We start from the raw sequence: 56747 nt of genomic DNA, 5'->3' as shown, positions 1-56747 counted from the left end.
GGTTCTGTCAGGCGTTCCAGTATTCCGCTGGCGATATACTCCGGATGCTGGGCAAACACCGGTCGGAGCGAGTCGAAAATCTCACGGGCCGCCTGGAGGAACTCCGTTTCGTTCGGATTGCGCCGCTTCACGCTGTCGTAAACTTGGTGGACATAATCGTTCGATCGCTGCTGGACATCAACATGGCTTACATTCAACTTTGTCATACACATCCCCCTCTTGGATCCGCTGCTTTTCCTTCTGTGTATGACTAGTATACTGCATTATTATACTATTTTGAAATTTTTCTTCAAAAAACCGTCGACCGCGGTCGTTCAGGCAAGGGGAATGTATACTGTTATTTCTTCACGATATTGAAATTGCTTTCCAGCAGCGCCCAGTTCTGCGGGAACGCAAGACCGAGCTTCCAGTACATCATCCCGCGGAGACGGTATTTCTTCAGCAGATCGAATTTCGCCTGGATGCTGCGCGCATCTTCAAACCATACTTCATGGCGTGCGCCCGAAGCGTCGTAATAACTGAAGTGGGGCGCCTGTGCCGTCGAATCGTATTCGATACGGGCACGCTGCGCAACCGCCAGCTCTGTGGCCTGTTTCGGACTCACCGCTTTTGCCGGCTGCCCGCCCTGCGGCGGATACGGTTCCTGCCAGTCGTAGCCATACAGGTTCTGCCCGAGGAAAATTTTGCTGCGCGGGATTTCCTGTACGGCATATTTTACGACCTGCTCGACTTGCGGCAGCGGACTCACTGCCTGCGGTTCGCTGTACGTGTAGCCCCATTCGTAAGTCATGAGAGAGACGAAATCGACGATCTCCCCGTGCGCTTTGTAATCGTGCGCTCCGTAGATGCCTGTTCGCACGTCACTTGTCTTGGGAGCGAGTGCTGTTGACAAGGTAAGGCCGGCCGCATGGAACCGGTCGCGAGCCCTTCTGAGAAATGCATTGTATAATGCCCGGTCTTCCGGGAACAGTAATTCAAAATCGAAATGGATATCACGGTAGCCGACCCGCCCGGCGATTTCCAGTATTTCTGTGAAGAGCAGATCCTGGACACCTGTGCTGAGGAAGACGTCCCGTGCCAGTTCAGCACTGAATGCGAAATTCTCCAAGTTGCTGATGACCATTGCATTGAGAGCCCCCGCATCAGCTGCCAGCTGTGTCAGATTCGCGGTGGACGGGGCGTCCAGAGTGCCGTCCCTCTTCACTTGGTAACTGAACATCGCCAAATATGTCAGATCGCCGACGCGGCGGGCCGTCTCGGTTATCATCGCTTCACTGACGGGTGTACGCGGTTCCACATACAGCAGCGTTTCGACATTCCGCTTCGGTGCCGACGGGATGTAGAGACGCTGTCCGACTGAAAGCGGTGCAGAGATGGAAATGTTATTCCGGTTCGCCAATTGCGTGATCGTCATGCCGTTCCGCTGTGCGATCGAATAGAGGGAATCCCCGGGCTGCACCGTATACATATTCCCATCAGAAGGGATGACGAGCGCCTGCCCGATGGCAAGTGCCTCCGAATTGCCGATTTCATTAACTTCCGCTATTTCTTCCCAGCTGACACCATATCGTTTCCCGATTGAATAGAGGCTTTCCCCCTGGCTGACTGCGTGAATCTGCACGTCTGTCCACACCTTTCCCTTTTTACGGATTGTTCCATCAGTGTATGATGATATGCCGCCTGCTATGCCCCTATGTGCTGGAATGGACCGGATAGAACAGGACACCGCGCGCATACTACAATTGCTCGGCGATCACACATTTCTAAGGAGGAACTGATTTGACAACAAACCCGAATGGCCCGACACATCAGAACATGCAGACAGGCGCTGTACCGCAAAACATGAACCATGGTGGACACGAAATGTTCGACGTCCATGAAATCCTGTCTGCAGCAATCGGAGCTCTGAACCAATCGATCCTGCTGCGTCCGCACGTCAAAGATCCGGAACTGCTCGATATTCTGGACAGGCAGTACCGCTTCATGCTGGATGAGTACAACATTACGGTCGAAAGCTTCAAGACCGGCAAGGACCCATCCCATCCGACGCAATCGTACAAAATGCAGACGGACAATGACTTCATCTACGGTATGAAACCCGGACAGCCGAAAAAACCGATGACCAGCGCTAACGAAATCTCGGATGAGATTATTTCCGGTTTCCTGCTCAGCTCCGCGAAAGCCGGTGCTTCTTCAAAAGCGATGGCTGCTTGCGAAGTGTGCAACCCGGTCTTGCGCCGCGTCATTGCAGACTCCGTTCCGAACTGTATCGAAATGGCATACGAGTTATCGATTTACCAGAACAAACACCACTATTACCAAGTGCCGCAGCTCGACAGACAGGACATGACCGAACTGTTAAATGCGTATGCACCGGCCCAGGGCCAGCCGGGCATGCCGCCGATGCAATAAGAAAAACCGCGGATGCCGTCAAGGCGTCTGCGGTTATTTTGATCGTTTGTAAAATGAAGAAGGCGGATCGGAGATGAACGTATGGAGTTCTCCTGTGACCGGATGGATGATCGACAGCTTTGCCGCATGCAGACCGAGCCGTTTCAGCGGATTCGTCGATGCGCCGTATTTCTTGTCACCCGCGACCGGATGTCCGATCTCTTCCATATGGACACGGATCTGATTTTTCCGTCCTGTCGCCAGCCTCAACTCAAGCAGACTGTACTGGGCGTTACTCTGCAGGCGGATGAATCGGGTGACCGCTTTCTGTCCTCCATTGTCGGTCGGATTGGAGTACACTTTGAATGTCCGTGTCTCCTTCAGCCAGGAGATGATCTCCCCGGACTCCCGGCGGACTTTCCCTTCTACAAGCGCAACATAGCCCCGCTCTTTGACGGATTCGTCCCAATTGTCCTGCAGCTGCTTCTTCACGGTTTCCGACTTTGCGAACAGCATCACACCTGACGTTTCCCGATCGAGCCTGTGGACGATGAATACACGGCTGCTCCGGTCCTTCTTCCGGACATATGCCGAAAGCTCGCTGAATGCGGTCAGTTCTTTCTTATCCTTTGCCGCCATCGACAGGATGCCTGCTTCCTTGTCGATGACGATGATCGCATCGTCTTCGTACATGATCGAAATACCTGTCATTTCACTGTCCTGCTTCGCGGCTTCGTTCGTCAGGATCTCAACGGAATCTCCGGGCTGCAGCATATGATCATGCCGCGTGATGACTTCCCCGTTGACAGCCACCTGGCCGCGCGACAGCGTCCCTTTGACAGCATTCCGGCTTTTCTTGATGGTTGCGAGCAGGAACGGCAGCAGTGCCTCCTCTTTCCGAACGGTGTATGTGTAGGCTTTCGGTGTGTGTTTCGTTGGTTGGTTTCGCATGATCATGTCTCCTTATGGCTTCATTATGCGGAATTCCTGCCGAAATATCAAACGCGGTTTACGACAATGCTTTCAGACCGACGACACCGATAATGATCAGAGCCAGGCTAGCGACACGTGACAGGCTTTTCGATTCCCCGAAGAAGAACATATTCAGCAGGACGGCCCCTGCCGTCCCGATACCGATCCATACGGCATACGCAGTACTCACCTGCAAGTATTTGAATGATGTATACAGGAACAGGAACGACAGTCCGAAGCCCCCAAGGTAGACGGCACCGGACAGCAATGTTTTCCGTTTGCTGTATTTGTTCAGTCCTGCAACGCCGGCGAATTCAAAACCGGCCGCCAGAAATACATATAACCAGCCCATATCAGTTCCCCCCTTCTGTCTGTGTTTTCTCGTCCCGCCCGTCCGCCAGCTTCAGGCCGATCACTCCGGCAACGAGGACAGCGATGAAGAACAGCTTGCCGCCGCTCAGAGTCTGGCCGAAAAACAGGACATCCATGAGAGCCGTACCGATTGTGCCGATGGCCGCGAAGATTGCATAGACGGTCCCTGTCGGCAGGGCGGCGCATGCTTTCGTCAGGAAATGGAAATCCACGAGAATGAAAGCGACGATCGGAATCCAGTGCCACCATTCCGATGCTGTGTTGAAACCGAAGATCCAGACAAGTTCAAAGAAACTTGTTGCTGCTACATAGAACCAAGCTTTTTGCATAATTTTCTGCTCCTCACCCATAATGACTGACTGTCATTCACTTCAATATAAATGTCCGGCGCTCCGCTGATGAATGGAGCGCCGCTTGTTTCAATCGTCCGCCGGCAGCCCGAGAGCGTATGCCAGGAACTTGACCGTTTCCTCTTTCTGGATTGCAGCACGGTTTTCCTGATCCGTCTCCACGTCATACAGATAGATCTGTTCGGCTGCTGATTCCGTCAATGCGATGATCAGCTTCGCAAGCTGGTCGGGGCTGCTGTCGGTCCGGAAATCCCCATGCTCCCGGCCCGTTTCGATGAGACGGCTGACCCATTCGTAGACAGGCGCATAGACGCTTTCCCATTCCCGCAGATGCTCGGATGAAGCGAGACCCGCATAGATCATCGCCTGGATTTCATGATGATCACGGCTGACCCGGAAGATCGCATCCACGAATTGGGCGAGCTGGGTACGGAGAGAGACTGCTGGATCGACAGCTGTGATGACTTCATCCAATGTAGCCTTCACCATCACTTCAGCGATTGCCGGCATCAAAGACAATTTGGATGGATAGTACAGATAGAACGTTCCCTGTGCGACTCCGGCATCTTTGACGATATCGGAAATGGTCGTCTTGTCGACGCCCTTTTCCGTGAACATCCGGATGGCCGACTGGAGAATGGTCTCCTGTTTGTTCACTTGCACCCCTCCTCGAACTGACTGACTGTCATTCATTATAGCACAGGCGGCTGCATCGTTCAAACCATGCAGCCCATCCATCAGCACCAGTCATATGGCGTCTGCTGATAGACATAATAATTCAGCCAGTTGGAGAACAGGAGATGGGTATGGGAGCGCCATGTATTCAGCGGCGTCTGGTCCGGGTCATCATTGGGGAAATAATGGAGCGGCATGTCGATATCCAGCCCTTTGGCGATGTCCCGGTCATACTCTTCCTTCAGCGTGCAGGCATCATATTCCAGATGCCCTGTGATCATGATATTCTTCCCGTCGTTCGACAGGATGATGAACGGACCGGCTTCCTCAGATCCAGCCAGTACGGACAAATCGCGATGAGCAGCCAGTGCCTGCTCCGAAATTCCTGTATGCCGTGAATGCGGAGCGGGGAATTGGTCATTGAACCCTCTCGCAAGGCTCACTGTCGGATCTGTCAGCGTATGGCTGAAGATGCCGAAGCACTTTGCGCTGAGCGGCTGTTTTTCGATTCCGTAATAATGGTACAGTGCAGCCTGCGCACCCCAGCAAATATGCATGGACGATGTCACATGAGTCTCTGCCCAGTCAAGGATCTGCTGGATCTCAGACCAGTAGTCCACTTCTTCGAATTCCATCTGCTCGACGGGTGCGCCGGTCACGATCATGCCGTCGAAACGCTCCTTCTCCACCTCGCGGAACGTCTTGTAGAATGAGGCCAGATGCGTTTCACTCACGTTTTTCGAAATATATGACTCCGTCCTCAGAAATGTGATGCTGACCTGGAGAGGTGTATTTCCGAGAAGCCGCAGCAGCTGCAGCTCGGTCTTCTCCTTCTGGGGCATCAGGTTGACGATGAGTATCCGGAGCGGCCGGATGTCCTGCGTGGTTGCACGCCCCTCTTCCATGACAAAGATCTTTTCTTCTTTCAGCAACTCACCTGCAGGCAGTGCTTCGGGGATTGTAATCGGCATATGGTTCCACTCCAATTCCAGCCAGTCAAAAGAACTCCCGCCAGTCTCTTGAGAGATAGCGGGAGTTCTGTAACGTCCATCTTATCTCTCAAGACAAAGTCTTGTGGAAGTAGCACCTTCCTGGATCATCCAGGGGTTGCTGAAGCGTCATAGGGCCAGTTCCCTCAGCTTCTCTTGATAAGCATATTCATTTACTGACCAGTATACCATTTCTAAATTGTTTGTATAGTGTTTTCTTCTGCACCCGGAAGTGCTGTTCAATCGTCGAATTGGGCGCGTGAGAAACCTCTGCCCAATATTTCGGAGGCATTCAGGAAGATGACGAAAGAAGACGGTTCCTCCTCCTGGACAATTTTCTTGAAATAGATCGCTTCCGACTGCTCGACGACACAGAGGATGATCGTCTTCTCAGCATTCGAATAGCCGCCGAGCGACTTCACTTTCGTCAGACCCCGGTTCAGTTCGTCACGGATCAGCTTCTGTACGGTCTCCTCCTGCTCGGTGATGATCAGGATCAGTTTGGTCGGTGACGTTTGCAGCTGGACGAAATCGATCACTTTGCTCGTCACGTAGATCGCCATGAGTGCGTACAGTGCAAGCTCCAGATCGAATACGAATGCCGAGACGATGACAACGACACCATCGACGATGAGCTGCGCAAATCCGCTTGAGAAGTTCGTATACCGTTTCAGGATCTGGGCGATCAGGGCAGTTCCGCCTGTCGACCCGTTGCCGCGGTAGACAATCCCGAGTCCGATACCGAGCATGATACCGCCATAGATCGAACTGAGCAGCGGATTGTGGATCGGCGTCTCGATCCCCGTCGTCAGGAAGATGAAGAACGGGACGGCGATCGTGCCGACGATTGTCCGCCAGCTGAAATCCTTGCCGACCAGCACAAGACCGAGAATGAGCAGCGGCAGGTTGATGAGCCACTGGACGTACGCCGGATTGAACCCGTACATTTCATACACGATCGTGCTGATCCCCGAAACACCGCCGGCCGCGATCCTCGCAGGGAGCAGGAATATGGTGAAGGCCAGCCCGACAAACGCAGAACCGGCAATGATTTGAATGTAGTCGAACAGCGATGATTTCTTGAATTCCGTAAATGTCATGGTATTCCTCCATTCCTGCTAACTGTACTATTCTATCAAATTTAGCAGGTGACGTGACGAACAACTTGCCGTCAAAGATGAAGTCATCCAATTCGGAACAGTTCAGCTTCTATTCCATTCGACAAAAACTTCCCTAATTTTTTGCATTCCGGTTTTTCAATATGTATGATTATAGAAGAATTGTAGTGCAATTGAAGGGGGCCATGGAATGAAGAATTTAGGCATACTTAGAAAAGTGGATCACCTTGGAAGAATCGTGCTTCCGAAAGAACTGAGGACCAGTCTGCATATCCCGATCGGACAGCCGCTTGAATTCTTCACAGAGGACGACCAGCTGATTCTGCGGAGCTACAGGATCCGGGAAGCATGCGCGGTCACAGGTGAGATCGCTGATGACAACTTCCGGCTTTCCAACGGCATGTACGTCAGTCCGAAAGGCGCACAGCTCCTGCTCGGCGAGCTAAATGACAAATTCTAAAAAAGCTGCCGCCCGGAAGTTGACTCTTCCGGGCAGCAGCCGTCATACTGATTTTCGCCCCGGGTTGTCCAGGAACGCAGTAATCTCCTCTTTTGTCTTGCGGTCTTTGCTGACGAACCTGCCTGCTTCCCTGCCTTCGCTGTAGACGACGAAACTCGGAATTCCGAAGATATCGAGCTCAGCACATAGATCGATGAACTGATCACGATCCACATACACAAATTCATATTCGGGATAATCCGCTTCGATCCCCGGCAGCCATGGGTCGATTACACGGCAGTCCGGACACCAGTCTGCGGAAAACAGGAACACGGTCCGCTCTCCTTGCTTACGTTCTTCAAATTGCTCAACAGATACTAATTTCTCCATGACAGTCTCCTCCTTTTCGAGTTCCAGTATAGCATCGGCTCATGTCCTGGTCAGCTGACCGGCTTCAGTATGTACGGCATAACACAAAAAGACAGCAAGTCCGGCAGTCCGGATTGTCTGTCTTTTTGCATGTCCCTGCATTATTCCGTATGTTCCGTCTTCAGCAGTGGCGGCGGGATGACCCAGCCTTTTTCTTTGTTCATCTTGAGCAGTTTCGCACCGTACATGATTTTGTCCTGCAGGAACTTTGCAAACATGGCTGCGATATCCTCCCGCAGACACTGCCCCATCACCTGGCTGCATGAGACCAATGCCTGGCCGACGTTGATGGAGATGGCAGCGCTGATTTCCGGATCCACGAATCTGGCGCCTGCAGGGATGTCATCCGGGTTGCAGACCGGACGTTCGGGAAGGGTCGGCGGCGGCATGATGCCGTTCTCCTTCAGGACGTCTTCCAGTTTGGAATCCTGCTCCTTCATCATCTCGATCGCTTCTTTGATGAGCTTTTTCAGGTCCTCGTCCCCTGCATGGTTGAGAAATGCCTGATAAGAGCTGATCAGACCTTTGTTCGCACCGACATATGCCCAGCAGCCGATCACTTCACCGTAATGCATCGGTTCGTCTTTTGGATTTCCGCTTAAAATGCCCATGGGTCTCTCCTCTTTTCATTTGTAGTCACTTTCAGACGTAGTATCCGCAGAACGCGACAGACCATCCAAGGAAAAAGGTACCAATCAGTTCGCACGTATGTATACTTTGCGTTCTGTCTGCTACACTGACTGCAAAGGAGGACGTCCAATGGCACATTATTTCGCAGCAATCCCAATCCCTTTTGACCTGATCGCTGGGACCATCCGTGAATTGAACAGCCGTTACGACTTTCCGTCCCATTACAAAGTGATTCCCCATCGGAACGATTATCACATTACACTCATTTTTTTCGGTGCTCTTACGGACGATGAGAAACACAGTGCAGAAAACGCCCTGAGGACAGCGGCTGCCGAGACACCGCCATTCACAATCAGGATCGACGGCCTGTCGTTCTTCGGCAATCCGTCCGGCCCCCGTGTTGTCACCCTTTCCACAGAGCAGAATCAGCAGCTGACGAGTCTTTATGAGTCGGCCGGGTCCCGGCTTGACGGGATGCTTGCAAAACCTCTGCGCCATCCTTACGTACCGCACGTGACGATTGCAAAAAAGACGATCGACAAGCGGCCGCTGCCTGTGGAGAAGGAACAATTCACTCCTCTCGCCCATCATGTAACAAGTATTACTTTGTTCCGGATCGAGCCACCACAGTCGCCGAAGTATGTACCGGTATCCGTCTATCCGCTGCAGGGCATGCAGCCGGTATCGATTCGCCCCGGCGGACCATACTAACGGGGACACCAAGAAGAAAGGATGCGGTCGGAATGGGACGGGACGAACATACAACCAGCGGGAAGAATTCAGCTTCCCTGCCGCAGACACCTAAGAAACAGAAACTTTCAGCCAGCCGGATGCGGGAGGAAATGGCGCGGGAGATCGCACAGCTCGCCGCTCCGAGGAATGATCGGAAGAAGAAGTGATGAAAAACGGACTTCCAGGAACCCGGCCGGTTCCTGGAAGTCCGTTTCGTTTTACTGCCTGCTAAGCCGATTTTGCTGCATCATTTCCGTTCCTTGTGGTATCGGACCATCCATGTACCGCCCTCTTCATGGATGGCAGTGCCGATCCAGCCTGCCCCCAGGATCTCCTGCTGTGCCTGCGTATCCTCCATCGGCAGATCGACCGGGTCGTCATCAGCCAATTCGAGTTCGCCAGCCAAGTATTTCAGCATGACATAACGGGTCAAGTTTCCGTATTTCACGGTCAGCGATGCGATGTGCATGCCGAGTGCCAGCTTGTCCTTAAGGCTCGCGATGTTGAAAGGAGAGACGGTCGTACATAGATAATTGAACCGATCCGTATCCACTGTATCGAGAACTATCCGGCCGAGCTGGAGCTGGATTCCATTTCCCTGATAGTCCGGTGACACATTCGTTATTTCCGAGTACAGGACGGACTGCCATTCATCTGATGGAATACCGGCGTCCCTTCCGAGGTGCTCCGGGTCTTCCCCCGGATCGAGCAATGCCCGGAACGCTATCAGGCGGGCCCCGGCTCGGACGCCTGCAATTATTCCGTTCCCTTCCAGGATGCAGATGAATTCCTCATCCGTCAGCGGCTGGAGAAATGCTTTTTCCGCCAGGCCGCCAATGACTTCTTCCTGCAGCCGCTTGATGTCAGGCAGGTCATTGATCGTCAGCAGTTCAACAGGAAGCCGGGTGCCGTCCTTCAGTTTGACTGTCTTCATAAGGCAGTCACTTTGTCCTTGAAGACGGTCAGCTCCGCCAAGACAGCCTCATCGATATCGACACCGAGTCCCGGCTTGCTGCTCAGGCAGATGAACGGCACGTCGTAGTGCAGATCACCAACATCCTTGCTGAACTTCAAAGGACCTGTCAGCTCCACGCTCGTAATCGCCTTCTGCGAGAACGCGACGTGGAAACCCGCTGCCGAGCCGATCGATGACTCGACCATCGAGCCGATCTGGCAGTCGATGCCAGCCATGTCCGCCATATGGGCCAGTTTCATGGCCGGATACATACCGCCGCATTTCATGAGTTTGATATTGACTTTGTCAGCCGCACGCTTCGCGATGATGTCCCGCATCTCTTTCATGCCGCGGAGGCTTTCATCTGCCATAAGTGGGGTTGCGCTCTTCTGCTTCACCTCCGCTAGGCCATCGATATCGTCCGCTTTCACTGGCTGTTCAAGCCAGTCCAGATGACAGTCCTCCAGCTGTTTCAAGGCCTGCAGGGTCACCGCGCTGTTCTGCCAGCCCTGGTTCACGTCGACACGGATGGCGATGTCGTCACCGACCCGTTTCCGGACGGCTTGGATTCTCCTGACATCCTCCCGTGCTTCGGTCCCGACTTTCATCTTGAATGACCGGTAGCCCGCTTCGATCCGCCCGGCAGCCTCTGCCGCCATAGCATCCGGTTCACCGATACTGAGCACATGGGTGATCGGGAAACGATCATGATACCGCCCGCCGAGCAGCTGGTAAGCAGGGACCCCAAGCGCCTTGCCAACAGCATCCATGCAGGCGATGTCGATCGCTGCCTTGGCGGTCGGCACCCCGTATATCGCTTTGTCCATGACGTCATGCAGACGCTCGAACTCTCCAGGGTACAGTCCGAGGACGGCAGGAGCCAGTGTGTGCTTCAGTACTGCATAGGTGCCTTCCCAGCTTTCACCCGTCACGTGGTCATCCGCCACAGCCTCCCCATAGCCTGTTATTCCTGTATCCGTCGTCAGTTTGACGATGATGGACGGCATATCTTCGTACGTCGCATAGCTGATGACAAACGGATCATGCAGCGGCAGACGGATTGCTGAAATTTCCACTTCTTGAATTTTCATAAAGTTTTCTCCCTTTCCATTGGCAAGCGCTTATATGTAGTGTATCATTGTCGTTAAATAGTCGCTAATTATAAAGGTGGAAAATTCATTGAAAACAAAAATTGCCATTATTGGTTCGGAGTCTTTTAGCAGGCGGGCGGAGGAGTTCACCGAACATCGACCTGATATTTCACTGGAGCTGTATCCCTATGAGGTGCCGGAACAATCGCCCGGGCTTCTGAAGAAACTGCGGCCGTGTGACGCGATCCTCTTTTCGGGATCACTCCCCTATATGGCAGCCGAAGGGGCGTTGAAAACGATTCCCGTGCCTGCCGTCTACATGAAACAGGACGAGACGGAAATCGCGGCGACACTTCTTTCGATTGCACTGCATCGGAGGATTCCGCTTTCCGGGCTGTCCATCGATGTCCGCGACAAGACGGTCCTCGAAAACGTCCTGACAGCCAGCGCCCCTTCTGAGGTTTGGCCGGCTGTGCACGTGCTGGATGAAAAATACAGGCTGGAAGACATCGTCGCGTTCCATGCAGACGCTCTGAAGTCGGGCTGTGCCCGCCTTGCCGTGACAAGTGTCCACGCCGCCTATGACCGTCTCGTGTCGTCCGGTCTTCCTGCGGTCAAGATGATCAATGTCAAAAGCTCATTTCTGAAAGCCGTCGATGCGTTATGCCAGGAAGCCCTCTATCAAAAAAGCGAAACAACGAAAGCGGCTGTCGGCATCCTTCAGGCCGACAGCCGCCTGACAGACAGCGGGGATATTGTGAACCGGCTGGCCCGGCTGCTGCATGCCCATCATTTCGATAATGGGGACGGCGCACTTCTATACACGACACAAGGCGCCATCCGCGCGGCCGTCCAGCTGCCGGAGTTCCAGCAGACGGCCCGCAGTGCGGAAGGGATGCTTGCGTTTGGAATCGGCCACACGCTGACGGCTGCAAAAGAAAACGCCGAAAGCGCACTGGGGTACATGAAGGACGAGCATCCGGACGGTCTCTATCTGCTGGATGATAAGAAAAACCTGCATAATCTTTACAAGATAGGCGGAGACGCCATCGAACTCCGCGTCACCGGGACGGCGCTCACCGAGATTGCAGAACAGACGGCTTTAAGCCCTGCGGTATTATCGAAGCTCACCTCGTTCGGTCAAAACCAGAACACCCTGCAGTTCACGGCCAACGACCTGGCTGACTATCTCGGTGTTTCAAGGCGGACAGCCGAGCGGACCATCAAAAAACTATTGCCTTTCGAGTATATCCGGACGATCGGCGAGGAGATGACCTATCGGCAGGGACGGCCGCGAGCGGTATACGAACTGAACTTTCCGGTCTATTAAAAAGAAACCTGCCCGTTATCACCGGCTGACTGGTGACATCGGGCAGGTATTTCACTGTGTTCAGGAGTGCGCCGGCATCTGATCCTCTTCCATTTCGGGATTCTCAAGCAGCTTCGCATCCTGCTCCTCCATTTTCCGCCGCTCGGTGTCTGACATTTTGACGATCGAGAATCCAGTCAGCGCATAGATGATGGACAAGATCGGCACGACGAAGTTGATGATCGCATACGGACCATATTCCGTCACCCCGACACCAAGCGTCCCGAGGATGAACACCCCGCACGTATTCCATGGGATGAAGACCGACGTGAGCGTTCCGCCGTCTTCCAAAGCGCGGGACAGGTTTTTCGAACTCAGCCCTTTGTCTTTATACGCACGGCTGAACATGCGTGACGGAACGACGATGGAAATATACTGTTCTGCACACGTCGCATTCGTCATGATGCAGGCGCCGATCGTCGAGATGATAAGGGAAGCCGTCGACTTCACGACTTTCATCAGCTGATCCATGATGGCTTTCAGCATACCTGAATACTCGAGGATACCGCCGAATGTCATGGCGACGATCGTCATCGAGACGGTGTACATCATGGAGTCGAGTCCGCCGCCGTCGAACAGGTTGTCGACAAGTTCGTTACCGGTATTGATTGAAAAACCTTCCTGCAGCGCCGTCAGGGCGTCTGTCGCCGTTCCGCCCTGGATGAAGATCTGGCTGAGGAAGCCCATGAGAATCCCGACGATGAGTGCAGGGACAGCCGGCACTTTCATGGCGACCATCACAATGACGGCCAGCGGGACAAGCAGCAGCCATGGGGAGATCAGGAAGCTCTCCTGCATGACTTTCGATGTCTGTGCGATCTGGCCGAGTTCCAGATGGGCGTCCGCAAAGCGCCGGCCGAGGAACGTGAATACGCCGAACGCAATCAGCAGTGCCGGCACTGTCGTATACAGCATGTGCTTGATATGATCGAAAAGATCGGTTCCTGTCAATCCGGAAGCCAGGTTGGTCGTGTCTGAAAGCGGTGACATTTTATCACCGAAATAAGCACCTGAGATGACTGCCCCGGCAACCATGCCGGCAGGAATCCCCATGCTGAGCCCGATTCCCATTCCGGCAACACCGATGGTCGCCATTGTCGACCAGGAGCTGCCGATTGCAAGGGAGACGATCGAGCAGATGATCATGATGGCGACGAGGAACCATGCGGGTGTTATCAATTTCAATCCGTAGAAGATCATAGTCGCGACAATTCCGCCGCCCATCCAGGCACCGATCGTCAAACCGACAAGCATGATGATGACAACAGCCGGAAGCGCCAGACGGATCCCTTTGTACATCATTTCCTCTATCTCTTTCCACGTGAATCCGTATTTCCAGGCTACCAATGACGCAACAGACGTACCGAGGATCAGCGGCATATGCGGGCCCTGCCCCAGCCAGACGACGGTTACGAGCATGACGAGGATCATGATGACCAGCGGCAGCAGTGCCATCCAGAAATTGATTTCGCGTTTTTCACGAGTTATGTTTTTCTCCATACAGCTCCACCCCATTCGATTTATCAGACTAGAAACAACTGTCGCTAATTAGTCGTTATTGGAATAGTAAACGCGTTTTTTTCCGCTGTCAATAGTTTTTCTGTAAACGGTTTCAGTGATATACTTATCGTATACACGAAAACCGGCTGTTTTTTCGGACTTTCCCGCAAATGTCCGCACGTTGGCCGGATCCGTACCCCGAAGGTGGCTTCTCAAAATGAAGAAAGAACATAAGAAAGAATCGTTCCGGCATCTCATCCTGCGGTATCTGTACATAGCCGTCGGCGCGACGCTTGCGGCGGTCGCACTTGAATTGTTCCTCATCCCGAATTCCGTCATCGACGGCGGCATCATCGGTATTTCGCTGATCGTGAATTACCTGTCCAATATCCCGTTCGGCATTCTGATCCTCGTGTTCAACCTGCCGTTCGTCTTTTTCGGCTACAAGCATATCGGCAAGAACTTTTTCATTTCGTCTACGTTCGCCATCGTCTTCCTCGCCGTCATCGAATTCCCTCTGAAAGCGGTCGGTCCGTTCGTTACCGACCCTCTGCTGGCAACAGCGTTCGGCGGGATCATACTCGGCGCCGGGGTCGGCATTGTCATCCGGAACGGCGGTGCCCTGGATGGTACGGAGATTCTCGGGATCCTGCTGACACGGAAGATCCCTTATTCCGTCGGTGAATTCGTGATGTTCCTCAACCTCTTCATCTTCGGATGGGCGGCATTCGTCCTCGGTCCGGAGAAAGCGATGTACTCGATCCTGACGTACTATATCGCTTCCAAGGCGATTGACGCCGTTATCCAGGGGTTCGATGAAACGAAAGCGGCCATCATCGTGTCGGACGAATTCGAGGAGATGGCGGCAGCGATCGGTCAGCGTCTCGGCCGGTCCGTCACGAAGCTCCACGGCAAGGGCGGATACAGCGATGATGAGAAAGATGTCATCTATGTCGTCGTGACCCGCCTTGAACTGACCAAGCTTAAGCAGATCGTCCATGATATCGACCCGTCCGCCTTTACGACAATCATGGACACACAGGAGACCCATGGCTCTCGCTTCAAATCCCCGATCCACTGAGAGCTACCCAGCGAGACGCCCCGGCGTCTCGCTTTTTTGTTTAAATCCACTCCGGCAGATGCATTCTTAGAGGAAATGCACTCTGAAGCGGAGGGATTGTTTGGACAACGACGTTACAGAGCGGAAGACGCTGATGACCGGCCGCTGGCAGCTCGGTCTCCTGCTCTGTCTGTGCACTGCGGATGCTCTTGCTACGGATACAGGCATCCGGCTCGGCCTGATCGCGGAGAGCAATCCCCTTATGGCGCTGCTGTACGAGGACAGCCGCCTTTCGTTCTATCTGGTGAAACTGGCTGGGCCGATTCTGCTGATGGCCCTGTGGTCTCCCTGCAGCCAGTCTCCTGCGGTCCGACGGTTGCTCGCGGCCGCCATCATCCTCTATTGCTCCGTCCTTCTTCTGCATGCGTGCTGGATTGCGCTCTCCCTCATCTTCCTGGCCTGATCGGTTCGTACCGGACGTCTCCGGATGTTATACTGGCAGAAGAAGATTCAGCAGATTGCGAGGGTGTATCATGAAACAGACAATTGGAATACTGGCGCACGTGGATGCCGGAAAGACGACGTTTTCCGAGCAGCTCCTATTCAATACGAACCATCTGCGGAAACGGGGCCGCGTCGATCACCGGGATGCATTCCTCGATAACCATTCCATCGAGAGGGACCGGGGAATCACGGTGTTCGCCGAGCAGGCGGAACTGGCATACAACGGCCGTGCATTCACACTGATCGATACGCCGGGACACGCCGATTTCTCCCCTGAGATGGAACGGGCCCTTCACGTCATGGACGCCGCCATCCTCCTGATCAGCGGAGCGGACGGCGTGCAGGGGCATACGGAGCGCGTTTGGGAACTGCTGCGCGCCCGCAATATACCGACGTTCCTGTTCCTGAATAAAATGGACAGGGAAACGGCGGACGCCACTGCCCTTTTCGGCGAGATGGCAAGTCTACTATCAGACAACATCTTCGATCTCAGCCATCTCAATCCAGACGGTACGATGTCCGATGAGCTTGCCGAGTGGCTCGCTGAGCGTGATGATGAGCTGCTGGAACAGTATCTGGACTCCGGGTATGATGCCGCACTCTGGCACCGTTCCCTGCTCTCCGCCATCCGGGAAGGCCGTGTGTTTCCGTGCGGACAGGGCTCTGCGCTGCACAATAGCGGCATCGATGAATTTTTCGCTGCCTTCTCGGAGCTAACGGAACAGGACGAACAGCCCGCTTTGCGGTCGGCCCCTTTTGCAGCAACTGTTTACAAAATCCGTCACGACTCAGACGGCAGGCGGATGACGTTCCTGAAAGTCCATGCCGGAGTGCTGGACGTGCGCGATGAACTAGCTGTCTCTGGCGGCGAGCCGGCAAAAGTGACACAGCTCCGCCTGTTTAATGGCAGCCAGTTCGTCACAACTGCCGAAGCATATCCCGGTGACCTGGTTGCTGTTCTCGGTCTTTCCAAGCCCGCGGCAGGCGATGTCATCGGTGCGGTCATTCCGCCCAAACAGGACGGGTCGTCCGTCCCTGCCCTGAAGGCGGCCGTCCGCCATGATCCGTCTGTCCCGGGCAAAGAAGTATGGCGGCTATTCCGTATGCTCGACGCTGAGGATCCGACACTCCATGCGAGCTGGAATGAGCACAGCCAGGAGGTCGAAATCCGGGTGATGGGTGTCATCCAGCTCGAAGTGCTGCAATATGTCTTGCTGGAACGGTTCGGTATTTCCGTGACGTTCGGGGAGCCTGCGATCCTCTATAAGGAGACGATCGCTGCGCCGGTCACCGGATACGGTCATTTCGAACCTTTAAAACATTACGCCGAGGTCCATATACTGCTGGTACCCGCCGAGCGTGACAGCGGTATCCGCTTCGAGTCCGTCTGCCATACGGATCACCTGTCCCCCGGCCATCAGCGGGTCATCGAGAAACACTTGTCCGAGCGGGACCATCACGGCCTGCTGACAGGATCGCCGCTGACCGACGTCACTGTCACTCTGCTGACAGGCCGTGCGCACAATGAACATACATCCGGGGGCGATTTCCGGGAAGCCCTGTTCCGTGCGCTGCGTCAGGGCCTGGAACAGGCAGAGAATGTGCTGCTGGAACCTTATTATTCATTCAAAATCAAGGCTTCCGCCGAGCTGACCGGCCGCGTGCTGACAGATATCCAGGCGGCCCATGGCTCCTTCTCACCGCCAGAGTCTGACGGACAGACCATGACGGTAACAGGACGCGTCCCCGTTGCAACATTCCTTAATTACGGGTCAGAATTCGCCTCGTATACAGGCGGCAAAGGACTGCTCACCCTGACCTTCGGCGGCTACGGCCCCTGCCATAATCCCGGGGAAGTGATCAGCCGGATCGGCTATGACAAGGATGCAGACCCTGCCTATAGTTCCTCTTCCGTGTTCTGTGCGAAAGGCAAAGGGTATACAGTCGGCTGGGAAGATGCAAAAGAGGCGATGCACTGCGAAGTTACCGAGAAATGAGGGAGGACGATGAAGCGAGTTGCCGTGACAGGCTACAAACCGCATGAATTAGGGATTTTCGATGCCAAGCACCCCGGCATCGGCATCATCAAGACAGCGATCGGCGAGCGGCTCAGGACCCTCGCTGAAAACGGATTGGAATGGGTGATGATCAGCGGGCAGCCTGGTGTCGAGACGTGGGCCGGACAAGCGGCAGATGAACTGCGGGACCAGTTCCCGGACTTGCAGCTCGCGCTGATCACCCCGTTCCTTGAGCAGGAGAAGAACTGGAATGAGGCGAAAAAGGAAGAGTATGAGGAACTGCAGATGATGGCGGACTTCCAGGTCAGCCTGACCAAGCGTCCATACGAGGCGCCCTGGCAGTTCATCGAACGGGACAAGTTCCTGCTGCGGAAGACGGACGGCCTGCTCATCGTCTACGACGAGGAAAACGAGGGCTCCCCGAAGTTCATGAAACGGATGGCGGAACAGTTCGCGGATACCCATCCGTATGAAATCCTGACCATCACCGCCGATGATCTGCAGCTGATCGCCGAAGACATGCAGCGGGAGCAGCAGGATGCATTCACCGACTATTGACACACAAAAACACGGCATGCCTCCGTCCATTCCGGGAAGCATGCCGTGCTTTTGTGTTACAGGATCGATGTCGTCATGAGGATCATCGTCATGAAGAAGAGGGTCATGTAATTGACCGAGTACAGAAACATCCAGTGCGCCCACTTGTAATCGTCTTTCATGATGAACCCCGCAAGAGACAGGCTGAGGAAACCAATATTCATGATTGTGACGAATACGATGAATCCCATGCCGAATGCGGCCAGGAAGAATGGCAGCGGCAGCAGACAGGCTGCATAGACGACCGACTGGCGCTTTGTCATCGGTATCCCTTTGACGACCGGCAGCATCGCGACACCCGCCGCACGGTATTCATCCGCTTTTTTGATGGCGATTGCAAATGTATGAGGCATCTGCCAGATGAACAGGACAATCGCGAGGACGATCGGCACCATATGATACGATGGCCCGACTGCCGCCCAGCCGATCAGTGGCGTCACAGCTCCGGAAACGCTGCCGATGACCGTATTCAGTGTATATTTCCGTTTCGACCACATCGTATACAGAACGACATAGGTGAACCAGCCGATGAATCCATAAATGGCGGCTGCCGGCGAAGCGGCATACAGCAGCAGGATACCGGCAACCGACAGGATGATGCCGATTTTCAGAATCGTCTCCATCGGGATATTACCGGTGACTGTCGGACGTTTCTGCGTCCGGGCCATCACCCGGTCAAGGTCCACTTCGTACCAGTTGTTAAGCGTCAGAGCACCTGCCATCAGAGCCGTGCTGCCCGCCATCGTCAGGAAGAACAGCGAGATATATTCGGCAAACGTCCCGCCGTAGAAATAGATCGCGAGCCAGAACCCCGCAAAGACAGGCAGGACATTCGCAATCAGCACAGGGCCTTTAAAGAGATATTTCAGGTCACTGGCAAGCGTGTCAGACACATGCCGTCCCTTTTCGAGCGTCCGCTCCATTGGTTTTTGCATAAGTTCGCATCCTTTGAAGAATGATAAGAAAGTTAAAAAGTCCGTTCCTTCATTCTACTATATCATTTTTCGCCTGGGAACAGAAAGGGGTGAAATGAAAAACCTGTGACAGTTTTCCCGTAACGCTCCAAGCTTTGGCCGGTTTTCTTTGTTTTACACATAACCGTAAGGGAATATGAGGGGTAACCGAAAGGAGACGATTCAATTGACTGCGCACGTTCCCGAAACAGCACGTACGAATTGGAAAAAGCTTGCTGCAGATGTCATGGTACCGGTCCTTGGTGGATCCCTCGCTGGCTGGCTGGCGAACCGGAACACACAGGATCGCTACAACAAGCTGGAAAAGCCGTCGTTCAGTCCGGCACCTTCGGTATTTCCTATCGCCTGGACAGCACTGTATGGGCTGATGGGATATGCAAAATACCGTGCAGACCGGCAGACCCCGCCCGCCATGAAAGCAAAAGTGCTCACCCCCTACGAACTGCAGCTCGGTCTGAACTATATCTGGTCGTTCCTGTTCTTCAAATGGAATCTGCGGGGCACCGCTCTGATCGAGATGACAGTCCTGCTGGCAATGATTTCACTGACGGCCTACGAGTTCCAAAAAGTCGACTCCGCGGCCGGCAAGCTGCTCCTTCCCTATATCGGCTGGGTATCGTTTGCCTGGACACTGAATTATTCGATCTGGAAACTTAACCGGAACTGACCTTTGCGTAGCAGACTGCTTTTTTGGGTATAGCAACAAAAAACAAGTCAGCAATCATCATTCTACAGCAAGGGGTTATGCATATGAAATGGCGCGGACGGAGAGAAAGCACGAATGTGGAAGATCGCAGAGGCAGTCGCGGAGGCCTCGCCATCGGAGGCGGACTCGGAACGGTTGTCATCCTCCTTGTCGTCATGTTTCTTGGCGGAGATCCGTCCGAGCTGCTCGGGGTGCTCTCGGACAGCGGAACGGCTCCGTCAGGGCAATACCAGGAGACCGATCAGGAACACGACCGGGCGGATTTCGTGAAAGTCGTCCTCGCCGACACCGAAGATGTCTGGTCGGAAGTGTTCGCCGAAGAAGGCATGACGTACCGCAACCCGACGCTTGTCATGTATACAGGAAGCGTCCAGTCGGCATGCGGCACTGCAAGTTCCGCCGTAGGTCCGTTCTATTGCCCGGGCGACGAAAAGCTGTATATCGACCTGAGTTTCTACGATGAATTGAAAAACCAGTTCCAGGCACCCGGCGATTTTGCCATGGCCTACGTCATCGCACACGAAGTCGGGCATCACGTCCAGAAACAGCTCGGCACCAGCGATAAGATGAACGTACTCCGCAACCGGCTTTCCAAGGAGGAGTACAACAAATACAGCGTCCGGCTGGAGCTGCAGGCCGATTATTTCGCGGGCGTCTGGGCAAACCGGGCAAATGGAATGGACCTTCTTGAAAAAGGGGATATCCAGGAGGCGCTCCGTGCAGCAAGCGCCGTCGGAGATGATACGATCCAGCGCCGCTCGCAAGGGTATGCCGTCCCTGAAAGCTTTACACACGGGACATCCAAACAGCGGCAGGACTGGTTCGAAAAAGGGTACGACAACGGCACGATCGAAGGCGGCAATACGTTTGCCGGGCTGAATTTCTGACAAAAAAGCGTTCCGGCAGGCCAATCGGCTGCCGGAACGTTTTTTCATGCGCACGGATCATCTCCCTGGAGCAACGATCGGTGCATATTCGTTTGTAATCCCGTCGATTTGATCGCATATGATACGAGCACCGGCCATGGAATAACAGGTGCCGTTCCCTTCGTAGCCGAGCAGGAAGTATGTGTTCTCCTCTTTCGCTGAACGGCCGAGGAATGGAAGACCGTCCTTTGAGACACCGAATAAGGAATTCCAGGCATCCGCTATTTTCACATCCGCTAAGGAAAACATGGAGGCGACTTCATCGAGGATCTCCTGCCCTTTGCGCCGTATCAGTTCCTGATCTTCATACAGACGGTCCGACTCCTCGTCGAGTCCGCCGGCTATGATACGCCTGTCTGCCGTTGTCCGGAAGTATAAATAGGGTTTCTTCGTCTCCCACACCATGACCTGATCGGGCCAGAGCGGTCCGGCCAACGGCTCGGTGGCAATGGCGAATGTCTGGTTGATCTGCGCCTTGTCCCTGATTTCCGGATACAGATCGGTGTACCCCGTCGCAATGACCAGGGACTTATACCGTATTGTATGGCCGCTCTCAGTTCTCACACAACTGCCCGTGCGGGAATTCACATCAACAGGTGTGTTCTCATAGTACTGCACGCCGGCCGCTGCATTGAAGTCAGTGAGTGCACGGATGAACCGGTACGGGTTCACTTCGGCATCATGCCATGTATGCAGTGCGGCCGGCTTATCGATCCCGTACTCGGCCAGCAGTGCCTGCCGGCTCAGGAAATCGGCCGGAAACTCGTATTTTTTCAAGTAGCTGTATTCACGTTTCAATTTTTCGGCATCCTCTTCGCGTGACGCATAGTAGATGCTGTCCCGCAGGAGGTATTCCACTGCATCCGGCAGCTCCCCTGCCAGCTCCGTCAGTTCATCCATCGCTTCCAGGCACATGCGGTAGAACAGGACAGCATCCCTTTCCCCGATCAAATCAACGAATTCGGACAGCATCGTATCGCTCGAATACTGAAGCAGACCGGTGTTGGCAGAGCTGCTTCCCATACCTGCCCTTCCGCTGTCCATGACAGCCACCTGCTTGCCGGCACGCGCCAAAACAGAAGCGGCAAGGGTGCCCGACATGCCCGCTCCGATCACGAGCACCTCCGTTTCCAGGTCTTGCTGCAGTGCCGGGAAGGCTTCCTCCCCGTTTTGTGTCCGGTCCCAGTATGTCTGTCCTGTTGTCAGCTTCATCGTAATCTCCCTTTCTCTCCATCTCGGATGCTTGTCTCATTCCCTGAATGGGAGAGTCCGCAAACCTTACAGAGCAGGGCACGTTCATATTTTCTTGCGGATCCTCAAGGAAAGCTGTTCAACCGCAATCGCAGCGAGCGTTCCGGTGATTAGGCCATTGGACAGCACGGAAGCGAGCACAGCCGGAAGGCCGGAAAAACTTGCAGAGGGGATGAACATGATCCCGACACCGGTCATCAGTCCGATGGCCGCTGTTTTGCGTGCACGGTATTTGTCAGGGTCTTCATCCAGCTCGGAGAACGCCATCGACACCATGTTGGTGAAGATGGCAAAGGTCACCGCATAGGCGACTGGAGCCGGCAGTGCGGCGAAAACGGACATGATAGCAGGAAACAGTGTCATGACCACGATCAGTACACCACCTATGATGAATGGGACGAGAGAGGCCATCCCGGTCGCCGCTACAAAGCCGGCAGCCCCCGATATCGGGACGGGGCCGATTGCGGAGAAAGCCCCCGCCAGCAGGTGGTTGACACCGGATACAAAGGAACTCTGACGGATCCGGTCTTCGCCGGTCCGGCCGTACTTCTGCTTCAGCAGCGTCTCCATCACCCGGACAGATGCCAGCAGATTCGCAATCAGCAGCAGGGTGATGAACAGCGCGGTGACCGCCACTCCCCCATCCCAGACAGGAGGCCCGAAGACGAAGAGCCGCGGCAGTTCGATCCAGCTGCCCGGCGCATGCCTGACTGCCGGTGCCAATCCGAGAATCGCGAAGACGGCCCAGCCGATCAGGATGGAGAACAGGACCGCATATCTTGAAAGCCAACCGCGACTGCTCTTCATGGCTGTGAACGTGACCAGCAGAACGATGAAACTTCCCGCTGCAGTCCGGATGCTGAGCAGATCCCCCGCCGATTCCGTACCCGTCATCCCTTTCAGGAACGTGCCGCTCAGCTGAAGGATGAGCAGCATCAGGTAAGTGAACGTGATGGCCGGTGTGAACAGCGCTTTCATCTTCGAGATGACACCAGCTGCGGCGAGCAGCAGGAACAGCACACCGCTGTACAGCATGCCGCTCTGCAGTGCCTGCAGCGCTTCGCCTGATGTATTGTAGAAGACGCCGACCATTCCGGCGTAAACGACGAAAATACCCCACCATAAACCGGCTGGCCCCTCATTAATCGGCAATTTATGGCCGAAAAATGCCTGCAGCAGTCCGGCGATGCCGAGAACAAAAATTGTCCGCTGCAGGAACAATGCCGTGCCGCCAGGATCCATGCCGAACACATGAGCGATAGCAATCGGCGCGGCGATGGATGAGGCCATCAGGAAGACGGCCCATTGTATTCCGCCCGCAAGCTGTTTCATAAGTTGCCCTCCCTTTCAGCACAATACGATATAATTTCGTTCTACAGTATAGCATGATGGACTGGCAGTCATCGCAATTGTTTGCGGCCCCTCGCTTGAATCGGCCGGACATCGGGTAGAGAATGGATAGAGAGAACAAGGAAAGCAGGTGTCTGTACGTGGGAAACCAATTTGAAGAAATGCGGCAGAGACTGCATCATATCGGCAATCTTTCGAATTATATCGAAGACCTTTTCACGAAACTGCCCGGAAATCTGATCTCCGAGAAACAGCGGAAAAAAATGATGAAAATTATGATGGATGATGAAGATCTTCAGAATCTCCTGGACGGACTGAAAAACCCCCGTCCGCCGAAATTCGTGCTCGTCGGCAGGACGGGCGTCGGCAAGAGCAGTCTAATCAATGCGATCAGCGGCCGCTATCTTGCGGAAGTGAGTGACGTCGAGATCGGAACGAAAGAGGCGAAGCGCTTTGCATACGAAGCGGACGGCCATACGTATTTCGAAGTGATCGACACACGCGGCATCGGGGAGTCGGAGACGTTCGATACGAATGCCGAAGACGCTTTGAAAATCGTCATCCAGTCGTTTGAACCGGATGCTGTGCTGTTCCTGCAGAAAGCGGCGGAGCGTGCGCATATCGATAAGGACATTCAAATCACAAAACGGCTCATGAAGAAAGCGGCGGAAGGCCTTCCGCTGATCGGTGTGATCACGCAGGTGGACGAACTGAATCCGTCCCGCATCAAGGAACCTGACAGCTACCCGCCGGAGAAGATCCGGCTGATCGCCGAAAAGACAGAACAGCTGAAGAGGATTTTCGCACAGGAAGGGATGGAACCGGCAGCCATCCTGCCTGTATCTTCCTACCTCGAATGGACGGAGCAGGACGGCGGCAGCCCGAATATCGCCTTTGACGGAAGATATGGCATCGAGGAACTGATCGATTTTTTGGAAGACAGCCTGGATATCCGGGCAGCCATCCACTTGAGCCTGTCAATCCGCCTGAACACAATTACTGAACGGATCGCTCTCCGTTTCACGAAAGTGTTCTCTGCACTCGCAGGTACTGTAGCCCTCAGCCCGCTGATCGCGACGGACATCGCTGTGCTGCTTGCGCTGCAGTCCATCCTGCTGATGATCATCGCGTTCTTGTCAGGCCGTGAGCTCGACTTCAAGACCGCCCGCGAAGTGATCGTCTCGCTAGGAGGCATCGGGGCAACCGGCTTCACACTGCGGATGATCGCACAGCAGGGCAGCAAATTTGCGAACCTCATCGTGCCAGGCGCCGGCTCAGCCATCAGTGCAAGCATCGCGAGCGGCGGCACCTATGCGATCGGGAAAGCGGCGATGGCCTATTTCCTGCGCGGCGCAGATGAAAGCGAACTCAAAGAGATTGTCAAGCAGGCGCAAAAGGAATTCGAAACAAACGAATGAAAAAAACTGTCCTGCAGGCCCGATTTCAAAGGCGCAGGACAGTTTTTTCAGTTGAAGTCGATTGTTTGCGGCGGCTCGCCTTTTTTGTTCATCAGACGGATCTCATCGGGAATCACTTTCAAGATGACCAAGTCCGGGTCATCCGGACCTTCGAACCATGGCTTCATATGATCGTTCCAGACTTTCTCACGCAGTCCTTTATCGTCCGAGATCGTGACGGTCCCTGCGATTTCAAGATACGCATCGCCATATCCTTCGTCTTGGTAGCCGAGCAGGATATGCGTATTCGGATTGCTCTCCAGTTCGTCCACTTTCTCAGTTTTTTTCGATGTCGCTGTGTACATCGTAAAGTTTTCGGAGAAGAATGTCATATACCGGCTGAATGGCTTTCCTGCCTGTACGGTCGCCATCGTGCCGACATGACTGTTCTCCAGGATTTTCTGCGCAGTTTCTTTTGTATTCATGGTACCCTCTCCTTTTCGATCAGCTACTCCCAGTATTCCTTCTATAGGAGTTCACTAAACCTGGAAAGGCTTCCCCAGCGTCACACTGCCTTATTGCGGCCCGGTGTCGCCAAAACAATCACCCAGCCGATCAGCGCACCGGCAATCGCCGGGATCAGCCAGCCGATCTGCTGCTCATGAAGCGGAAGATGTCCGAGAACATCCAAAGCCGGTTCGATGACGATACCGCCGCCAGCCAGCCCGTCGAAAATGCTGACCAGGGCAGTTCCCGTTAATGCGAGTGCATAGACGACCGGCCGTCTGCCGAATGCTCTGTCGACGAACGACAGCAGCATCAGAACGATTGCAAGCGGATAGATCATCAGCAGAACCGGCAGTGACAGCGAGATGAGCTGTGTCAGTCCGACATTCGCGACAAGCGCACTGAATACGGAAAACAGGACGACAAACGACTTATATGGCAATGATGGAAATGCTTTAGAGAAGAACTGCGCACACGCCGATACGAGACCGACCGATGTTGTGAGACAGGCGAACAGGATCGTGACCGCCAGGATGATCGGCCCGAGTGATCCGTAAAGCAGTTCAGATGCCAGGGAGAGGATGATCCCCCCGTTTTCCTGGGCACCGAGCACTTCCATACTGGAAGCGCCGATAAAGCCGAGCGATATGTATACGAAACTCAGACCTGCGGCTGCGACGCCGCCTGCGATAATCATGGATTTCAGCAGACCTTTCGATGTCGTCACACCTTCCGCATGGATTGCCACAGTTATTACACTTCCGAAGATGAGCGCCGCGATGACATCCATCGTCAAATACCCTTCCACGAAACTTTTAAAGAACGGATGGGCACCGAACACTTCATCCGGAGACATGATCGTTCCAACAGGCGTCAGAAAGCTTTTGATGGCGAGCAGCGCGATGACGGCGAACAGGACAGGCGTGAGGAACTTACCGATCCGATCGACGAGTTTGGCCGGATTCAGCGCCAGCCCGATCGTGATAGCGAAAAACACGATACTGAACAGGACGAGCGGCCATTGTGCGCTTGCAAGTGTTTCCGGGAGGAAGGGTGCCATGCCGATTTCATAGGAAACCGTAGCCGTCCGTGGAATTCCGAAGAACGGACCGATCGCCAAATAGACAATTGTCGTGAAAATGATGCCGAATACCGGATGGACCCGGTCTGCAATCGACCTCAGATCTCCGCCGGCATGTGCGATCGCGATGACCGCCAGCAGCGGCAGGCCGACTCCGGTAATCAGGAAACCGAACATCGCAATGGCGAGGTCCGTCCCTGCCAGTTGTCCGAGTTTTGGCGGGAAAATGATATTCCCTGCTCCCAGGAACAGTGCAAAGAGCATGAAACCGATGATGAAATTCTTTTTAATTGTCAATGCTTGTACAACTCCTCATAGTACATGGAAATAAACGGATTAAACAAACTTTTCTCATTGTAGAGCGTAACAAACATTCAGCAAATTAGAAAGGATTATTATCTGAAAAGCGGGTACAGCAAAGAATGGAGGTCAATTGTTTGTTATGGAATACTATTTCCCATACAATGACTCACTGTAAAAACATCTGGGAGGCAGCACATATGAAAAAGTTTCTATTGCTTGGAGCGATGGGGGTCCTGCTGGCGGGATGCTCAGACAATCAGGACACCGAGGAGCCTGACACAGCGGATGACCAGACTTCCTCGCTGGAGGAGAACTCAGTGAATACTCCGCCGGACAGTGAAGCTGATGCAGAACAGCAGGCTTCCGAAGCAGCGGAAATGGAAGGAACAGATGGGGATTCCGATCAGGCGGACGAGAGCGGCGAAGCTGAAACTTCCGTGGATGACCCGGCGCTTGCAGACTTCGAGGAATACAGCACGGTCAAGGAAACAGCGGACATCGATGGCCTGAAAGGGATCGTGGAAACCGATAATCCCGGCACCCGTGTCATTCTGTATGAAGACGAAAATGGAGAAAAGAAAGTGAAGAGTATCTTCGTGAAAAAAGAGAACTGGCTGAAAGTCATCTCGCTCGTCGATGACGGCATGCTCTACAACGACATACTGAAATGAAAAAAGGAACAGACCATGCCGACGGCATGGTCTGTTCCTTTTTCATCACCTGAGGTATCGGCGTGCACCGGCATATTCACTGTTATACGGTTCAGCTGTGATCGGCATGATTTCGACAGTCCGTTTCGGATTTGGCGAGTGGATCATTTTCCCGTCACCGATATACATCCCGACATGATGGACACTGCCCTGCCCTCTGTTATGTGCAAAGAAGAGGAGATCCCCCGGCTGCAGGCGGTTTTTCGCTACTGCCGTCCCATGCACTGCCTGGACGCTGGCATCCCGCGGCAGCTCGATTCCGTGCTGACGGTAGACCGAATAGGTGAACCCGGAGCAGTCCAGGCCAAAGCCGGAGGTGCCTGCCCACAAGTACGGCAGTCCGTTGAATTTCTTCGCAGTTGTAAGGATATCGTGCTGGGATGGCTTCGGCACGGCTTCCCCCGGCTTCTTCACTTTCACGTCTGTCTGGCGGATATACTTCGCACCATCAAGAGGAGTCTGCACTTTGACCCAACCGGACGAAGTGTCAATCACCGGCAGCTCCGTATTGAAACTGATTGTCATGAACGGCTGCCCCGATGCTGCGGAAGCATAAAGCTTGGCTGTTGGTGAACTGACAACCGCTTTTGCACATCCATCGTAATCGGCATAGCTTGCCTTCACGTGTGCTGCCGGCACCCATCCCGGGTAGCCAGCTTTGTTCTTCGGCGAGTACTGGTCTTTCACTGCGATCTGCATCCACTTTCCGGATGTCTTCAGAACTTCGACTTCCTGTCCGTACAGGGCCTGTGTTTCCGTCTTCCCGACGAGCCACTGCTTCTGCGGAATCGTCATCGACTTCGTCCACTTCGCCATATCGGCAGGATCCCCTGTGGCCGGCCGGTCGACAGTCCGTGCGAGATTCGGCGCTTTCCACAAAGTCGTCACCGGCGTGCTGACATGGTAGGTCTTTTTACTGACCGGCGCGAAGCACGCGAGCACTTCACGGAAGTCCGGCTCCAGGATCCGGGCGAGGAAGATTCCGAAATGGGCCCGGGTCAATGTCATTTCCGGCTTGAACGTATGGTCCGGATAGCCGAACGTAACATTGTTCGCGAACAGGATCCCGATGGACGGGGCTGCAAAGCTTTTCTGATTCACGTCTGTGAATGCAAAGCCTGTCTGGCCCTGTCCTGTCTTCAGGTCGAACGCACGCACGAGGATGGCAGCCATCTCGGCACGCGTCAGATAAGCCTGAGGATTGAATTTCCCCTGCAGACTGCCGACCATGATCCCTTCATCGGCGACGGCTGCTATGATGCCGTACCCCGGCATCCCTTTCTTCACATCGGCGAGTTTCGGATCCGGTCTGCCGGAAGTCGGAAGGTCCCGTGCCTTCACGAGCATTTCAGCAGCGTCAAGTCTGGTGATGGACTTGTTGACGCCGAAAGCGACGTTCGGACCTGAAGCTGTGATACCCCGTTCCGCGAGAAACTCCAATTCGGCTTTGGCCGCGTATTGGTCGCCCACGTCGCTGTAGGCTCCGGCGGCAGATGCATCATATGTCACAGAGAAAAAAAGGGCGGCAAGCAGTATGGGGAAAAGCAGTTTTTTAACCATGTACAGCCTCCTGAACCAGTTGATACCTTAAAGGTACACGAGTTACCCGGTTCTGTATAGACTATTTCAGTCAGGAAACTGAATTATTTCACCGCATGATTTCTAGGAGCCTGTTGATTTCCCTTGTGCCGATTTCCTCCCATTTCCGTTTGTCCGCAATACGGCCGTCCTTATCGACCGGTTCCTGGAACTGGTTGAAGGTGGCTGTCAGCAATGAGCTCTCATCGGACTCAAAACCGACGTTGACGACATGCTTGATGAGGAACGGTTTCGCAAAGAGGAGAGCCGCATGATCCTCATCCAGAATTCCCGCAACCACCCGGAACGGCGCCCGGACGTAGATCGTCTCCCCTCCTTCCCTGTTGAGCACCCTGTCAAAAAACCCGCTGTCATAGTCCCAGTTGCCGCCAAGATGATAGCCGGCCTCTTCCAGCCGGTGCCGGATGCTGCCATAATTAGTCTTGCGTCCTTCAAGTCCCGTTGTCAGTTCAATCATTTCAACACTCCTGTCTCTTCCTTTTAGCGTAGTATCTGCTTTCCGGCGGATTCCATACTGGTGATGGAACTGTAAAAACAAACTATGCTATAATCGTTTTGGTACCTGGTATTGAGACGGACTGCTAATTGTAAAAGAAAACCTGCTGAGGGGGATATCACATGCTTGATGAATTGCTGAACTTGAAAGGGAAAAATATTGTCGTCATGGGGGTTGCCAATGAACGGAGCCTTGCATGGGGAATTTCATCCGTACTGTTCGACGTCGGTGCGAACGTGATCTTCACGTACCGGAAAGAACGGTCGCTCGCCAAGCTCGAGAAAGCGCTGGAGAAGAACGGCCGGAATGCACGGCTCGTTGCGGAATGTGACGTGAATGAGGATGAAAGCATTCGTGCCGCGTTCAAGAAGATCGGCGAGGAAGTCGGCGTCATCCACGGCGTTGTCCATTCTGTCGCATTCGCTCACGCAGAGGACCTGCACAACGATTTCGTCGAGACATCACGGGACGGTTATGCGTTCGCCCAGGACACAAGCGCCTACTCCCTCGTCGCGACAGCCCGGGAAGCACGTCCGTATATGACAGAAGGCGGGTCGATCATCACGATGAGCTATCTGGGCGCAGAACGTGTGCTGGATGGCTATAACGTGATGGGGGTCGCAAAAGCGGCACTCGAATCATCGATGCGCTATCTGGCCAATGATCTTGGGAAAGAGAAGATCCGTGTGAATGCGGTTTCGGCGGGCGCTGTCCGTACACTGTCCGCAAAAGGCGTTCCTTCGTTCAATACGATCCTCCACCAAATCGAGGAAAAAGCGCCGCTTCGCCGGAATATCACACTGGAAGAGGTCGCGAAGATGAGCATGGTCATGCTCAGCGATCTGTCGAGCGGTGTGACAGGTGAAGTCGTCTATGTCGATGCCGGCTATAACATCATGGGCTGATTGACGGTAACTAGTAGAAAACAGGCTGTCGGAACGACCGGTGCATACCGGTTAATTCCGTACAGCCTGTTTTTTCAAATCAGTTGTTGGCTTTCATCGCTTTCTTCGTCCCTTTTCCGATGATCGCATCATAATCGATATAGGCGAAAAGGTCTTCCCCGATTGTGCTGCTGAACTGCTGCAGTTCGGCAGCTGTCAGGTCTTCGATCCCCTTGCCTTCCTGCTCGCAATACAAGATCAGGCGGCCGACGATACTGTGGGCATCCCGGAACGGCACCCCTTTGCTGACGAAATAGTCCGCGACTTCTGTCGCATTCAGGAACCCTGCTTTGACCGCGCCTCTCATGTTTTGCTCATTCACCTGCATCGTGTCGATCATGCGCGCCATGATGCCGAGGCAGTCGATGACCGTATCGGCAGCATCGAAGAATTGTTCCTTATCCTCCTGCATGTCTTTGTTATAGGCAAGCGGCAGCCCTTTCAGCGTCGTCAGAAGAGCGAACAGCGACCCATAGACCCTCCCTGTCTTTCCGCGGATCAGTTCAGCGGCGTCCGGATTCTTCTTTTGCGGCATGATGCTGCTGCCTGTTGAATAGGCATCCGCCATCGTGATGAACTTGAATTCCTGGCTGCTCCACAAAATCAGCTCTTCGCTGAGACGGCTCAGATGCATCATGGCAATGGAGAAATCCGACATGAGCTCCAGCAGGAAATCGCGGTCACTGACACCGTCCATATAATTATCCACGGGTTTAGCGAAGTGCAGCAGCTCGGTCGTCACAGTTCTGTCGATCGTATGTGTCGTGCCGGCGAGCGCCCCGCAGCCGAGCGGGTTTTCATCCATCAGTTCAGCCGCATTCTCGATCCTCTTCTTGTCCCGTTTGAACATTTGGACATACGCGCCGAGATGATGACTGAACGTGACGACCTGTGCCCGCTGCAGATGCGTATATCCGGGCATGATGACATCATGTTGCATCCCCTTTGCATGCAGGGAGTCGATGAGCGATTGAAGGGCAGCAGCAGTTTCCCTTGCTGTCCGTTTCGCGTACAGCCTCATATCGACCGCCACTTGATCATTCCGGCTGCGCGCTGTATGCAGTTTTTTGCCTGCTTCACCGATCCGCTGTGTCAATTGCATTTCGACGAACGAGTGGACGTCTTCATAGTCGCCTTCGACTTTCAAAGCTCCGGAATTGACGTCCGCCTGGATCGCCTCCAGGCCATCCGCAAGCGTCTCCCCTTCTTCCGGTGTCAGCAAATCGCAATGTACCAGCATCGCAACATGTGCAAGGCTGCCCGCGATGTCGTCTGCAATCAGTCGATGGTCGATCGGCAGCGACGTGTTGAACTGCTCCATAAGTTCGTGTTCTTCCGATGTGAAACGTCCGCCCCATAATTTCATGTGCCCATCCTCCATTATGTATAATTATTAATTACGATGAATTATAATTCAATCTCAACCATTTTGCAAACTTCCCTCTTGCCGTCCCGTGCATTTGTATCGGACACGGATTTGGGGTATACTGAACAGTACGCTCATAGAACTGAAAAGCGGGTGATCCTTATGTCCATATTGTCCAATACTGACCGAACTTATAAATTTTCTACCCACTCCCCTGACACACCTGTGTCAGGGGTTTTTGTTTCCCCACTGCAACTATGTGAAATGGAGGCGATCCGATCATGACGAACACCACCCATTCCCGTCCCTCACTCATCGCTATCTGGGTCAGCCTGATCAGCAATATCGCGCTCACCGTCCTGAAGATCATCGTCGGATCGCTGTTCCGCAGTCCCGTGCTGCTTGCGGACGGCTTCCATAATGCCGGGGATGTCGTCGCTTCCGCAGCCGCACTGACATCCATGCGGATTTCCAAACGCCCTCCGGATGAAGACCATCCGTACGGACATGGCAAGGCGGAAGTCATCAGTTCCGCACTCGTCGGCCTCATTTTGGGGGCGGCAGCCATCTATATCGCTGCGGAAGCAGTCATGGCAATCTTTGAAACACCGGCAGCCGCGAGCCTGCTTGCGCTGATCACCGCTGTTGTTTCGATGATCTGGAAGCAGGCCCTCTATTTCTATACGATGCGGATCGGCAGGAAAGAGAACAGCAAAGGGCTGATCGCAACCGCATACGACCACCTGGCTGATGTGTATGCGTCGCTGGCCGCTGTCATCGGGATCGGACTCGGCCTGCTCGGCAGCTACTTTGATATCCCGGTCCTGCTGTACGGCGATCCTGTTGCAGGATTGATCGTCGCTGTGCTCGTCTTCCGCCTTGCCATCCATATCGGCAAAGAGGCCCTCGATATCCTGATGGAGAAAACTGTGAGCGCTGAACGCCTGGCCGCGTTCGGTGAGCTCATCCATGAGTTCCCGGAAGTGAAGCAGATCGACCGCCTCCGCGCACGTGAACACGGGCATTATGTGTTGGTCGATATCCGGCTCAGCATCCCTGCCGACCTGTCGATCCAGCAAGGCCACGATATTACGAGCCGGCTGCGGAACGCCATCAAAGACGCCAATCCGGACGTGGGGGAAGTGCTCATCCATGTGAATCCATGGTATCCGGATGATGCCGAACTGCCGGAAAAGACGTTATGATGTATACTGGACAATATTGAAGGAGTGGTGGCAATGATAACGAACTGGCTGACAGCCTATATAGAAGCGAATACGACGGATGAGGGAATACCGCTGACGGAAGCGCAGGCCGCTTACGCCAGGGAGAGGGGACTTCTTCCAGCAGGCTCAGAGGTCCTGGCGCCTCCACTGTTCAATCCGTCCTATGTCACGGCGGACAAGGAGACGGACGAAGAGACCCCTGCTGAAGACGGGATCGGCAGCCGGCCGATCACCTGGGTGAAAGACCATCCGGACCGCTACGTCTATGCAGAAGAGCCGCTGTTCCAGTCCGTCGGGGTCGATGGCATCTCTTTGGAGGCCGACGATGTATTCGGCACAGTGACCGCCCTGTTCGGCCTGCGTTTGCAAAAAAAGCACGGAGAGTGGCTGAAACAGTATATCGATCAGGATCTCGGCACAGCTCCCGGCACCCGGAGCATGATGTTTTCGAATGACGACGGTCTGTGGGATGTGAATATCGCTCTGGATCACGCGGAAGGATTCTCGGATGCACTGACGTTCAATGACACGCTGCAGTTGCTGTACAGCTGGCTGTTCCGCATGCTGACCGCTCTCGAGGACCAGGCGTGACGATGCAGACAGACCGTTTTCTCTATACGTATGTCCGGCAGACCGATGATCATGACCTCTGCCGGCTCGAAATGCGCGCGCTCTTCGGACAGGACACCACAGCCAACTACCTGTTCAGCGGCCGCTGTATCGATCCCGAGAGGAGCCCTTTCATGAAAGAGCGGCTCGACGTGCTGGCAGCCGCCGATTCCATCGAAGAGATCATCCGGTTCGCAGCAACCCTGCCGGATGACGGCACAACCTTCCAGATCCGCTGCCTGAATACGATGGCTCTCGGTGAAACCGAAAAGATTCCGCACCCCGAGCGCCGCAGGATCGAGCGATCCATCGGGCTGAAGATGGCTGCAGCGGCGGACCTGTTCAGCCCGGACCTGCTATACGGTGTCGTCCGTATCGGGGACACCTTCCTGTTCGGCAGCCTGACAGAAAATACGGCCGGGTGGCGCAACCATATCAAGAAGCCTGAAATGTATTCGACAGCTCTCAGCACGCACGTGGCCCGTGCTGTCGCCAATATCGCCGTTCCCCATCCGGAAGGCGTCCGGGCGATCGATCCGTGCTGCGGCATCGGCAACGTCCTCGTCGAAGCCCGCTCGATGGACATCGACATGACCGGCCGGGACATCAACCCGCTCGCTGTGCTCGGGTCGCGCAAGAACCTCGAACATTTCGGTTTGACGGGCACTGTGGATGTCGGACCGATCGAGGAAGCCGCCGGCCATTATGACGCGGCGGTCATCGATATGCCGTACAACCTTTACACGCATGCGACCCGTGAGCAGCAGGCCTCCATCCTGAAGGCCGCCCGCCCGCTCACCGACAAGCTCGTCCTCGTGACGATCGAAAACATGGACGACCTGCTCGCCGACGCCGGTTTTACGATCACCGACCGGTGCATCGCGAGGAAAGCCCATTTCGAACGGGAAGTTGTGGTTTGTGAATGAAAAGAAACAAGCCGTCCAATTTGGGCGGCTTGTTTGTTTGTATGAATCACCAGGCTGGTATTGTGTAATCAAGTCTCCCAGCCGCTTATTATTAAAGCATGCATATTACTCTTCTACAATCGCGCCCGATTCTAGAATAAACCCTTAAAAAGTCACAATCGATATTATGTTAGTCATCTAGCAATTTTCGGTTTTTACTATATGACTTTCTCAAAGAAATATAATTTAAAAGAAAGAAAAATACTGTTGCTAATGTAGCTGGTCCAATAACATTTACTACTTCTTGTAAGTTAGCTGGAACTCCTTTAAATACACCATAAACGATTATAAATAGGATTCCGAAACGAATCGATCCATAAACTTTAGAACGTTTTTCCTTTTTGTATCTTGCTTTTGTTGCAATTTCAGGATATTCAATACCCGTCAAGGTCGATCTCAAAAGTATATAAATACTCAAAAACCCTAAAGAAATAAGTGCCATCACATCTCCAGGAACATTTAAATCTATTAAAAAAGAATCAACAATTAAATATAGAAAGAGCAATATACTGTGACCGTCAAGTAGAATTAAGCAGTTTTCGGCAATTATCACACAACAGTTTTCAACAATTAAGATTCAACACCTGTTGTCGTAAATAACGTCTGACGATATTTCATTCGAATGCTGTTCTGCTCCTCGCTGAACGTTAAAATCTCGCTCCTATGCAGTAAACGATCCAGGATGGCTGTGGTCAATGTCGGATCTCCTAAAAACTTCCCCCACTCTCCAGGCCCCTTGTTGGATGTCAAAATAAAGGCTGCTTGATCATACAGTTCATAAATGAACTGGAAAAATAAATGAGCTTCCTGCGGCTCGTAGGCCATGTACATGACGTCATCGATAATGATTAAATCGGATTTGACGATTCGTTTGTAGCGGGTTTTAGACTTGGCCGTATAATCCTTGGTCTTCAATACATACATCAATCGGTCCATCGAGATGAAGGACACTTGGTGTCCTCTCTCAATCGCATGAATGCCTAATGCTGTAGATAGATGGGTTTTGCCGACACCCGTCGGCCCCATCATGATCAGTGTGAAACATTCTTCTACCCACGCTAGCTCCTTTAAGACATTCAGTTGCTTGGCCCCGATTGCGGTCTGTTCTTCCAACCGAAAGTTCTCCAAGGTGAGCAGTTCAGGAAACTCTGCCCATTTCATCAACTTATCCCGACTCTTTGTCTCCCGGCATCGCACCTCATAATGAAGGAATTCATGCATCAATTCATGATACGTCCATCCCTTCGATTCGGCCTCCCGTAAAATTCGGGGCAGCTCCTTTGCGGCCTCTGCTAAGCGCAGGGTCCGGCATTGATCTTGCAGATCTTCGTAGAGTGGCTTCATACCAGATCACCTCCTTGGAAAATCTGAAGGTAGATATCTTCTTTCCGTTCGGGGGCTCGAAGATCTTGATATTTTTCATTTACCGCTGCTTCACGCTGTCCAGTCTTCTTCTCTTCCATCTCCAACGAGATGGCGATGTCCCGTAAGTCATGAGCGCTGCTGAGTCGCAGTCGTCGCATCTCCTGAACAGCCGGGGATAAGAATTCAGGATACTGAAGGCCGACTGTCTGGACAATCTGCAATTGATCGAGCAGGTGACGCGGATATCGTTCCTTCAATACCTCAATCAGCCAGTTGGAGAGCTCAGCGTCCGCGATCATTTCGGTCACCTGTCGGATTGATGTGTCGCGTTTTGTCTGGTTCCGTTTCCGGTGGCCTGGATCGGATATAAGCTGGCCTTTTCCCTTCGCGATGGTATGTTTGGCGATCACCGGTCCTGTTTGCTGCAGACGGATCAGAAGGTGATCTTTATGTTCTTCTACATAGGCGATGTTCGGCGCGTCCGACCGGAACGTACCAAGTGGTACGCTATAGCGGTTCCCTCCAAAGCGAATCACATTGTCTTTGTGAATCTGTCTTGTTATACTGGACGTACAGACATTTTCGAAAATGTAGGTTCCTGAGACCGGTCTGAGGTGTTCCTTTTCCAGAGTATACACTTCGGCAGGTCTTTTTTTCGTCGTGTGATGAACGTTATAATTCCCGGTCCGTTTCAGCCATTTCATGCAGGTATCTTGCCAGTGGCGTAATTGATCGAATACCCGGTTCTTGGCGAAGTTTCCTTTTACGTACTGGATCACCCGTTCAATTTTCCCCTTTGTTTCCGGGTCAGCTTTCCGGCACAGATAAATCCTGAACTTCCGTTTCTGATGATACCTGGCGAACTCTGCGGTCAGAATAATATCTCCCGCATTTTCACTGACGGCCAGAAGGTTGTCCTGATCATATACGATTTCTTCGGTCATGCCTCCAAAATAGGCGAAGGCATTCTCATGCATCCGAATCAAATCCTTTGTGGTAAAGGGCCTGTCGAGCCACTCTACATATTTATAGCGAGAATGGGCCAGGACGAAACCGATGAAATAGAGTTTCTGGCTTTTTCCATCAACCGTTGGCTGTCGTGTCTGCCCGAAATCGACTTGTATCTGGAGTCCCTTAGGAAGTTCGGGCACAGCCGCATATTCTCGTTCTGCCAACTGTTTAGGAATACAATATTTCTCTCTAATTTCGTTAACGTAATTCCTCACAGTCCCTTCACTGACGAAGTTCACCTCCAGCTTTTCCTTTAGCCAGTCTGCGATTTGTGCACCTGTAAGATCTGGATGCTCTCTCAGCCATCCAAGGATCTGCTTCTCATACGGATCCAGTTTCTTCTTTCTTGTCTGTAAAGACAAGGCAAACTCGTGAAATTCCTCCGGAGTCTTTCCCCCATAATCTTTCACTCTGTTTCTAGAAATCTTAAGCTTTCTAGCGATCGCTGCGTCTGAAAATCCTTCCTCACGCAGTCGCTTCACTTCAAAATACACCATCCAAATTTCCACTTCCTCTTTCCTCACTTTCTATAGACTATCTCTAGTATATAGAAAGCAATATAGTAGCGGAAAACTGTTGTGTCTTATTTGTTGAAAACTGCTCTCTCTAGTTTAACGTTTACATATACTTAAAATTAATACTGATTCAGCTACAAAATACAGAAATCGTTTTTCCCTATATTCATCTTTTGATAATAAGTTAGCAATCCACGTTTTTTCCATTTCAATCTACCTCCCAAAATAATTCATCAAGTGTTTTATCCAATGCTTTTGCAATTGCAATACAAAGATTCAGACTTGGATTATAGTCTCCCTTTTCAATTAAACCAATCGTCTGTCGGGTTACTCCAGTTACTGTGGCTAATTCATCCTGTTTCATAGAAACTTTTATCCGAGCTATCTTCACGTTATTTTTCATAGATACCTCTACTTTCTTGCAATATATATATTACTTACGTAACTTATACTTTACATTACATTTTCTTAAAGTCAATTAAAAAAACGCTAAAAAGTAAAGAATAAATTCCATACTTTTTAGCGTTTAAAACTTTCTTCCGATAAATGGCCCGTTTGTGGAGCAATACACGTTACAATCCTCAGCCGCTTTCCATCTGCCTTTGCAGCAGATGGAAGCAATCCAATACCCTGTCGTAGCTGAGAGTCCTCATTCGAATATCCTAATTGGTCTTATTTTGAAATCTCCACGGCATAGTCCGCCAGCAGCCGAGCTCCGTATCCGGTTGCTGTTTTTGGATAATAGCCGGAATCAGATGTTTTCTGCATGGCCCCAGCCATGTCGACGTGCAGCCACCGCGTGTCCTTGGCGACGAATCGGCGCAAGAAGAGTGCGGCCGTGATCGAACCCGCAAAGCTCAGGGAACTGATATTGTTGAAGTCCGCGTAATCGCTGGCGAGCGTGGTATCGTACGCTTCCACGAGCGGCATCGGCCAGACGGCATCGCCGTTCATTGCCCCGATTTGTTTTAATTTGTCTGCGAGTTCTTCATCCCCGAATACACCGGCGATATCCGAGCCGAGCGCATTTTCGATGGATCCTGTAAGCGTCGCGATATCGAGGGTGTACTTGGCGTTCAATTCACCCGCCCGTATTAGGGCATCGGCGAGGATGAGGCGTCCTTCTGCATCCGTATTGCCGACTTGCACGGTGTGCCCATTTTTGTACCGGATCACTTCACCCGGCAGGACAGCGGTATTGTCTATTGTATTCTCTACCATCGGAATGAGGGCGACTACGTTGACGTCTGCACCGGAATCAGCGAGCAGTTTCATCGCGCCTGCTACTGCCGCCGAACCGCCCATGTCCATCCGCATGTCGCTCAGGTCCTTGCCGCTTTTCAGGCTGATGCCCCCTGTATCGAATGTGACGCCCTTGCCGACAAGCGCGACGAGCGGTTTGTCAGGATTGCTGCGGTAGGTCATTTCGACGAACGATGGTGCATAGCGGCTTCCCCGGCCGACTGTCAGCACGCCGTTCATCTTCATCTCTTCCAGTTTGGCCTTGTCATGGACGGTGATTTCGACGTCAGTGCCGCTGAATGTTTCTTTCAACCGCTCCGGGTACGTTTCCGGATTCAGGACATCCGACAGTTCGTTCATGAGGTCACGGGAGAAGGACATGGCCTCCGCGCGCAGCTCTCCCGTGTGCGCATGCTGCTCTGCTGCCCCTTCTATGGACAGTTTCGTGCAGAACGGTTCAGCGTCAGACTTATATGTGAGGAATTGATATGCCCCTAAGTACCAGCCTTCTGTGAATGCAACCGCAGCGTCTTCTGCCGGGATGGCGGAAAATTGCCGGCTGATGGATGTCGCGGACACTATGGCGCTTTCAACCTTCGCACGGCTCAGTGTCCTGGCTGCTTCCCCCGCAATGGAGCGGACGGTTTCCAGGCACCCTTCCTTGCCTTCTTTAACATTCAGGACATACCATTGCTGCCCGTCCGCGAACACGGAGCTGCCGGAGCCAGCCGGGATCTGCTGTGCAAACGTTCGTAATTCCTCGTTTTGCTGGATGGTTTCGTCTGTCGTAAAGAGCACGTTAACTTGTGTCATTCTCATTCTCCCCATTCTGTCTGGATTGCTATATTAGGATTGTTGTTCCGTTCCCAGTGTACCATATGAACACAGATGATTCGAATTATTGAAGATTCATTTTTCAAGTTCATGCGTTTTGCTGCTTGACCGTTTCTCCCACTTGCTTGAGCGCGCCGGCTTATTGCTTGAGCGCTTCTTCCAGGTGCTTGAGCGCTTCGGGACTTGCTTGAGCGGCCCACTGACTCTTTGAGCGCCCCGGCACCCAGCTTGAGCGTTTCTCCACAAACTTGAGCGCCCCCAGTGCCGGCAAACAAAAAAGCCACCCCTCTGCAGGAATGGCTCAGCTGTTGACGGAATTCATCGTATCACCTTTTTGGACATTTTCATAATTCGCAGCGCCTGTCCGTTTCTTGATTTCCTCTTCGGACAGCGGCGGAGTGATCTTGCTTTCTTCGACCGGGGTCTCTTCCAAGTACTGCGTATTCTCGAGCTTGCGGTTACGCGCGTCCACGTCACGCCCGTAACGCTCAGCCTCGTCAACGGTCATCTGGCTGTTTTCCGGTGCGTTCTCTGGTACATCCACTGCAATTCATCTCCCTTCCATCTGAAACACTTCGGTAACTCAGTATTCCCCCGCCAGGTATATTCAAAACATTTTGCAGGCGGATGAATTCGCTGAGAGGATTGTGGTACGCTGAATATCAGAAGAGGTGATCAGATGAACATATTAGTCGATGCCGACGGCTGTCCCGTCGTCGATCTAACTGTACAAACTGCCAGGCAGCACGGGATCCCCTGCCTGCTCATTTGCGATACCGCCCATCAGATGGAACGTGAAGGCGCGGATACACTTGTCGTCTCCAAGGGTGCAGATGCTGTGGATTTCGTCCTTGTCAACCGGATCCAGCCGGGTGATATCATCGTCACCCAGGATTATGGTCTTGCCGCCATGGCACTTGCAAAACGCGGCAGGCCGATCGATCAGAACGGCAGATGGTATACGGATGACAACATCGACCAGCTGCTGTTCGCCCGGCACACCGCGCAAAAGGTCAGACAGGCCGGTGGGCGGCTGAAAGGACCGAAAAAGAGAACGGCCGAGCAGAATGAGGCATTCCTGAGCAGTCTCGAAAGATTGATCGCCCAGCAGGCTACCTGATTGATTCCTGATAGACATAGCGACCTGCCTGCCTGCATATAGTTAACGCGTTACGGTGCAATCTGGACAACACATACATCCGCGTCCGTCTCGGCATACAGGCTGTGTTTCTCAAACGGCGCCATGTGCAGAACGGTTTCGGCAGTGACGGAGACCGGTTCGCCTTCCACTGTGAAGCGGACGGTCCCTTTCCTGACGATGATTAGCACTTCCATATCCGCATCATGCTCGGCGACCTCCTCACCTTTGCGCAGCTGGATATTCAATATCTTGCCGTTGGTTCCCGACCATACCGGCTTCACGGATTTCGCCTGCTGTACAAGCTGATTGTTCGTTTCGATCAGTTTCATCCTGAATTCCTCCTCGTTCAGCCAAGTGCGCGCCGCATATCCGGCAGCACTGCTGCAGTCTGTCTTCATTGTACAGATTTCCGTCCCGGCTATCACATATCTTGTCTAACCGCGTTTGCAAAGATGCTAAATAGGAAATAAGTAACTTAAAGACGTTAGGAGGATTTTAAATGCCACAGATTTTATCGGTAAGCACTCACCTTCCGCCGAATCTGGTGAAGCAGGAAGAAGCCGTCGAGCTGTCACGGTCCGTATTCAGCGGCCGTTTCAAGGATATCGAACGGCTTTTGAATGTGTTCCAGAACGGTGATATCGAACAGCGGAATGTCTGCATGCCGCTCGATTGGTATGGAAGACCGCATGACTTTGAAGAGCGCAACGATCTGTACATATCGAAAGCTGTAGAATACGGCACATTGGCAGTTACGGACTGCCTGCATTCAAGTTTTCTGGATCACCCCGTCTCCTACGAAGATATCGATGCCATCATCTTCGTTTCCAGTACGGGTATCGCGACACCGAGCATCGAAGCACGCATCATGAACAAGCTGCCTTTCCGCGATGACGTCAAGCGGATTCCGCTGTGGGGGCTCGGTTGTGCCGGGGGTGCAGCGGGGCTCAGCCGCGCCCACGAGTACTGCCGTGCCTATCCGAAGGCGAACGTGCTCGTCCTGGCGATCGAACTGTGCAGTCTGACGTTCCAGAAAGACGACTATTCGAAGAGCAACCTGGTCGGCGTCTCCTTGTTCTCGGACGGCGTCGCCTGTGCACTTATTGCGGGTGATGATTCGGCCTTGTCAACGGACCGGGTTCGCCCTTCCATCATCGGGACAACGTCCAAGCTGATGCCGGATTCCGAGGAGGTCATGGGCTGGGATGTGAAGAACAACGGCCTGTATGTCGTTTTTTCGAAAAGCATTCCAACAATCATCACTGAATGGCTCGGGCCGTTCGTCCATCAGTTTTTGGCAGGTCATGGGCTGAATGATCAGGACATCTCACATTTCGTCGCCCATCCAGGCGGCAAGAAGGTGCTGAAGGCGTATGAAGATGCCCTGCATTTCGACAGTTCCATGACGGCCATTTCGAGGGATGTCCTGCGCATGAACGGCAACATGTCCTCCCCTACTGTGCTGTATGTCTTGAAGCGGTTCATGGAAACCGGACCTGCGGCCGGCGAATACGGTGTGCTGGCAGCGCTCGGTCCCGGGTTTTCCGGGGAACTCCAGCTGCTGAAATGGGAATGAGGTGGACTGATTGCTGTTCTGGATCCTGTTTTTGATCGTCGTCTGTCAGCGTCTCGCTGAACTGGCTGTTGCCAAGAGCAACGAAAAGAGGATGAAAGCGCAGGGGGCGTATGAAGTTGGTGCACGTCATTATCCGGCGATCGTCCTGCTGCACACAGCGTTCTTCGTCTCCCTGCTGCTTGAAGTGCTCATCCGGAAGCCGCCGCTCTCGCCGGTCTGGGGGCTGCTGCTCGCCGTCTTCCTGCTTACGCAAGTGCTGAGGATCTGGTGCCTGGCATCCCTCGGCAAGTATTGGAATACGAAGATCATCATACTTCCCGGTGCGGATGTTGTGATGAGAGGCCCTTACCGCTTCATCCGCCATCCGAATTATGTTATCGTCGCAACGGAGATCTTGGTTCTGCCGCTGATATTCGGTGCCTGGATCACGGCCATCCTCTTCACACTGCTGAACATCTGGATGATGTCCGTCCGGATTCCGGAAGAAGAGCGTGCGCTGAAGGAAGCCACCAATTACAAAGAGAAGTTCTCATTGGATAATTGAAAACAGCGGTCCGTCATCGAGACGGACCGCTGTTTTTTCATGCGGATTCTCTATCATATGTGAGAGTCTTGCCTGTCAGGCTGAACAGGATCGTCAGTACGGGAGAGAACAGGCAGAACAGCGCGAAACCGAAATAGTCTGCGACCGGGACGCCGAGTACATCGGCGATGAAGATCCCGCAGACACTCCATGGGACCAGCGGATTGACGACCGTCCCGGCATCCTCCATGACGCGGCTCAGATTTTTGCTGGCGAGTCCGAGCTTTTTGAACTGCCCCTGGAACGCCTGGCCGGTCAGCAGGATGGATAAGTACTGTTCACCGATCAGGACGTTGATGCTGACAGCGGTGGCGGCGGATGCCCCGATGACGGAGCCCGCTGTCCGGAGCGACTGCTCCACTCGTGCAAGCAGCGTCTGGACGATCCCGAGCTTGAACAGCAAGCCGCCCATCGTAAGAGCCAGTACCACCAGAGTGATCGTGAAGAACATGCTGCTGATCCCTCCCCGGGTCAGCAGGCTGTCCACCGCCTCCACGCCCGTTTCCGAGACGAACCCGCCGAACAGGATGCCGAACACCTCGGATGCGCTGTACGGATGCAGCCCGCAGCCGACCGCGACTGCCGAAGCTGTGCTGCCAGCAAGCGTCAGCAGTGCAGGGACTTTCATCAGTGTCAGGGCGATCAGAAGTACGAGCGGCACGAACGAGACCCAATGGACGAGTCCTGTCTCGATCAGCGCCTCCCGGAACGAGTGGATCGTATCCATCTTCGCTCCGTCCGCAGCGGGCGACAGGATGGCGAAGATGATGAACGACAGCACGAATGCCGGCACGGTCGTCCACATCATATTGCGGATATGGGCGAACAGGTCGACTCCGACGAGCGAAGACGCCAGATTGGTCGTATCCGAAAGCGGCGACATTTTGTCCCCGAAGAACGCTCCGGAAACGATGGCTCCAGCTGCGATCGCAGGCGACAGACCGAGCACACCAGCCATACTGAGCAGTGCAACGCCGACGGTCGCCACGGTTGTCAGCGAGCTGCCGATGGAGATACCGATGATCGCTGTGACCGTGAAGGCGATCGCATAGAAGTACGTAGGTGTAATGAGCTGGAACCCCGCATTGATGAGACTCGGGATCGTCCCGCTCATCATCCAGCTGCTGATCAGCATGCCGATGAAAAAGAACAGGAACACTGCGCCCATACCGGCACCGGCACCTTCGGTCATCCCTTCCTGCAGCGTGCGGTACGGGACTTTCCTGAACAGGCCGTATCCGATGAGCAGAAGGATGGCGGCCAGTATAGGGAGGTGCGGCACGGCGCCGAACCCGATGATGCTGACACTGATTGTCAGGATGATCAGGACGGCGAGTGATAGAGATGCTGTGAATGATGGTTTGATAACTGGCTGGATGTGGTCCATGTCGTGCCCTCCTCGGCAAATGCAAAAAACTCCATTCGTCCCCATAAACAGGGACGAAGGAGTTCTCCGCGGTACCACCCAGATTGACAGGCAGCCAGGGCCCGTCCGCTTCATTGGTCTCAAAGCTGTACAACCGATGACGTACTTCACAATCCGGCTGCCTGGACTCCCACCGACCGTCCAGTCTCTGTCTTCTGCATACCCGGATGTGCTACTGCATCATCACTTTGATCACTATTCATAATATATCGGAACGAATGTTATTGAAATCTTACCACGCAAAATCGGATTGTCAAGCACGCATCGATTTCATCGCTGTTCACAAGCGACGCCGTCTTTGTCGCCGTCCAGCCGATCCGCATACGCGGGATGGCCTTTCTTCACACCATCCGGGTACACTTTACGCAATTTGGTGCAGTTCGCGAATGTCTCTTTAGCCTTATCTTTTGCTGAAGACGGCTTTGGCGCTGACGATGCTCCTTTCCCCTCCGGATAGGCAGTACTGTCAAAACCGCGGTCGGTCGCATAGTCCTCAAGCGTCCAGATACCGATCCCCTTCTTTTTCGCTTCAGCTTGCTTCCTCTCATACTCATCGAGATGACCGGTGTTCGGTGGGTACACATACGCCACACGCGCAAGACCCTCTTCCAGCAGTTTCTCCTGCACACTCTCTCCGTCTATGTAGATATAGGCGAGCAGCCGGTTGTATTTGTCATACTTCGGTCCGACGTCGAACTCGATTTCCAATCTGCCGCTATTGAGGATCTCCTGATTCCGCCGTTTCGCCTCTTCGCCGAACGGCTGCTTTCCGAGACGCGGATGGTTCGTCTCCGGCGTGTCGATCAGCAGATAGCGCACGTTCTGCTCTTTGCCTTCGTACTCGATTATGATCGTATCACCGTCAATGGTTTTGATAAGCTCAACTGGGATCAGCCCTTCCCTGGTCGGAGCCGTCTCTTCCGCCGGGCCGAACAAATAATAGGCACCGGCCAGGATGACAGCGATGACTAATGCGGACAGGCTCCCTTTCGTCTTCCGTCTGCTTCTGTTCTGCGGCATTTCGCCCACCACTTTCCTTACGTCATTCTTGTCAGTTTACCAGCATTGCAGGCAGATGAAAAGCAGCCGCGGCAATGGCGGCTGCTCCTGAATTTATCGGTTCCAGTGGCGGTGCTGTGCGACTGCCTGGACGAATTGGTCAGCGAATCCATCTTGTCCGGCTGCCACCACACCGTCCGTCATTTCGACGTTCGATTTCTCTGCGAGCGGCTGTGCTTTCGACAGAAGGGCGATCGGTTTGAAGTGTTTGTACGCTTCGTTCAGGAAGTCGACCGTATCCATTTCATACTGCTGCTGGTTCTCCGCGTCCCCGCCTGCAGCGACGATTGCATCATAGAGGACAGCGTGCATCGTCTGGGTCGTTTCATCGATTTCCGCTTCCAGGCCGCCTGCTCCGGTCACGGTTCCGTACCGTTCACCGATCAGATCGACATTCATACCTGCGTTCAGGCACGTCTCGACAAGTGTCTCCACTTCTTTGTCGTCGAATCCATTGCCGATCAGGATTCCGACTTTGCGGGTATCCGGAAGTTTCGCTTTGTTTTCCTGGCTGAGAGCAGGTGACTCTTTCTCAACAGTGCTCTCTTCATCGCCGTTCGGTGCGTGTACACCGACTGCATGGGCAACTGCAGAAGCAAGCCCGTTATCTACGTTGCCGAACATATCGACGACCTGCTGGCGGACGTCTTTGTTTTTCACCTTGCCGACTTCAAAGCTGAACGCATCGACAATATGCTTTTTCTCCGGCAGACTCATGCTGTTCCAGAACAGCTTCGCCTGGGAGAAATGGTCTTTAAACGAATCGCTCCGTGCGGCAACCTTCCGACCTTCCACCTTCTCCTGATAATGGACATATCCGCCATCCGCTTCCGAGGATACGGAAGGTGTGTTATCCGCCATCGAGTTTTTGTGGTAGGCGACCTGTCCTGTATTGATGGTCTGACGGCCGTAGCCATCCCGCTGGTTGTTGTGGAACGGACAGACCGGACGGTTGATGGGCAGTTCATGGAAATTCGGCCCGCCGAGACGGATCAGCTGTGTATCCGTATAGGAGAACAGACGGCCCTGCAGCAGCGGGTCATTCGAGAAATCGATGCCCGGCACGACATGGCCGGGATGGAATGCCACCTGTTCCGTTTCGGCGAATACATTGTCCACATTCCGGTTGAGCGTCATCTTTCCGATGAGCTTGACCGGCACATCCTCTTCCGGCCAGATTTTTGTCGGATCCAGAATATCGAATTCGAAATTGAACTCATCTTCCTCCGGTACGATCTGCACACCAAGCTCCCATTCCGGATAATCACCGTTCTCGATACTTTCCCAAAGATCCCGGCGGTGGAAATCCGGATCTTTCCCGCTCACTTTCTGGGCCTCATCCCAGACGAGCGAGTGGACGCCCAGTTTCGGCTTCCAATGGAATTTGACAAAATGAGATTTCCCTTCCGCGTTGATGAACCGGAAGGTATGTACGCCGAACCCTTCCATCATGCGGAAACTTCTCGGAATCGCACGATCGGACATATGCCACATGATCATATGTGCGGATTCCTGGTTGTTCGCAACAAAATCCCAGAACGTATCGTGGGCGGACGCCGCCTGCGGCATCTCATTATGCGGTTCCGGCTTCACGGCATGGACGAGGTCAGGGAATTTGATGGCATCCTGGATGAAGAATACCGGCATATTGTTGCCGACGAGATCATAATTCCCTTCTTCCGTATAGAACTTCACGGCAAATCCGCGGACGTCACGCACCGTTTCCGCGGAACCGCGGCTTCCGGCAACAGTCGAGAACCGTGTGAAGACCGGTGTTTTCTTTCCAGGCGTCTGAAGGAAGCCGGCCTTCGTATACTCGCTCATCGACTCGTACAGTTCAAACTCACCGTGCGCGGCATACCCTCTCGCGTGCACGACCCGCTCAGGGATACGCTCGTGATCGAAGTGCGTCATCTTTTCACGGAAATGGAAGTCTTCCATCAGGGTCGGCCCGCGGTCACCCGCTTTCAGCGAATGCTCATCCTCCGAAACTTTCAGTCCCTGGTTCGTCGTCATCGATTTGTTATGGTCATTGGAACGAAACGTCTCGAGCTGGCGATGCTTTTCGTTCTGCATGTCTTTTTCGTTTTGCACTGTTCCGCCTCCATTCAAGAATAGCTGTCTATCCTCTATTCCCGGAGACTTTCCCGCTAAACTGTCAGCCTGTGAAAAATCCTCCTGTGACATAACCTGCAGCGGTGAACAGCAGACCGAACAGGACGGAGCCGGCCAGGTAGAGGATCGATCTGCCGTACTTCCCGAGCCGCATCATGCCGATCCCCTCTTTGATCCACGTGGAGAACGTTGTAAGGGAGCCGGCGAACCCGGACACGAGAAAGAATGTGATCGGTCCCGGCAGCTGAAGCCTCATGACAAACCCGATCAGCAGGCAGCCAAAAAGGTTCACGGCCAAGGTGCCGACTGGTGCATGAGCGTCCTGGTTCAGTTTTTTCGAGACGGCAAACCGGAGCATGGCGCCAAAAAACGCTCCGGCGGAGACTGCAAGTATATCTGCTGCGGTCATGTGCTCTGCCTCCTTCCGCCAAGTACGATGCCGAGTGACCCGGCGGCCAAGCCGGCGATGAGACTTGCCCCGACGTATAGCAGCGCCTGCACGGGATCCGATTCAACGAGCGACAGCGTCTCGAAGCTGAATGTGGAAAACGTCGTGAACGACCCGAGGAAGCCGACGGAAATCGCGTCGAAGGCCGTCCTGTTGACAAGTGTCCACTGCAGTGCGCGTTCGACGAGGAAGCAGAGGATGAACGCACCTGCTATATTGACGGCGAACGTGCCGGCTGGAAAGCCGTCCGTCATCGGGTACAGCAGGCTGATCCCCGTCCTCGCGAGTGCGCCGAGAGCACCTGCCGCCCCGATTGCCAGATAGGTCTTCATAGCTCCGCCATCTCCAGCATCCGCTTCTCCAGGACCGGCTGCAGCGCCAATTTTTTGGTCGTTCCTGCGAACCGGATCTCGATCGACTCCTCCCCGACTTCAAGGATCTCCCCTTTGCCGAAGACCCGGTGCTTCACGAGCGTGCCGGCATGCAGCTGCTGCAGCTCACCGATGCCGTCCGGATTGACAGGGACCGATTTCGGGGCAATCGTGCTGTATGCCGGTTTGGAGGACGGATTCCGTTCTTTGGCAGGCAGAAGAATACCCCGGACTTCATCGAGGAATCTGGAGTCTTCTTTCCCCTTGCCGTCCTGCGAAGCGAACGAACACAGTTCAAGCCGCTCCTTCGCGCGCGTCATCCCCACATAGAACAGGCGCCGTGCCTCTTCGAGGGCATGACGGTTATCCAGGTCTTCATCCGACGGAATGACGCCTTTGACCAGATCCACCATGAACACCCTGCGGAATTCCAGCCCTTTTGCGGAATGGAATGTCGACAGTGTCACAGCCTGTCCGTCCGGCTGTTTCTTCGCCTCCTGTACAGCCTGCTCGAGTGTTTTCAGCTGGTCCGCGAATTCGATCATCGTCCGTGTCTGTTCCGCGATCGATTCGAGTGTATCCAGGATGCCCTTCAGGCTGTCCGCCCGGTAGCCGAACTTCGAAGACATACTCACCAGACTCTCTTCATAGCCGAGCTCATACCGGATCATCCGGATGATCTGCGCCGGCCGCATGTCGGGGATCTTGCGGTAGGCGGCCTCATACTCTTCCAGTTTGCGGACCTGGCTTTCCTTCAGCACTGCTGACTGGCGGTACGCTTCGAACACATTGCCAGGCAGCGTACTCACAGCGAACGCGGTCAGCGCGCTCCGTGATATGAAGAGGTTCATCTTTCCTGCCACTTTTGCAAAAAGGTCTTTCCGTTCCCAATTGAAACTGAGACGCATGAAGTTCAGGACATCCTCCACAACCCAGTGGGAAAAGAACTGGTCATCGGCATCCTTCATATAGAACGGGATGCCCCTCCTGTGCAGTTCGTTGACGAAAGGAGTGGAGGATGCATTGTTGCGGAACAAAATAGCCGTTTCGCTCAAGTCCGTTTCAGCAAGAAGCTCGTAAATCACATAGTCCACCTGCCGCTTTGTATCGTCGAACCGACGGAGACTGACATCTCCCTTTTCTCCATTGTCCGTCTTCATCTCTTTTGGCCAGCGTTTTTTGTTCCGGCGGATGAACTCGGCGGACAGGCCGACGATTTCCCGGGATGACCGGTAATTCTGTTCCATGGACAGCAGCTTGGCATCCGGGTAGACAAGTTTGAAATCGAGCAGGTAATCAGGGTCCGCGCCACGCCATGAATAGATCGACTGGTCATCATCCGCGACGACACAGAGATTGCCGTGCATGGCGGTGAGATGCTCCACCAGTTTGTGCTGGACGAATGAAGTGTCCTGGCTTTCATCCGTCAGGACATAATCGTATTTGCCTTGGAATTCCCCTGCCAGGCTGTCGTCGACCCTCATCGCTTCTTCCGCTGTCAGCAGCAGATCGTCGAAATCGAGGAGCTTCGGTCCAGCCTGCTCCCCTTTCATCTGCTCATATTTCCTTGCAATGGCTGCAGCCTGTTCGAACGGCTCCAACTTCGGGCTCCAGCTGTCCGCAGGGATCATCCGGTTCTTCATCAGGCTAAGATAGGTCGACAGCGCAGTGACCTGGTCATCGGTCCCATTCTCCTTCAGGACGGTCCGGCAGGCGGTTTTCAGCAGTTTCTGTTTCGCATACCCTTCCAGGAGCGTGAAGCTGCTTCCTTGCTTTGCCAGCCACTTTTTAACTATCGAGAAGGCCATGCTATGTATGGTGGAAAAGTCGGCAGGCGGCAGATCGGGGAACAGTGAACCGAACCGCTGTTTCATGTCGATCGCGGATGCCTTGCTGAACGTGATCGCCTTGATGCGTCGCGGATTGACCGCAAGTTCTTCGATCAGATAACCGATCTTCATGATGATTGTCGTCGTCTTCCCGGATCCCGGGCATGCCAGCAGCAGCATCGGGCCCTCTGCCGTCCGTACGGCTTCCTGCTGGACATCATTCAGCCGGATGGACAGCTGCTGCTGTTTCCGTTCAAAAAAGTCTTCCATTTGCATCAAATCTCCCCGTAAAATTCATATCTCCAATTTACCACAAAGAATGTCCGGACGTGTACAAAGGGCAATTGAAAAACCTTCCTCAGCGAAAGAGGAAGGTCCGGGTATACAACTGTTTTCAATTTAGAAGCCGCCGGTTTCGAGGCGGTCGTTCTTCAAGTCTTTTTTCTTATCATCGCTGCCTGTGTAGGCGGTGGAAGCGACTTCGTTCTTATGGCGCTGTTCGTCCGTGTATTCGGTCCCTTCCATACCGCTGGATTCCTGGTCGGTCCGACGCTTTTCATTTTCATTGGATTTTGCCATCGTGAATCCCTCCTTTTCGATCTACGGTCAGTATACCCGCAAAAAAGAGGGATAACCCAAAGGCTCGCCAGTTATTCCGGACTGCCGATCTGGGTTAGCGGGAAGAACCGGAACTTCACCTTGCCGACGACCGAATCTTCATCGATGCTGCCGAAGATACGGCTGTCCATGCTGTTCGTCCGGTTGTCTCCCATCACAAACAGCTGGCCTTCCGGCACGGTCACTTCGAAATCCTGTGTAAGGTTCTGGCCCTCCGGCAGAGCTGCTTTGTTGGTGTCCAGATAATGCTCCGGATACTGCTTGCCGTTGATGGTGAGGACATCATCTTTCATGACGACCGTATCGCCCGGCAGTCCGATAACCCGTTTGATGAAATCTTCTTCAGCATTCGGCGCATGGAATACGACTTTATCGAAATGATCGAGTGATGAAATTTTTGAAATGACGACACGGTTCCGGTCATGGTAGGTCGGCTCCATCGACTCGCCGGAGACGATGACCGGCGTGAATAGGAATTGCCGGACGATGATTGCGATGATGACTGCGGCGACCAGGGATTTCCCCCATGACCAAAATTCTTTCTTTGTTCCTTCTTCCATTGCTGTCCCTCCAATTCAGTTCTCTATCACATAGCCAAGCGAGCGCAGGCCGTTATCGATGAATGATTTCGTATACTGGAACACTTCTTCCCGTTCAGGCTCCAGATAGACATCGTGATAAAAACCGCGCCATTCCTTGAATTGAAATTCAGTCAGCGGCTGGCGCTTCAGCCATTTTTTCGTTTCCCGGATGTCCGTCAGACGGTCTGCACCCGCTGTATGGATGAGCATCGGCACGTCCTGCACCGGCTTTTCGGATTGGACGGCCCCTTTTGTGAACGCCGCCATCTCCTTATACCAGCTCCCGGTGACAATTGACCGGACTTCTGGCGCATGGCGTGTCTTCGGCCGTTCCTCCTCATTCCTCGACAGCATATCGTATGTGATACCGTGGTCCAGCTTCATGGATCCAGCGATACGCGTCAGCATCGACGAAAATTTCGGCGGCTGGTGTTTGAGCACGAGCCATGGCGAACTGAGGATGACTCCGGCGCACTCCAACTGTCTTCGCTGCAGCGTCCGGATCACCATCACGGCTCCTAGCCCATGCCCCACTACAAATACAGGCACCGTCTCCTTCAGTGCCGCCTCGATCATTTTACCCGTGAATTCCATATAGTCATCGAAAGACTCGCCGTGCGGACTGCCTTTGTCATCCGGTCCGTGACCGGGAAGGTCCCCGGTGATGACATCAAAGCCCGAGATACGGAACTGCTGGATGAGCCAGGCATGGCGATGATGATTTTCATACGCACTGTGCACGATCACGACAACCGCTTTCGCCTGGCCGTCCGCTTCCCATTTCCACATGATAGGTTCCTCCCTTTATTGCCTTATGCAACCTTCTTTGTGCACACTCTGAAACTTTGGTAAAATTATTATACAGCATTGCATCACAAGGAGGGTATTCCATGATCTATCCATATAATGAAGTCACACCGGTCCTTGACGAATCGGTATTTGTCGCCGACCATGCCGTCATCACCGGCGATGTCGAGATCGGTGCGGGATCATCCGTCTGGTTCAGCACAGTCATCCGGGGTGACGTTGCACCGACCCGTATCGGCAGGAACGTCAGTATCCAGGATCTGTCCTGCCTGCACCAGAGCCCGGGCACCCCGCTTATCATAGAAGATGACGTCACCATCGGCCATAAGGTTACATTGCACAGCTGCACTGTCAAAAAAGGGGCATTGGTCGGAATGGGATCTATCGTCCTGGACGGCGCGGTTATCGGAGAAGGTGCATTCCTAGGCGCAGGCAGCCTGGTGCCGCCGGGAAAAACAATCCCTCCCGGCATGCTCGCACTTGGCTCCCCAGCAAAAGTCGTACGGGAGCTGAACGAAGCGGACCGGGCGGATATGGCGCGTATCACCGCGAGCTATGTGGAAAAGGGACAATCGTATAAGCGGATGCAGCAGAAGAGCTGATCATCCTATACCAAAAGCAAGGCAGCGACTATTCCGCTGCCTTGCTTTTTTTCATCATAGCGTCCGGCCGGCATGGACCGCTCCTGCTCTCAGCGTCTCCGCTTTGTCGGTGCGTTCCCACGGCAGATCGACATCCGTTCTGCCGAAGTGGCCATAGGCGGCCGTCTGCTTGTAAATCGGACGGCGCAGGTCGAGCATCTTGATGATCCCGGCAGGCCGGAGATCGAAATGCTTCCTGACGAGTTCCACCAGTACATCTTCGGACAGCTGACCGGTGCCGAACGTATCCACGGAGATCGACACAGGTTTCGCAACACCGATTGCATACGCAAGCTGCACTTCACAGCGGTCGGCAAGCCCTGCAGCGACCAGGTTCTTCGCCACGTAGCGGGCCGCATACGAAGCCGAGCGGTCCACTTTCGTCGCATCCTTGCCCGAGAAGGCACCGCCGCCGTGGCGGGCATAGCCGCCGTACGTGTCGACGATGATCTTGCGTCCGGTCAAGCCGGCATCCCCCTGCGGTCCGCCGATGACGAAACGGCCTGACGGGTTGATGAAATACTTCGTCTCCTCATCAAGCAGATGCGCAGGCACGACCGCGTCGATGACATACTGCCGGATATCGTGCTGCAGGCGCTCGAGCGTCACCTCCGGGTGGTGCTGTGTCGATGTGACGATCGTATCGACACGCACCGGTTGGTTGTCCCCGTCATACTCGATCGTCACTTGCGTCTTGCCGTCCGGCCGCAAGTAATCGAGGGTTTCGTCTTTCCGGACCTTCGTGAGCTGGCGCGACAGCTTGTGCGCCAGGCTGATCGGCAGCGGCATGAGCTCTTCCGTTTCGTTGCACGCAAAGCCGAACATCAGGCCCTGATCCCCAGCACCGATCGCTTCCAGTTCTTCGTCGTCCATCTGCCCTTCCCTCGCTTCGAGGGCGACATCCACACTCGCCGCAATATCCGGTGATTGTTCGTCGATTGACGTCAGGACGGATGATGTCTCGTAGTCAAAGCCGAATTTCGCACGTGTGTAGCCGATCTCCTTGACGGTTTCCCGGACCACTTTCGGGATGTCGACATAGGTCGTCGTCGTGATTTCACCGATCACCAGCACGAGACCTGTCGTAATTGTTGTTTCGCATGCCACCCGTGCATTCGGATCCTCTGCGATGATGGCATCCAGGATCGCATCTGAAATCTGGTCGCACATTTTGTCCGGATGGCCTTCCGTTACCGACTCTGAAGTGAACAGCCGCCGATTAGTCATCTGATTTCCTCCTTCAGCCGCAGGCTTCCCTGCAGCGGATTCGTGATACGGTACTCTCGTTTTCCCAGTTTCGTCCCGCGCCTGAAGAGAAGCGACGTTAACGGTACCAAGGACAAAGGCGAACCATATAATAGAAAAAGCCTCTCACTCACGTATCGCATACATGAGGAAAGGCATATGTTTACAGGCACCTTTCACTCTTATCGTCCAGGGAGTGATCCCTGCTTCAGGTTTGGCACCTTCTCACAGACAAGGACGTCTGTGCAGGTTGCCGGGCATCATAGGGCCTGTCCCTCCGCCAGCTCGGGATAAGAGTATCCGTTCAACTATCTATGCTACGAAAAAAGACACCGGTTGTCAAACATTTTTCCGTATCTCTCACTTGAGTTTTCAATTAGTATAGTTTATTATTCTTAATGTGTTATACTAATTCAAAATATAGCGCCCCATCGAGGGCTATAATGAAAAGGACGGTAATCGACCTATGATTTCAGCGAAACTTGATAATGGACTCAAAGAGCTTCTTTCCGGACCAACCGTCACCATGCAGCCGTCAGTGCCTGTATTGGTTGAAAAGGCAGTGTCCCGCGGAGAGGCAAAGCTGTCAGCCGATGGAGCCGTTACAGCGCAGACCGGTAAATACACCGGCCGTTCACCTAAAGACCGTTACATAGTGGAAGCGACCCCTTCCAAAGAGAACATCGACTGGGGTTCTGTGAATCGTCCGATTTCCGAGGACCATTTCGATTCATTGTACCACAAAGTGCTCGGCCACCTGAAAGCAAAAGATGAGCTCTTCGTCTTCAAAGGCTTCGCAGGTGCCGACAAATCATCACAACTTTCCATCCAGGTCGTCAACGAGTATGCCTGGCAGAACCTGTTTGTCCACCAGCTGTTCATCCGGCCGACGGAAGAGGAACTGAAGACGCATGAGGCTCAGTTCACGATCCTGGCTGCCCCTTCGTTCAAAGCGGATCCTGCAGTCGATGGAACGGATTCCGAGACGTTCGTGATCATCTCCCTCGAAAAGCGAGTCGTCCTGATCGGCGGAACCGAATATGCGGGAGAGATGAAGAAATCCATCTTCTCTGTTATGAACTATCTGCTTCCTGAAAACGGGATCCTGTCCATGCACTGCTCAGCAAACGTCGGAGAAGACGGCGATTCCGCATTATTCTTCGGTTTGTCCGGGACAGGAAAGACAACCCTTTCAGCAGATGCGAACCGCAAGCTGATCGGTGATGACGAGCATGGCTGGTCGGATCACGGCATCTTCAATATCGAAGGCGGATGTTATGCGAAGTGCATTAACCTCTCCCCTGAGAAGGAGCCTGAAATCTATGGTGCGATCCAATTCGGCACAGTTCTCGAAAACGTCGTGCTCGATAAAGATACACGCATCCCGGACTACGATGACAACACGCTGACCGAAAATACGCGGGCTGCCTATCCGATCGGCAACATCGACAACATCGTCCTGCCGTCCGTGGCAGGCCACCCGAAAACAATCATCTTCCTGACTGCGGATGCGTTCGGCGTCCTCCCTCCGATCTCAAAGCTGACGAAGGAGCAGGCGATGTACCACTTCCTGAGCGGTTTCACATCCAAGCTCGCCGGAACGGAACGCGGCATCACATCTCCGGAAGCGACATTCTCGACATGCTTCGGATCCCCATTCCTCCCGCTTCCTGCAACGGTCTATGCCGATATGCTCGGGAAGAAGATCGATGAGCACGGCTCCCGTGTGTTCCTGGTCAACACAGGCTGGACGGGCGGCGCATACGGTGTCGGCAAACGGATGGACTTGAAGCATACCCGTACGATGGTGCGCGCAGCACTGTCCGGAGAGCTCGATACTGCGGAAACGGAAACGTCCGCTACGTTCGGTCTTCAGATTCCGACAGCAATCGAAGGCGTGCCTGCCGAAGTGCTGAACCCGCGGAACGCTTGGAGCAATCCGGCTGACTACGATGCCAAAGCAAAAGAGCTTGCGGACCTGTTCAAGGAGAACTTCAAGAAATTCGATCACGTTTCACCTGAGATCATCCAAAAAGGCGGTCCGATCATCTGATTCTGACGCAGCGAAAAGAACCTCCCGGCCGGGAGGTTCTTTTATTGTGCTTTCATCCAATCCGTCAGATCACGGACGATCTGTGCATTGTGCCAGGAAGGGAAATGGTGGGTGTAGTCCGGGAAATACCAGGTTTCCACAGGTTTCTGCGCTTCCCTGAGGGCGTCCTCCAGCATGATGGACTGCTCAGGCGAAACGTTCTCGTCTTTCAGCCCGTGGATGATCAGGACACGTGCGTCTATCTCACCGACTCGGAACAAGGCTGTCCGTTCCCGGTATGCATCCGGCGCACTGTTCGGGGACCCGCCGATGACCCGCTTCATCATCCTGCGCATGTCTTCCCGCTCTTTGTAAGTGAAGACGACGTCGGACACCCCCGCCCAATGGACGGTGGAAGTGATATCCTCCCTGAGGATCGCTGTCCAGAGCGCCATCAGACCGCCGCGGGAAAACGAAAACAGGTGTATCCGGCCGTCTTTCCATTTGGTGCTCTGTTTCAGGACATCGACTGCACTGACAGCATCCTGCAGATCCGCGCCGCCGAATTCATCGCGGCCTTCCCCGCCGCGGTTGCCGCGGTAATACGGGGCGAACACGACGAATCCCCGGCTTGCGAACTGGGCGACACGGGCAGGCCGCACCATGCCGACATGCTGGATTCCGCCGCGCATATAGACGATGCCCTC

At 53.7% G+C, this 56747-nt stretch carries 62 protein-coding genes and 2 riboswitches (2 of these 64 cut by a window edge); of the genes, 23 read left to right on the top strand and 39 right to left on the bottom strand.

The features are described from left to right. Together gdhA and QWT68_RS02570 are read right to left on the bottom strand one after the other, a co-directional pair. A protein-coding gene (gene gdhA / locus QWT68_RS02575) for an NADP-specific glutamate dehydrogenase (RefSeq protein ID WP_040286109.1) crosses the window boundary here: on the bottom strand, positions 1-206 show its 5' end (the start). Its footprint begins 1177 nt before the window's first position; 206 of the gene's 1383 nt are visible here — the first part of the coding sequence; it begins with the start codon at positions 204-206; its stop codon lies beyond the left edge, outside the window. Positions 207-337: 131 nt separating this feature from the next. Continuing rightward, positions 338-1621: a glycoside hydrolase family 18 protein gene (locus tag QWT68_RS02570; protein ID WP_290149358.1), complete on the bottom strand. Its 1284-nt coding sequence runs from the start codon at positions 1619-1621 to the stop codon at positions 338-340. A 158-nt stretch (positions 1622-1779) separates the two neighbouring features. Here QWT68_RS02570 and QWT68_RS02565 point away from each other — a divergent pair, with 158 nt between their 5' ends. Then, positions 1780-2412 (top strand): spore coat protein, encoded by a 633-nt coding sequence (locus QWT68_RS02565; RefSeq protein ID WP_431312213.1) that lies wholly within the window; start codon positions 1780-1782, stop codon positions 2410-2412. A 33-nt stretch (positions 2413-2445) separates the two neighbouring features. Here QWT68_RS02565 and QWT68_RS02560 read toward each other — a convergent pair whose 3' ends face one another. The 6 genes from QWT68_RS02560 to QWT68_RS02535 form a co-directional block, all read right to left on the bottom strand. Further along, positions 2446-3342 (bottom strand): RluA family pseudouridine synthase, encoded by an 897-nt coding sequence (locus QWT68_RS02560; RefSeq protein ID WP_290149356.1) that lies wholly within the window; start codon positions 3340-3342, stop codon positions 2446-2448. A 58-nt stretch (positions 3343-3400) separates the two neighbouring features. After that, positions 3401-3715, bottom strand: a complete 315-nt coding sequence (locus QWT68_RS02555; RefSeq protein ID WP_290149355.1) for a DMT family transporter — start codon at positions 3713-3715, stop codon at positions 3401-3403. A gap of 1 nt (position 3716) precedes the next feature. Then, a complete protein-coding gene (locus tag QWT68_RS02550; protein WP_290150443.1) occupies positions 3717-4067 on the bottom strand; it encodes a DMT family transporter in 351 nt (116 codons plus the stop codon). 87 nt (positions 4068-4154) lie between these two features. Then, positions 4155-4742, bottom strand: coding sequence for a TetR/AcrR family transcriptional regulator (locus QWT68_RS02545; RefSeq protein ID WP_290149354.1), 588 nt, complete (start codon positions 4740-4742; stop codon positions 4155-4157). Between the two features lie 80 nt (positions 4743-4822). Next, positions 4823-5731, bottom strand: coding sequence for a homoserine O-acetyltransferase MetA (gene metA, locus QWT68_RS02540; protein WP_290149352.1), 909 nt, complete (start codon positions 5729-5731; stop codon positions 4823-4825). Positions 5732-5809: 78 nt separating this feature from the next. Then, positions 5810-5915: riboswitch (SAM riboswitch) on the bottom strand. Positions 5916-5988: 73 nt separating this feature from the next. After that, positions 5989-6849 (bottom strand): YitT family protein, encoded by an 861-nt coding sequence (locus QWT68_RS02535; RefSeq protein WP_290149350.1) that lies wholly within the window; start codon positions 6847-6849, stop codon positions 5989-5991. A gap of 208 nt (positions 6850-7057) precedes the next feature. Here QWT68_RS02535 and QWT68_RS02530 point away from each other — a divergent pair, with 208 nt between their 5' ends. Continuing rightward, positions 7058-7327, top strand: a complete 270-nt coding sequence (locus QWT68_RS02530; RefSeq protein WP_040286100.1) for an AbrB/MazE/SpoVT family DNA-binding domain-containing protein — start codon at positions 7058-7060, stop codon at positions 7325-7327. A 42-nt stretch (positions 7328-7369) separates the two neighbouring features. Here QWT68_RS02530 and QWT68_RS02525 read toward each other — a convergent pair whose 3' ends face one another. Beyond that, on the bottom strand, positions 7370-7696 hold the full coding sequence (locus tag QWT68_RS02525; RefSeq protein WP_290149348.1) for a thioredoxin family protein: 327 nt from the start codon (positions 7694-7696) through the stop codon (positions 7370-7372). A gap of 140 nt (positions 7697-7836) precedes the next feature. After that, positions 7837-8346, bottom strand: coding sequence for a DUF3231 family protein (locus QWT68_RS02520; protein ID WP_040286098.1), 510 nt, complete (start codon positions 8344-8346; stop codon positions 7837-7839). A gap of 148 nt (positions 8347-8494) precedes the next feature. Here QWT68_RS02520 and thpR point away from each other — a divergent pair, with 148 nt between their 5' ends. Both thpR and QWT68_RS02510 read left to right on the top strand, forming a co-directional pair. Continuing rightward, on the top strand, positions 8495-9076 hold the full coding sequence (thpR, locus tag QWT68_RS02515; protein ID WP_290149347.1) for an RNA 2',3'-cyclic phosphodiesterase: 582 nt from the start codon (positions 8495-8497) through the stop codon (positions 9074-9076). 32 nt (positions 9077-9108) lie between these two features. Next, entirely contained in the window at positions 9109-9264 is a 156-nt protein-coding gene (locus QWT68_RS02510) for a hypothetical protein (protein ID WP_179860759.1), read from the top strand. 80 nt (positions 9265-9344) lie between these two features. Here QWT68_RS02510 and QWT68_RS02505 read toward each other — a convergent pair whose 3' ends face one another. Both QWT68_RS02505 and QWT68_RS02500 read right to left on the bottom strand, forming a co-directional pair. Next, a complete protein-coding gene (locus tag QWT68_RS02505; protein ID WP_052461723.1) occupies positions 9345-10031 on the bottom strand; it encodes a hypothetical protein in 687 nt (228 codons plus the stop codon). Then, positions 10028-11143, bottom strand: a complete 1116-nt coding sequence (locus QWT68_RS02500) for a mandelate racemase/muconate lactonizing enzyme family protein (RefSeq protein WP_290149345.1) — start codon at positions 11141-11143, stop codon at positions 10028-10030. Before QWT68_RS02500 ends, QWT68_RS02505 begins: the two co-directional genes overlap by 4 nt. 88 nt (positions 11144-11231) lie before the next feature. Here QWT68_RS02500 and QWT68_RS02495 point away from each other — a divergent pair, with 88 nt between their 5' ends. After that, complete coding sequence (locus tag QWT68_RS02495) at positions 11232-12473, top strand: HTH domain-containing protein (RefSeq protein WP_290149343.1); 1242 nt, start codon at positions 11232-11234, stop codon at positions 12471-12473. Positions 12474-12533: 60 nt separating this feature from the next. Here QWT68_RS02495 and nhaC (QWT68_RS02490) read toward each other — a convergent pair whose 3' ends face one another. Then, on the bottom strand, positions 12534-14012 hold the full coding sequence (gene nhaC, locus QWT68_RS02490) for a Na+/H+ antiporter NhaC (RefSeq protein ID WP_290149342.1): 1479 nt from the start codon (positions 14010-14012) through the stop codon (positions 12534-12536). 217 nt (positions 14013-14229) lie between these two features. Between nhaC (QWT68_RS02490) and QWT68_RS02485 the strand changes: the two genes are divergently transcribed. The 4 genes from QWT68_RS02485 to QWT68_RS02470 all read left to right on the top strand — a co-directional run bounded on the left by QWT68_RS02485 (position 14230) and on the right by QWT68_RS02470 (position 18152). Beyond that, entirely contained in the window at positions 14230-15093 is an 864-nt protein-coding gene (locus tag QWT68_RS02485; RefSeq protein ID WP_290149341.1) for a YitT family protein, read from the top strand. Positions 15094-15193: 100 nt separating this feature from the next. After that, on the top strand, positions 15194-15535 hold the full coding sequence (locus QWT68_RS02480; protein ID WP_040286093.1) for a DUF5658 family protein: 342 nt from the start codon (positions 15194-15196) through the stop codon (positions 15533-15535). A 70-nt stretch (positions 15536-15605) separates the two neighbouring features. Beyond that, on the top strand, positions 15606-17573 hold the full coding sequence (locus QWT68_RS02475) for an elongation factor G (RefSeq protein WP_290149339.1): 1968 nt from the start codon (positions 15606-15608) through the stop codon (positions 17571-17573). Positions 17574-17582: 9 nt separating this feature from the next. Continuing rightward, positions 17583-18152 carry an SLOG family protein gene (locus tag QWT68_RS02470; protein ID WP_290149337.1) on the top strand — a complete coding sequence of 190 codons (570 nt, stop codon included), beginning with the start codon at positions 17583-17585 and terminating at the stop codon, positions 18150-18152. 56 nt (positions 18153-18208) lie between these two features. Here the strand turns inward: QWT68_RS02470 and cyoE are convergent, their stop codons facing one another. Further along, a complete protein-coding gene (gene cyoE / locus QWT68_RS02465; RefSeq protein ID WP_040286090.1) occupies positions 18209-19126 on the bottom strand; it encodes a heme o synthase in 918 nt (305 codons plus the stop codon). Between the two features lie 205 nt (positions 19127-19331). Between cyoE and QWT68_RS02460 the strand changes: the two genes are divergently transcribed. Next, positions 19332-19832, top strand: a complete 501-nt coding sequence (locus tag QWT68_RS02460) for a TspO/MBR family protein (protein ID WP_040286089.1) — start codon at positions 19332-19334, stop codon at positions 19830-19832. Between the two features lie 83 nt (positions 19833-19915). Next, complete coding sequence (gene ypfJ / locus QWT68_RS02455) at positions 19916-20758, top strand: KPN_02809 family neutral zinc metallopeptidase (protein ID WP_040286088.1); 843 nt, start codon at positions 19916-19918, stop codon at positions 20756-20758. A gap of 57 nt (positions 20759-20815) precedes the next feature. Here ypfJ and QWT68_RS02450 read toward each other — a convergent pair whose 3' ends face one another. Both QWT68_RS02450 and QWT68_RS02445 read right to left on the bottom strand, forming a co-directional pair. Further along, positions 20816-22009 (bottom strand): NAD(P)/FAD-dependent oxidoreductase, encoded by a 1194-nt coding sequence (locus QWT68_RS02450; protein ID WP_290149330.1) that lies wholly within the window; start codon positions 22007-22009, stop codon positions 20816-20818. 84 nt (positions 22010-22093) lie between these two features. Next, on the bottom strand, positions 22094-23380 hold the full coding sequence (locus QWT68_RS02445; protein ID WP_290149327.1) for a purine/pyrimidine permease: 1287 nt from the start codon (positions 23378-23380) through the stop codon (positions 22094-22096). 158 nt (positions 23381-23538) lie between these two features. Between QWT68_RS02445 and QWT68_RS02440 the strand changes: the two genes are divergently transcribed. Further along, a complete protein-coding gene (locus tag QWT68_RS02440) occupies positions 23539-24816 on the top strand; it encodes a GTPase family protein (protein ID WP_290149326.1) in 1278 nt (425 codons plus the stop codon). 47 nt (positions 24817-24863) lie between these two features. Here QWT68_RS02440 and QWT68_RS02435 read toward each other — a convergent pair whose 3' ends face one another. Together QWT68_RS02435 and brnQ are read right to left on the bottom strand one after the other, a co-directional pair. Continuing rightward, on the bottom strand, positions 24864-25280 hold the full coding sequence (locus tag QWT68_RS02435; protein WP_040286084.1) for a pyridoxamine 5'-phosphate oxidase family protein: 417 nt from the start codon (positions 25278-25280) through the stop codon (positions 24864-24866). An 80-nt stretch (positions 25281-25360) separates the two neighbouring features. Continuing rightward, complete coding sequence (gene brnQ / locus QWT68_RS02430) at positions 25361-26680, bottom strand: branched-chain amino acid transport system II carrier protein (RefSeq protein WP_040286083.1); 1320 nt, start codon at positions 26678-26680, stop codon at positions 25361-25363. A 203-nt stretch (positions 26681-26883) separates the two neighbouring features. On the opposite strand from brnQ, the gene QWT68_RS02425 reads away from it, so the two are divergent. Continuing rightward, positions 26884-27357 carry a hypothetical protein gene (locus QWT68_RS02425; protein WP_290149323.1) on the top strand — a complete coding sequence of 158 codons (474 nt, stop codon included), beginning with the start codon at positions 26884-26886 and terminating at the stop codon, positions 27355-27357. 45 nt (positions 27358-27402) lie between these two features. On the opposite strand, the gene QWT68_RS02420 is transcribed toward QWT68_RS02425, so the two are convergent. Beyond that, a complete protein-coding gene (locus QWT68_RS02420) occupies positions 27403-28956 on the bottom strand; it encodes an NlpC/P60 family protein (protein ID WP_290149321.1) in 1554 nt (517 codons plus the stop codon). An 88-nt stretch (positions 28957-29044) separates the two neighbouring features. Next, on the bottom strand, positions 29045-29452 hold the full coding sequence (locus QWT68_RS02415; protein WP_040286082.1) for a YugN family protein: 408 nt from the start codon (positions 29450-29452) through the stop codon (positions 29045-29047). Positions 29453-29613: 161 nt separating this feature from the next. Between QWT68_RS02415 and fabI the strand changes: the two genes are divergently transcribed. After that, complete coding sequence (gene fabI / locus QWT68_RS02410) at positions 29614-30396, top strand: enoyl-ACP reductase FabI (protein ID WP_290149320.1); 783 nt, start codon at positions 29614-29616, stop codon at positions 30394-30396. 79 nt (positions 30397-30475) lie between these two features. Here fabI and argH read toward each other — a convergent pair whose 3' ends face one another. Then, positions 30476-31801: an argininosuccinate lyase gene (gene argH / locus QWT68_RS02405; protein ID WP_040286080.1), complete on the bottom strand. Its 1326-nt coding sequence runs from the start codon at positions 31799-31801 to the stop codon at positions 30476-30478. A 281-nt stretch (positions 31802-32082) separates the two neighbouring features. Here argH and QWT68_RS02400 point away from each other — a divergent pair, with 281 nt between their 5' ends. From QWT68_RS02400 to QWT68_RS02390, 3 genes are read left to right on the top strand one after another with little or no spacing between them, the layout of a single operon-like run. Then, entirely contained in the window at positions 32083-33006 is a 924-nt protein-coding gene (locus QWT68_RS02400) for a cation diffusion facilitator family transporter (RefSeq protein WP_290149318.1), read from the top strand. A gap of 33 nt (positions 33007-33039) precedes the next feature. Continuing rightward, on the top strand, positions 33040-33618 hold the full coding sequence (locus QWT68_RS02395; protein ID WP_290149316.1) for a hypothetical protein: 579 nt from the start codon (positions 33040-33042) through the stop codon (positions 33616-33618). A 2-nt stretch (positions 33619-33620) separates the two neighbouring features. After that, positions 33621-34562 (top strand): TRM11 family SAM-dependent methyltransferase, encoded by a 942-nt coding sequence (locus tag QWT68_RS02390; RefSeq protein ID WP_290150442.1) that lies wholly within the window; start codon positions 33621-33623, stop codon positions 34560-34562. Between the two features lie 169 nt (positions 34563-34731). On the opposite strand, the gene QWT68_RS02385 is transcribed toward QWT68_RS02390, so the two are convergent. The 4 genes from QWT68_RS02385 to QWT68_RS02370 form a co-directional block, all read right to left on the bottom strand. Then, positions 34732-35154: a hypothetical protein gene (locus tag QWT68_RS02385; RefSeq protein WP_290149314.1), complete on the bottom strand. Its 423-nt coding sequence runs from the start codon at positions 35152-35154 to the stop codon at positions 34732-34734. A gap of 17 nt (positions 35155-35171) precedes the next feature. Next, the gene (gene istB / locus QWT68_RS02380) at positions 35172-35945 is read right to left on the bottom strand and encodes an IS21-like element helper ATPase IstB (protein ID WP_290148489.1); all 774 of its coding nucleotides are present in this window, start codon (positions 35943-35945) and stop codon (positions 35172-35174) included. Then, entirely contained in the window at positions 35942-37474 is a 1533-nt protein-coding gene (gene istA / locus QWT68_RS02375) for an IS21 family transposase (RefSeq protein ID WP_290148487.1), read from the bottom strand. Before istA ends, istB begins: the two co-directional genes overlap by 4 nt. Positions 37475-37700: 226 nt before the next feature. Continuing rightward, a complete protein-coding gene (locus tag QWT68_RS02370) occupies positions 37701-37895 on the bottom strand; it encodes a helix-turn-helix transcriptional regulator (RefSeq protein ID WP_040286076.1) in 195 nt (64 codons plus the stop codon). Between the two features lie 2 nt (positions 37896-37897). Here QWT68_RS02370 and QWT68_RS15590 point away from each other — a divergent pair, with 2 nt between their 5' ends. Continuing rightward, the gene (locus QWT68_RS15590) at positions 37898-37999 is read left to right on the top strand and encodes a DUF1563 domain-containing protein (RefSeq protein ID WP_144036124.1); all 102 of its coding nucleotides are present in this window, start codon (positions 37898-37900) and stop codon (positions 37997-37999) included. Between the two features lie 165 nt (positions 38000-38164). Here the strand turns inward: QWT68_RS15590 and QWT68_RS02365 are convergent, their stop codons facing one another. Both QWT68_RS02365 and QWT68_RS02360 read right to left on the bottom strand, forming a co-directional pair. Then, positions 38165-39547, bottom strand: a complete 1383-nt coding sequence (locus tag QWT68_RS02365; protein WP_040286075.1) for a leucyl aminopeptidase family protein — start codon at positions 39545-39547, stop codon at positions 38165-38167. Between the two features lie 322 nt (positions 39548-39869). Then, the gene (locus tag QWT68_RS02360) at positions 39870-40112 is read right to left on the bottom strand and encodes a hypothetical protein (protein WP_040286074.1); all 243 of its coding nucleotides are present in this window, start codon (positions 40110-40112) and stop codon (positions 39870-39872) included. Between the two features lie 135 nt (positions 40113-40247). Between QWT68_RS02360 and QWT68_RS02355 the strand changes: the two genes are divergently transcribed. Continuing rightward, on the top strand, positions 40248-40688 hold the full coding sequence (locus QWT68_RS02355) for a YaiI/YqxD family protein (protein WP_040286073.1): 441 nt from the start codon (positions 40248-40250) through the stop codon (positions 40686-40688). Positions 40689-40738: 50 nt separating this feature from the next. Here the strand turns inward: QWT68_RS02355 and QWT68_RS02350 are convergent, their stop codons facing one another. Beyond that, on the bottom strand, positions 40739-41038 hold the full coding sequence (locus QWT68_RS02350) for a cupin domain-containing protein (RefSeq protein ID WP_290149309.1): 300 nt from the start codon (positions 41036-41038) through the stop codon (positions 40739-40741). A 170-nt stretch (positions 41039-41208) separates the two neighbouring features. Between QWT68_RS02350 and QWT68_RS02345 the strand changes: the two genes are divergently transcribed. After that, positions 41209-42285 carry a type III polyketide synthase gene (locus QWT68_RS02345; RefSeq protein WP_040286072.1) on the top strand — a complete coding sequence of 359 codons (1077 nt, stop codon included), beginning with the start codon at positions 41209-41211 and terminating at the stop codon, positions 42283-42285. A 10-nt stretch (positions 42286-42295) separates the two neighbouring features. Further along, the gene (locus tag QWT68_RS02340; RefSeq protein WP_040286071.1) at positions 42296-42829 is read left to right on the top strand and encodes an isoprenylcysteine carboxyl methyltransferase family protein; all 534 of its coding nucleotides are present in this window, start codon (positions 42296-42298) and stop codon (positions 42827-42829) included. Positions 42830-42866: 37 nt separating this feature from the next. Here the strand turns inward: QWT68_RS02340 and nhaC (QWT68_RS02335) are convergent, their stop codons facing one another. The 9 genes from nhaC (QWT68_RS02335) to QWT68_RS02295 form a co-directional block, all read right to left on the bottom strand. Continuing rightward, positions 42867-44255: a Na+/H+ antiporter NhaC gene (nhaC, locus tag QWT68_RS02335; protein WP_290149307.1), complete on the bottom strand. Its 1389-nt coding sequence runs from the start codon at positions 44253-44255 to the stop codon at positions 42867-42869. A 309-nt stretch (positions 44256-44564) separates the two neighbouring features. Then, a complete protein-coding gene (locus tag QWT68_RS02330; RefSeq protein ID WP_431312217.1) occupies positions 44565-45323 on the bottom strand; it encodes a thermonuclease family protein in 759 nt (252 codons plus the stop codon). An 84-nt stretch (positions 45324-45407) separates the two neighbouring features. Further along, complete coding sequence (locus QWT68_RS02325) at positions 45408-47429, bottom strand: catalase (RefSeq protein WP_290150441.1); 2022 nt, start codon at positions 47427-47429, stop codon at positions 45408-45410. An 82-nt stretch (positions 47430-47511) separates the two neighbouring features. Continuing rightward, positions 47512-47877 carry a fluoride efflux transporter FluC gene (locus QWT68_RS02320; protein WP_040286068.1) on the bottom strand — a complete coding sequence of 122 codons (366 nt, stop codon included), beginning with the start codon at positions 47875-47877 and terminating at the stop codon, positions 47512-47514. Then, on the bottom strand, positions 47874-48248 hold the full coding sequence (locus QWT68_RS02315; RefSeq protein ID WP_040286067.1) for a fluoride efflux transporter FluC: 375 nt from the start codon (positions 48246-48248) through the stop codon (positions 47874-47876). The genes QWT68_RS02320 and QWT68_RS02315 overlap by 4 nt, the downstream gene beginning before the upstream one ends. After that, a complete protein-coding gene (locus QWT68_RS02310) occupies positions 48245-50386 on the bottom strand; it encodes an ATP-dependent helicase (protein WP_290149303.1) in 2142 nt (713 codons plus the stop codon). The genes QWT68_RS02315 and QWT68_RS02310 overlap by 4 nt, the downstream gene beginning before the upstream one ends. Before the next feature lie 129 nt (positions 50387-50515). Further along, positions 50516-50695, bottom strand: a complete 180-nt coding sequence (locus QWT68_RS02305) for a hypothetical protein (RefSeq protein WP_040286065.1) — start codon at positions 50693-50695, stop codon at positions 50516-50518. Positions 50696-50766: 71 nt separating this feature from the next. After that, positions 50767-51294 (bottom strand): signal peptidase I, encoded by a 528-nt coding sequence (gene lepB, locus QWT68_RS02300; RefSeq protein ID WP_040286064.1) that lies wholly within the window; start codon positions 51292-51294, stop codon positions 50767-50769. A gap of 15 nt (positions 51295-51309) precedes the next feature. Further along, positions 51310-52104: an alpha/beta hydrolase gene (locus tag QWT68_RS02295; RefSeq protein WP_290149300.1), complete on the bottom strand. Its 795-nt coding sequence runs from the start codon at positions 52102-52104 to the stop codon at positions 51310-51312. A gap of 101 nt (positions 52105-52205) precedes the next feature. Here QWT68_RS02295 and QWT68_RS02290 point away from each other — a divergent pair, with 101 nt between their 5' ends. Beyond that, positions 52206-52724 (top strand): gamma carbonic anhydrase, encoded by a 519-nt coding sequence (locus QWT68_RS02290; RefSeq protein WP_040286062.1) that lies wholly within the window; start codon positions 52206-52208, stop codon positions 52722-52724. A 54-nt stretch (positions 52725-52778) separates the two neighbouring features. Here QWT68_RS02290 and metK read toward each other — a convergent pair whose 3' ends face one another. Then, positions 52779-53990 carry a methionine adenosyltransferase gene (gene metK / locus QWT68_RS02285; RefSeq protein WP_290149298.1) on the bottom strand — a complete coding sequence of 404 codons (1212 nt, stop codon included), beginning with the start codon at positions 53988-53990 and terminating at the stop codon, positions 52779-52781. Positions 53991-54187: 197 nt separating this feature from the next. Then, positions 54188-54305: riboswitch (SAM riboswitch) on the bottom strand. Positions 54306-54474: 169 nt separating this feature from the next. Here metK and pckA point away from each other — a divergent pair. Further along, complete coding sequence (pckA, locus tag QWT68_RS02280) at positions 54475-56061, top strand: phosphoenolpyruvate carboxykinase (ATP) (RefSeq protein ID WP_290149296.1); 1587 nt, start codon at positions 54475-54477, stop codon at positions 56059-56061. Between the two features lie 41 nt (positions 56062-56102). Here pckA and QWT68_RS02275 read toward each other — a convergent pair whose 3' ends face one another. Next, positions 56103-56747, bottom strand: the 3' portion of a protein-coding gene (locus QWT68_RS02275) for an alpha/beta hydrolase family protein (protein ID WP_290149292.1). 141 nt of this gene lie beyond the right edge of the window; 645 of the gene's 786 nt are visible here — the last part of the coding sequence; its start codon lies off the right edge, out of view; the stop codon is at positions 56103-56105.

The organism is Sporosarcina trichiuri (genome assembly GCF_030406775.1).
GTDB classification, from domain to species: Bacteria; Bacillota; Bacilli; order Bacillales_A; family Planococcaceae; genus Sporosarcina; species Sporosarcina trichiuri.
The sequence above is the reverse complement of the archived record's forward strand: the minus strand, read 5'-3'. Positions and strand labels throughout refer to the sequence as shown.

Bases quoted from the DNA above. Each gene is read 5' to 3' on its own strand.
- QWT68_RS02500 (WP_290149345.1), bottom strand. From the start codon at position 11,143: ATGAAAATTCAAGAAGTGGAAATTTCAGCAATCCGTCTGCCGCTGCAT.
- QWT68_RS02425 (WP_290149323.1), top strand. From the start codon at position 26,884: ATGAAAAAGTTTCTATTGCTTGGAGCGATGGGGGTCCTGCTGGCGGGA.
- QWT68_RS02420 (WP_290149321.1), bottom strand. From the start codon at position 28,956: ATGGTTAAAAAACTGCTTTTCCCCATACTGCTTGCCGCCCTTTTTTTC.
- QWT68_RS02325 (WP_290150441.1), bottom strand. From the start codon at position 47,429: ATGCAGAACGAAAAGCATCGCCAGCTCGAGACGTTTCGTTCCAATGAC.
- QWT68_RS02295 (WP_290149300.1), bottom strand. From the start codon at position 52,104: ATGTGGAAATGGGAAGCGGACGGCCAGGCGAAAGCGGTTGTCGTGATC.
- QWT68_RS02470 (WP_290149337.1), top strand. From the start codon at position 17,583: ATGAAGCGAGTTGCCGTGACAGGCTACAAACCGCATGAATTAGGGATT.
- QWT68_RS02510 (WP_179860759.1), top strand. From the start codon at position 9,109: ATGGGACGGGACGAACATACAACCAGCGGGAAGAATTCAGCTTCCCTG.
- QWT68_RS02530 (WP_040286100.1), top strand. From the start codon at position 7,058: ATGAAGAATTTAGGCATACTTAGAAAAGTGGATCACCTTGGAAGAATC.
- QWT68_RS02520 (WP_040286098.1), bottom strand. From the start codon at position 8,346: ATGGGCATTTTAAGCGGAAATCCAAAAGACGAACCGATGCATTACGGT.
- QWT68_RS02535 (WP_290149350.1), bottom strand. From the start codon at position 6,849: ATGACATTTACGGAATTCAAGAAATCATCGCTGTTCGACTACATTCAA.
- cyoE (WP_040286090.1), bottom strand. From the start codon at position 19,126: ATGCAAAAACCAATGGAGCGGACGCTCGAAAAGGGACGGCATGTGTCT.
- pckA (WP_290149296.1), top strand. From the start codon at position 54,475: ATGATTTCAGCGAAACTTGATAATGGACTCAAAGAGCTTCTTTCCGGA.
- QWT68_RS02450 (WP_290149330.1), bottom strand. From the start codon at position 22,009: ATGAAGCTGACAACAGGACAGACATACTGGGACCGGACACAAAACGGG.
- fabI (WP_290149320.1), top strand. From the start codon at position 29,614: ATGCTTGATGAATTGCTGAACTTGAAAGGGAAAAATATTGTCGTCATG.
- QWT68_RS02505 (WP_052461723.1), bottom strand. From the start codon at position 10,031: ATGAAGACAGTCAAACTGAAGGACGGCACCCGGCTTCCTGTTGAACTG.
- QWT68_RS02370 (WP_040286076.1), bottom strand. From the start codon at position 37,895: ATGAAAAATAACGTGAAGATAGCTCGGATAAAAGTTTCTATGAAACAG.
- QWT68_RS02395 (WP_290149316.1), top strand. From the start codon at position 33,040: ATGATAACGAACTGGCTGACAGCCTATATAGAAGCGAATACGACGGAT.
- lepB (WP_040286064.1), bottom strand. From the start codon at position 51,294: ATGGAAGAAGGAACAAAGAAAGAATTTTGGTCATGGGGGAAATCCCTG.
- QWT68_RS02290 (WP_040286062.1), top strand. From the start codon at position 52,206: ATGATCTATCCATATAATGAAGTCACACCGGTCCTTGACGAATCGGTA.
- QWT68_RS02310 (WP_290149303.1), bottom strand. From the start codon at position 50,386: ATGGAAGACTTTTTTGAACGGAAACAGCAGCAGCTGTCCATCCGGCTG.
- QWT68_RS02355 (WP_040286073.1), top strand. From the start codon at position 40,248: ATGAACATATTAGTCGATGCCGACGGCTGTCCCGTCGTCGATCTAACT.
- QWT68_RS02350 (WP_290149309.1), bottom strand. From the start codon at position 41,038: ATGAAACTGATCGAAACGAACAATCAGCTTGTACAGCAGGCGAAATCC.
- nhaC (WP_290149307.1), bottom strand. From the start codon at position 44,255: ATGGACCACATCCAGCCAGTTATCAAACCATCATTCACAGCATCTCTA.
- QWT68_RS02435 (WP_040286084.1), bottom strand. From the start codon at position 25,280: ATGAATACAAAAGAAACTGCGCAGAAAATCCTGGAGAACAGTCATGTC.
- argH (WP_040286080.1), bottom strand. From the start codon at position 31,801: ATGAAATTATGGGGCGGACGTTTCACATCGGAAGAACACGAACTTATG.
- metA (WP_290149352.1), bottom strand. From the start codon at position 5,731: ATGCCGATTACAATCCCCGAAGCACTGCCTGCAGGTGAGTTGCTGAAA.
- QWT68_RS02560 (WP_290149356.1), bottom strand. From the start codon at position 3,342: ATGCGAAACCAACCAACGAAACACACACCGAAAGCCTACACATACACC.
- ypfJ (WP_040286088.1), top strand. From the start codon at position 19,916: ATGAAATGGCGCGGACGGAGAGAAAGCACGAATGTGGAAGATCGCAGA.
- QWT68_RS02315 (WP_040286067.1), bottom strand. From the start codon at position 48,248: ATGAAGACCTATCTGGCAATCGGGGCGGCAGGTGCTCTCGGCGCACTC.
- QWT68_RS02305 (WP_040286065.1), bottom strand. From the start codon at position 50,695: ATGGCAAAATCCAATGAAAATGAAAAGCGTCGGACCGACCAGGAATCC.
- QWT68_RS02525 (WP_290149348.1), bottom strand. From the start codon at position 7,696: ATGGAGAAATTAGTATCTGTTGAGCAATTTGAAGAACGTAAGCAAGGA.
- nhaC (WP_290149342.1), bottom strand. From the start codon at position 14,012: ATGGAGAAAAACATAACTCGTGAAAAACGCGAAATCAATTTCTGGATG.
- QWT68_RS02415 (WP_040286082.1), bottom strand. From the start codon at position 29,452: ATGATTGAACTGACAACGGGACTTGAAGGACGCAAGACTAATTATGGC.
- QWT68_RS02475 (WP_290149339.1), top strand. From the start codon at position 15,606: ATGAAACAGACAATTGGAATACTGGCGCACGTGGATGCCGGAAAGACG.
- QWT68_RS02555 (WP_290149355.1), bottom strand. From the start codon at position 3,715: ATGGGCTGGTTATATGTATTTCTGGCGGCCGGTTTTGAATTCGCCGGC.
- QWT68_RS02365 (WP_040286075.1), bottom strand. From the start codon at position 39,547: ATGACACAAGTTAACGTGCTCTTTACGACAGACGAAACCATCCAGCAA.
- istA (WP_290148487.1), bottom strand. From the start codon at position 37,474: ATGGTGTATTTTGAAGTGAAGCGACTGCGTGAGGAAGGATTTTCAGAC.
- metK (WP_290149298.1), bottom strand. From the start codon at position 53,990: ATGACTAATCGGCGGCTGTTCACTTCAGAGTCGGTAACGGAAGGCCAT.
- QWT68_RS02400 (WP_290149318.1), top strand. From the start codon at position 32,083: ATGACGAACACCACCCATTCCCGTCCCTCACTCATCGCTATCTGGGTC.
- QWT68_RS02390 (WP_290150442.1), top strand. From the start codon at position 33,621: ATGCAGACAGACCGTTTTCTCTATACGTATGTCCGGCAGACCGATGAT.
- QWT68_RS02320 (WP_040286068.1), bottom strand. From the start codon at position 47,877: ATGACCGCAGCAGATATACTTGCAGTCTCCGCCGGAGCGTTTTTTGGC.
- istB (WP_290148489.1), bottom strand. From the start codon at position 35,945: ATGAAGCCACTCTACGAAGATCTGCAAGATCAATGCCGGACCCTGCGC.
- thpR (WP_290149347.1), top strand. From the start codon at position 8,495: ATGGCACATTATTTCGCAGCAATCCCAATCCCTTTTGACCTGATCGCT.
- QWT68_RS02485 (WP_290149341.1), top strand. From the start codon at position 14,230: ATGAAGAAAGAACATAAGAAAGAATCGTTCCGGCATCTCATCCTGCGG.
- QWT68_RS02345 (WP_040286072.1), top strand. From the start codon at position 41,209: ATGCCACAGATTTTATCGGTAAGCACTCACCTTCCGCCGAATCTGGTG.
- QWT68_RS02445 (WP_290149327.1), bottom strand. From the start codon at position 23,380: ATGAAACAGCTTGCGGGCGGAATACAATGGGCCGTCTTCCTGATGGCC.